Raw genomic sequence first — 57,671 nt, forward strand, 5'->3', positions numbered from 1 at the left:
TCCCTAAGCATTTGGAACAAGATAAAAGTAAGTTAACTTTGTCAAGACATCTTTAAGCATAAATATATTTGCATAATTTAACACCATTGAGGATTGGCAGCAATTAATGCTGCTGCTTCTGAGCTATGCAATGGTTTAGAGAAAAAGTATCCTTGAACAGATTGACAGTGGGAATTTTTTAAAATTGCCAGTTGCTCTTGTGTCTCGACACCTTCAGCGATCGCGGTCATACCCAGTTTATCTGCTAGGGCGACGATAATCTCGATAATACCCAGATTTCGTTTATCGGTAGGGAAATGTTGGGTTTCATTCTTCAACCCAACCTACGAATTACATTTGGTGATTTAAGCTTTTATAGAGCGCTATGGGTATCGATCATCTTCTCAAGTACAAGCGCCTTGCGATCTTGAGTTAGATGTTAGAAAGGGGGAGGGGATAAAAGCAGTAGAGTCGGTACTTTTACCCCAATTTGATTCAAGTTTAATTAGCTATCAGCGATCGTCAACTTCCAAGCCGCGCCTCCTCCAAGTCAAGTTCATACTCAATTCGGTGAAGCACTTCGTCGTTAATAATCCCCTGATTACGCAATCTAATGGTAGTTTTTCGCTCGGTAGCAAGCACCTCGTGGTGTAGTCTTCGGAAAGCGGCTAGTTGCTCGTAACTTCCCTTATCCAAGGCTGCACAGCAATTACTTAAACGTTGGATGCGGTCTTTGTACTGAGCCTGCAACCAGGCAACCATCTGGACTTGTGCAAGCACCCTATCTTCAGTAAAGAGTTCCTCAAGACGTGTCATCGCCGCCTCAGCTGCCGTAAGTCGAGCCTTCATCTCCTCCCTCTCGTTACCAACTTCGTCTACAATCCCGAGCCAGCGAATCAGTATTGGCAGGGTGAGACCTTGTAGCACGAGTGTAACCAAGATGACGGAGAAGGTAAGGAATATAATCAAGTCGCGCACAGGAAAAGGAGTGCCATTGCTTGTTGTGAGGGGTAATGCGAAAGCCGCAGCAAGTGAAACAACGCCACGCATACCAGTCCAACCTAAGAGCAAAAGTATCTGCCAGGGAGGAGAGGGATTTGTTTCGCTTAATTTGCGATTGAACATCCTTGGGATATAAGTAGCTGGGAATATCCAGAGTAAACGTATACCAATGACAACCGCACTAATTAGGACAGCGTACCAGATGAGAGTAGCTGTTGAATATTCAGAAATCCCCTTGAGGATGATTGGTAGCTGAAGACCAATAAGAATAAAGATGAGACCATTTAAGAGAAAAACGATAATATCCCAGACTGCAATAGTCTGAATACGAGTTTTAGGTGTAAGCACTTCCGAACTGTACCAATGGTGGTAGATTCCATTTGCAACGACTGCTAACACCCCCGATACACCAAGATGTTCAGCTAATAAATAGGCAACAAAGCCCATTAATATTGTGCTGGTGATCTCTACTAAAGAATCATCCATAACTCGATGTATCGACACAATGAGCCATCCAGTTGCCAACCCGATAAACACTCCACCTATCCCCATGACAAAGAACCGCAAACTGGCGTCCCAGAATGAGAACATACCGGTAACAACAGCAGCCACAGCAAAGCGGTACGCGACTAACCCCGTGGCATCATTCACCAGGCTCTCGCCTTCCAGGATAGTTATAATGCGTCGAGGAACACTCAGTCGCTGGGTGATAGCGGTGGCAGCAACTGCATCAGGTGGTGAAACAATAGCTCCTAGGACAAAAGCCACAGCCCACGTAAATCCGCCGATAGCTATATGCGCTACTACAGCAACAGCAGTCGTGGTGACCAGCACAAGACCAATAGCAAGCAGTGAAATAGGTCTGAGATTTGCTCGGAAGTCACGCCAGGAGGTATACCAAGCTGCAGAGGTCAGTAGTGGCGGTAAGAAGAGCACAAAGACGAATTCAGGGTCAAGTTCAACCTGAGGAAGACCTGGTACGAAGCCAAGAACAAGCCCACCGATAACAAGCAAAATGGGATAGGGTATAGCAAGCCTTTGGGCAACCACTGCAAGGGCAGCGACAATCAAAAGCAGTCCGAGAATCACCTCTATTTCATGCATGGTAGATAAACACGTGTTAGTTAGGTACTATCAGTTTGACTTGTGGAGGTTAAGAAGAATTTTCAATAATGAGTAGTAGCACAGGCGGATATACGCGTCGGTGCATTGCCCAAGGGTAATTCATAGAAAAAATTGTAATAATACGAATTATATTATCTGTTACGGCATAATACTATGGCAGTAATCCCTCCTTAAGTGCTGCTTTTTTCGCTAGCAGTAAACAGCGACTAGTAGCATCAAGTTTTATGCTTTGACGAAGCGCCAAAAGATTACTATTAGGCATAGCGCGGGCAGTACCCACCGTTGGGTGTTGGTTGGCAATGCCTGCTCTACAAAACTCGGTAATTTTAAAGCATCAAAGGGAGTAGCTAATTTTATTGTGGAAATAATGGCCAAACTTTAATAATGTTATCAGCACTGCCGCCACTGGCAATAGTTTGTCCATCTGGGCTGATAGCAACAGAATAAACATAACCAGAATCTTTCTTTAAAGTGCGAATTTCTTCTTTAGTATCTGAGTTCCAAAGTTTAATAGTATTATCATTGCTACCACTGGCGAGAGTCATGCCATTTAAGCTTTTACCAAATACTGTACTTGGTAGAAAAGCAACAGCATTTACTTTATCAGTATGCCCTTTTAATGTGTACGTAGCTTTTCCCGTCACTAAGTTCCAGAGTTTAATTGTTTTATCTTTGCTTCCACTGGCAAGAGTTAAACTATCTGGGCTAAAGTCAACCGAAAGAACTAAGTCAGTATGCCCCTTTAAGGTACGAATTTCCTGCCCTGTTGATATATTCCAGAGTTTAATTGTTTTATCCCAACTTCCACTAGCTGCGGTACGACCATCGGAACTAAAAGCAACGGAAACAACTGCTCTAGAATGTCCTTTAAGAGTGCGAATTTCCTTTCCTGTTTCTAAATTCCACAATTTTATAACTGAATCCAAACCACCACTGGCAAGGGTTTTGCCATCTGGGCTAAAGGCAATTGAAGAAACTCCGGCAGAATGTCCTTTGAGTGTGCCAAGTTCAAGTCCAGTTTCTAGATTCCACAATTTAATGGTATTGTCTGCACTGGCACTAGCAAGGGTTTTGCCATCTGGGCTAAAGGCGACAGCCCAAACCCAGTGAGAGTGCCCTTGGAGGGTAAGGGTTTTCTCTTGAATGGATAAGTTCCATATTTTAATAGTCTTATCATCACTACCAGTAGCAAGAAACTTCCCATCAGGGGAGAAGGCGACGGTATTCACATCGCTGGAATGACCTCTAAGGGTGGTTGGTGAATCAGTATCTGTGATGGTGGTGTTGGTTGGCTGAGTTACGGTGGTGTTGGTTGGTTGATTATTGTCAGGGGATTGAGTAACTTCTGGTGGGTGAGAGAGGAAAAACCAAACTCCTCCCAATCCCAACAGCACAATACCGGCACTCACTAAGAGTTGATTTCTCAGTTTATTGTCTGTTGCTGGTGGTGAAGGTGGCGGTTGGGGGTTTGATAAGTTTGGTGTCAGTAGGGTTGAGGATGCAGGTGGTGAAAGTTGCGATAAATCGTTAAGGACTTCCTCGGCAGATTGGTAGCGGTTTTGAATTTCTACTTTTAACAGTTTGTCTATAATCTTACCCAATTTCAGATGTTGGGTGTTTCTTTTGCTACCTTCATTCTTTAGATATCGCTGCCAGTAAGCAACCCAACTAAAGCCGTGTTGCATCCAGAGTTTGGAAGGAGAAATCCCAGTTAGTAAATGGAAGCAAGTTGCACCTAAACTGAACAAATCGCTGGATGGGTAAGCTTGTCCATCTTGCATCTGTTCGATTGGGGTATAACCATGTGAACCAATGGTTGTTCCCATTTTGGTGTGTACTGTTGCTGTTAGCTGTTTTGAAGCTCCAAAATCAATCAGCACCAATCGCCCATCACTAGAACGGCGAATAATATTTTGCGGTTTGATATCTCGGTGGATAACTCCTCGTTTGTGGATAAACTGAAGAACGGGCAGCAAATCTAGCAAAAGTTCGCGAATGTTACTTTCACTATAAGTTCCTACTTGTTGCAATTCTTTGAATAAATTCTGCCCATCTATATATTGTTGTACTAAAAATAAGTAATTATTTTCTTCAAAATATGCCAGAAGGGTGGGAATTTGGTTGTGTTCCCCCAGTTGTTGCAATCGTTGAGCTTCTTCTTGAAATAGCTGAACTGCCTTTTTTAGAGTGGATGCTTCCTGAATTTTTGGTGCAAACTGCTTGACAACACAAAGTTCGTTTAATTTATCTAAATCTTCAGCGAGATAAGTTTTGCCAAATCCGCCCTCATCAGATAATACCTTAATGACACGATAATGCCCCCTCAATAGCGGTACCAATGGTGTGCCGCAACTGTGACACAACTCGTTTTCCTCAGGATTTAGGGGACTCAGACAATCGGGATTCAGGCAGCAAAGCATTCTGGGAATCCATGTGTAGCTTGAATATATCTTAATTTATGTTTTATACTTTTGTTATATTTAATGATTGAACTTACCATATTTATGATTTTTACTCTGTAATGTAACTATTTTTGCCAATTGAGTGCTTCTGGAATTGCGATCGCTACCCCCTTAACTTTTAGAGCAAGTTCTCGATCGCTATTGGTTTAATAGATTTTTTGATGTTTTAGCTTTCACCTCTTTATATTTTTATATATACTGAATCTTCTTCAATATAGATAAATACAATCATCATTAGTGTAAAGATTTATAGAAGTTGTAAATAGCATGATTTTTAAGTTGCCTATTGACAGTAATCTATAACAGTAGAACAGCAGATGAATTATATTATTTTGTTGGTGAGATGTAGTAGGGTGTCAATCTACCCTTAGTACAATATTCCCATCAAGAGGAGTGGCAAAATGGCGGACAAAAGCAACAAACAAAGTAGAAATAAATTCGACTTGGCTTTAATTTGTTGCATGAGTAGTAGTTTGTTAATAACAAGTTATGGCTTACCGATTAGGGCTTTGGCAAATCCTTTACACTCCAAACCATTTTTAATAGCTAAACCACCAGATGAAAGACAGCCAGAAGCTGTAGAAAAAGGAATTGAACAAATTCCTGTGGCTCAACCACCTGTCTCTCGACAACCAAAACAACCCATTGAATCACCTTTACCTGTAAATGTATCTTCTGAGCCTGTAAATTCTACCCCAACATCCCAACCTTCTGAAACCAGCGCAACTCAAAAACCCGCAGGCTCTACCCCAGCACCCAAACCTTCCAATACTGGCACAACTTCTACACCACCTGCAACGGGTGTATCAACCCCAGCACCCAAACCTTCCAATACTGGTACAACTTCTACACCACCTGCAACGGGTGTATCAACCCCAGCACCCAAACCTTCCAATACTGGTACAACTTCTACACCGGAACAGCCACCACTATTGCAGTAAAAACTGCAAAAGAGAAACTGCTTTTACGATTAAGATTACCTACACCAGATGTCAGAGAACGCATACTCACTGTCTTAAAAATGGATGAACTTTATGGTGAAGAGTTCATTTGCGATCGACAACTACTGCGTGAACTGGTAGGGGTTTTGCTGACACAGTCAGATTGGGAAGCTATTGCAGCAGTTGCAGCAGATGCGTTAAAAGCACAAATTATGCAGAAAGTTTCTTTTGAGAAAATTTCGGCGTAGCACATAAGGTAGTAAAAATTTTGTCAGCCTCTTTGGCCATCCTAACCCGAAGTTGTGATTACTGTACCGGCACTCTAGCAATAAAATAAATGCAACCGACAACACAAAAGATTTTGATGGTAGTTGATAAAGTTTTTTAAAAAAAGCCACTGTTATAGTCTGAACCCACAAAATTTTGTTTGATAAATGATTGTCAAGTTATACAATTAAGCAACTAAAAATGCTCTTAAAAAAGGTTTGGTCAAAAGGACAATAGCGCGGAGCGCTCTTCTAGCGCGATCGCTAATTTTTTATTTCTTCATAGAGTTTGTGCTGTCTCCATCTTCTTGTTAAATCATTAGTCTTACCTACTATAAAGCACTTCATTGTTATAGGAGAGAACAAAATAAATACTTGAACAGTGCGGTAAATTTCGTTTATCCGCCAGGGGAAGAGATGGCAGAGCCTGGGGATTTATTGTGTTTGGCGCTACCACACTCATGCCACCTCCACAATGGAAACAACTTTATCATTGTCATCATCGGGTACGTACTCTAAAAGTTCTCCAGGTTGGCAGTTCAATACTCTACAAATTCCATTCAGCCTTTCTGGAGCCAATCTTGGCATATCGTCAACCTTACGCAATCTATAAACAGAATTTTCAGTGATGCCTAACGCTTCAGCTAAATCCTTGTTTCTGACCCGCTTTCGCGCCATCACCTCATTTAATTTCCAACGAATCACTTTATTTGCGGAAATACACTACATCCCCAGTTTAAAAGTTCTTAGGCGTAGATTTCTCTACTCCTCAATATTTTCACAAGAAGTTGTTTTATAATAACTAGAAATTGGATAAGCTACGTTTAGTGTAGAATAGTCATAGTGCGGATGAGACTAAAAAGCTCAGAAAACTTGCCAAAAAACAAAGGCGACCGCCCTGACACCAGTCTGAGTGCGATCGCCTTGAAAAACCAATTATATAACTATTTATCATGCCACAAAACCAAGCTCTTGCAACAGACGAACAGATTATTGCTCAACGAGAACTCAACCAATACGTTGAAGCCCAAGCCAATGCCATAGCGCCCCAGGCTCCTGAAGATTCCTTTGATGCACTTGCAATGGCGACCGAAAGCATCCTGGCTCATGCTATGGTGCTTGCCCAACAAAAGGAGCACTTGTCCAAAACTGCCTACAGAAAGCTTGTCAAGCAGTACGGTTGGAAAAATGAAGACCGCAAGTACTTAAAAGTGGCTGAATCCTTCAAGGGCTTTGCTTGCCAAGATTTAGCCCAAATCGAGCCAACAACCATCTTTCGCTTGGCAAATAACTCCAAAAAGTACCAAAGCGTTATTGATAAGCTGCATTCCTTAGCAGAGATTAACCAATCTGCCGTGCGCGAACTCATTGCCCAGGTGCGACAATCCACCGAACCAAAACAGGAACAATCCAGCATCTGGCGGCGGACGAAGAATGGGGGGCGGTATTGCCAAATTCCACCGATTCATGAGACAGACGAACGGACTGGTACTACCTTGCAAAAGATGATGGATGAGGAAGGGTTAACAGCACAACGTATTGTTGCTGAAGCCATCGCATTGCGGCAGGCGTACAAGGAAGGTCGGTTGGTGTTGGTGGAAACCCCTGAGTTGTCTGTGGAGGAAGAAGAAACATCGGATGTTTGGGTTGATGAGAGTACGGACACTGATACAGAGGGTGGTTGGACTTTTGAGCCAGAACCAGAAAGAGACGATTGTGATGCTGCTGTTGAAGTCGAACTGGAACAATCCACCCAATCCCCAGTTGAGTTGTTGATTGAAACATTTCAAGAAGCTACAACTTGGGAGCAAATTAAAGAAGCTTTATTGGTTCACGAGGAATACAAGCAACAGGCATGGGAGGCACTGACACCCGTTGAGAAAAAGCGGGTCAGGGAGTTGATGCCAATTGAGTGGAGGAAACTGTCTGAGGCGAGGAAAGCAGGCTTGATTGTTAATTTTCAAGAAATTAGAGAAGGTGTTTACCAGGTACGGCGAACTGGGCATTTGTTGGGGGAAGTAGTTAGTTCATCTAGGTTGGATGCTTTTTTGGCTCAGTTGAGAGGTGACGGGCAAAGTTCTGCTTGAAGTAGGATTGCTTGCACGAGTGCGATAAGCTGGGTACGGCTTGCACTTAAGCGATCGCAATTCCATTTAGTTCTGGGGGAAAGCAATATTATTGGTATGTTGCTGGTGATAAAATGGTACGGTTTGCGCTGTGCGATCGCCCAAACGGCAGTTGCCTTATAAATTATTACATACCGATTTGCGTACACAACGCTTGCTGTACTGAGCCAATAGTGGGGTGGCTTCTTGCGGCAACAATCTTAAACCACTAAGTAGGTCGGTGTTGAAAATTGTCGTTATGACAAGGCAGGAGGCAGAGGGCAGAAGGCAGAAGGAAAGAGCTTTTTGGGCAACTTTACTTTCCTTTACATACTGCGGTTTTTTTGCGCCATTCTACTTAACTGCAAAGTTTTGAAAAAGATTTTTTTACAAGAAGCGGAAAAAGTGGCTTTGGATTGGGCTTGCGTATATTCCGAACGATAACACAGTTAAAATACAGCAGTTAATATAAAACTCGATATATCACTTACCCTGCTGACTGGTAAGTTTTTAACAAATGAATATTAAAAAACCCTTGGCACTTGACCAACCGGAAATAGGTAACTTTATCCGGAAACTGCGCCTTTTGACTGGTTTAACCCAAGAGCAATTTGCAGCCAGTTTGGGTGTGACGTATCCAACAATCAACCGTTGGAAAAACGGGCACTCATAGCCTTGCCGTACTTAACGCTAAAAAAGCTTCAGATTTAGTTCAGGCTTTCTTAGTAGATGCTTCAATTTATCATTCAAAATATAAACCACACTACTTGAATGTCCGATCAAACTCAGTTTGCAAATCTGCTTGTACTTTTAATATATCCCCATAACGCCAATTATTACGTCTTCGGAGCATAATTGAGATGATTCTTGCCAAGTCGCCAAACTTAGAAACTAGTGACTCGGCAATCTGGCGCGGCACTCCATCCTTTATCAAATGTTTTATTTTTTTCCATAAATAAATTTAGGGGCTTTAAACCGTTTGGCAGAGCACAGAGAACTTACAGTTGTATAAAAGCTTACTATCTTTTCTTCTGCCCTCTGCTTTTCTTCCGGTAAAATAACCACCCTAATATAACGTGTAGTCATTTCGTTGTCATGTAAAAATAGTAATCTTGAAAAATATTAATATTTTTTTAAGATTAAAATGTTTATAAATATGAGTTAGTAAAAAACTTGGTTCTAGTGAACAAAGGAATTGCTCTACACTGGCTTGCCTAATCCCTCCTTCAACAGACCAGTTTAAATCTAGCCACTTGCTAAGTGCTTCAGTAGTTTTACTGAAAATCAGTAATTTTACAATTTATAAAATAAGTGTAAAATTTCCCATTTGTCACAAGCCACGCAGCGTTGAGATATGTGCGTTCAGTAACACATTACTATCGCTGTACGATGCATCCTGCCAATAGGCTATAACAAGGATTAGCCCATTATACGCACACAGCATAAGTCTTTTTTGTCTACCCTTGTTCCAAGAAATCCAAAGTGTTACAACTCACGTCCTTGATGAGAATTACATCTATTTAAAAGCTTAACGACATGAATTTGATAACACGACAAATAAATTCTTATCCGACAATTCCTATACGACAATCACTCGATTGTTAAAGAGTCATATTTGGCTTTTAAATATCATAACTGACCCAGTAGATAAGTAAGTGGACAGAAATAAATAAAACTGTGTTACGAAATGTAAATAGATCTGAAATCCTTACCAATGACCAATGACTAATGGCGATCCTCATAAGTTAACTTTATTTGTGTCATCCTACTTAATTAGAGATTTAGCATGCAAGTTTAATTTTTGAAACAGAAGTTGTTCTGTCAATTTATTAAAAAATATGAGAAAAAAGAGTTAAGAAAAAATAAGTGTTATAATAGTATACCTTTAACAAGGTAAAGTTAACTAAGTTGCCGGATTTACTTGGGTATCTGCTGCAACTTAGAAAAAACTACAGGATAGTATAATCAAAAGCGCATCTTACCCAGAAAAAAACAATGCATGAGATTGGTAGGCTCTCTGATTTTCTACCTAGATATGGGGCATATGTGGCAAAAAGAAAAACAAATTAGTTCGGCAGCCTGTCTGTATTTACTGCTGGTATTAGCTACCACCCCAGCAGCAGCCCTCTTCGTGCCGAACCCAGCACGGGCACAATCTTCCGCTAACGCTCCGGCTTCTCCGCTACCAAAACCTGTTTCAAGTGATACCAAGGTGCGGATTGATGGTTCGGAGATGATGTCTGTGATTAACCCAACATTGAAAAAAGGTTTTGAGAAACAGTTTTCTGGTGTAGAGGTTGAAGTAGCTTCTAATGGAACTGAGACTGCACTCAAAGCTCTCCAAGATGGAAAAATTGACATAGCTGCCATTGGGCGTGGTTTGACACCAGAAGAAAAAGCACAAGGTTTGGAACTCATCCGCTTGCGTCGAGAAAAAATTGCAATTGTGGTGGGTAAAGACAACCCCTTCAAGGGAAGTTTGACAGTCAGGCAATTTGCCAGAATTTTTCGCGGCAGAATTACAGATTGGTCGCGTTTTGGAACTTCTCAAGGTAAAATTCGTTTCATAGATCGCCCAGAAAGCAGTGAAATTCGGCAGTCTTTTCGCGGCTACTCCATCTTTCAAGCCACTAAATTTTCTACAGGTTCTAATGCTATACAACTAGCTGAAGATAACCCCTTAGAACTTGTTAAGCAGTTGGGAAAGGATGGTATCAGTTATATCAAGGCAAACCAAGTATCCAAACTGCAAGGTGTACGAGTTGTACCAATACACGGAACCTTGCCTGATGACCCCAAGTACCCGTTTTCACTACCGCTAGTTTACGTTTATAAGAAAAACCCCAGCCCAACCGTCAGTCGTTTTCTGAGTTTTGCTACCACGCCTTCAGGAAAGCAAGCTATAGAAGATGCCAGGGTTGCTGAAGCTGTTAATATCGCCTCAGGTAGAGCTCGGCCAGTTTCCCAAGCTATAAGTATCTCAAACGTAACTGTCCCAACACCAACTTTTTCACCAAGCACTGAAGCTACACCCGCACCAACAGTTGAGACTGCCATACAAACAACAGCTACCAGTGACACGGCTTCTCCTAACAGTCGGGCGTTTGTACCACCTTCTGATAATCGTGAAACTAGGCAGGAAATTACACCACTACTTTGGTTACTGGTACCTTTGAGTATAGGTGGTTTGATTCTCTGGCGATCGTTTACAAAACGCTTTTGGAGAGATGAGGAAACTCAGACGACACCGGAACTCACTTCCAATCCACCTTTAGAAGAAAACGGTTTTCACCCAATATCTCCCAGTGAAACAGTCACTAACGGCAAATCAACACTCTTACCCAATTTTACACATCTTGCCACTGTTAACGGAGGTGCAGGTTTGGCAGGTGGTACCACCTTGGTAGCAGGAACAACGCTACAGTCAAAAACGTTAAAGACAGTTAGTGATGGGATAACCGAAGAAAGGTCTGCAACTGCCAATGGAACTGTTGTCCAACCACAGGTGACACAAGTACAAGCTTTGTACCCTACATTACCAGATGTCTGGGATGAGCTTGCATCTGATGAGCAAGCGCTGTTAACTCAAGAGGCAACTTCATCGACACCTGTTGAGCAACAGAAGCCTGAGGAAGTAAAATCAGAAACCGATAGTATCGCAACTCAGCCAGCAACTTCAGCCACGAATCTCCCAGAGGATGACACCGGATTGGATTTAGATTGGGAAGCACCAGTAGCGGTTGTGACTCCTTTGTACTCTGGATTGCCAGACATCGCAGCAGTGATATCCAGCGTGCAACAAGAAACAACTGCACCAGCAGATTTATCCACCGATATATATGATATAGAAGATACTCAACCAGAAGTCATTGAAAACCTGACAGGGGCATCTCACAGTCTGGAAAGGAGTATTATTCTCACACCCCGGACTCCTCAATGGGCTTATACTTTTTGGAATATTCCTGATTCTCAGCGAGAACAGCTACGACAGCTGGGCGGTTCGCAGTTAGCGGTGCGACTTTATGATGTGACCGACCTTGACTTGAGTTATCAAAGCCCCCAGCTTGTGCAGCAGTATGAATGTGAAGAAACAGTCCACAACTGCTATGTGGCTATTCCAGCAAGCGATCGCGATTACACGGTCGAAATCGGCTACATTACTGATGATGACCGTTGGTTGCTCCTAGACCGTTCCGAGACGGTTCGCATCTCTAACCGCCCTCAGTCAGATTTCTGGTTTGTCGCCGATGCTGAACTCATTATCCACGGTGCAACGGAGCCCGGTTCAACCCTGACTATTGACGGTCATCCCGTTAAACTCAGACAAGATGGGACTTTTCACCTGCGAATTCCCTTTACAGAAGGTGCAATTGCCCATCATATGAAAGCAACTTCTACCAATGGAGAACAGGCTAAGACTTTACAGGTGAAGTTTGTTAAGGAAATTCCGGATAGTGAGAAATGACAAGTTGCCAAATCTCTCAACCCAGCACGACTATCTAGGAACTATGGGTTGGAACAGAGGGCTGTGTCACAAAGTCAATTGATACATATATCCCCCTGCTCTGCCACAATGACACTGAAGCCCTTTTTTGGGAAAGCCGTCACAGCGCTATCCCTAACAGTCATTGCTACTGTGACTGTTATCCGCGTGTATCCTACCGATGCTTATTCTGCGCCAATTGCTCAAAACCCAGTCGCCCCACCCCAACAAAAAAACAGTCAATTGATTCGGACTTTGGTTGGACATTCAGCCCCAGTTCGCGCCATTGCGATCTCCAAAGATGGGTTGACTCTGGCTAGTGGTGGTGACGACAAGACTATTAAGCTGTGGAATATTCAAACAGGGCAGTTACTTGCTTCTCTATCCGGTCACTCAGGGGAAGTAGAATCTATTACCATTAGCCCCGATGGACAAACTGTTGTGAGTGGTGCGAAAGATGGACAAGTCAAGCTGTGGGACTGGAAAAATCGGCGATTGTTACGCACTTTGACCGGACATACAAGTGCAGTGACCGCAGTTGACATAACTCCCGATGGCCAAACTCTAGTCACTACTAGTGGAGATACGATTAGGCTGTGGAATATCAAGGATGGACAGCTACTCCGCACTATGAAACCAGGGGCTTTTTCTCTCACCATTAGCCCCGATGGTAAAACTCTTTTTACCGGTCATGGCGATGCCAAAATCAAATTGTGGAACCTGAGCAGTGGGAAACTGTCACGTACCCTTGTCCCTCCTGCAAAATCGTCTGGGGTGACATCAGTTGCGATCGCTCCTGATGGGCAAGCTCTTGTCAATAGCGGCGGTGATGATACTTACCAATCGCTTCCACAAACAGATGGCAAAAATATCAAAGTGTGGGATTTGAAATCGGGAGAATTAATGCACAATTTTTCTGCCCATCTTGGTACTGTTGAAGCAGTGGCGATCGCTCCCAATGGGCTGGTGTTTGCCAGTGGTGGTCAAGCCCGGAGGGTTCAAATGTGGAATTTGAAGACAGGAAAGTTACTTCGTAGCTTTCAAGGTCATGGAGGCGGAGTTTATGCTCTTGCTTTCAGCCCCAACGGACAAATGCTGGCTAGTGGTAGCGGTGACAAAACCGTTAAAGTCTGGCGAATGTTGCCTTCTCCTTCACCTCAAGGTCCGATCGAGCCGTCAGGTTCTGTTGGAATGAATGTTTTACCTGGCGCGTCGGTACGTTTTGATGCCCGCATATAAAGTTATGTTACGCGTTTGAAGTGCGATCTCTTGGCGTTTATGACGTTAGCACCCCGTACTAAAGTGACGCGGCTTTGCACCTCGGAAAAAAGTAAATACGGAGCTATAGTTATAAGTGCAGGGGCACTTGAGGGGAGTACCCCAATGCAGGCAAAATTAAGGGAATCCACCACAAGTATGGCGTACATTACTCCACAGAACCCCAAAACCAGTTGCCTACAGCACCGGGTTCCTTTTCAGTTAAAAATTCTTTTTTAGCAGAAACAAACTCTTTTTTAGAGAGAATGCCGTCTTTATCGATATCAAGCTTGGAGAAGACAAAATCTGATTTTTCAGCATCTAGGTCAAACACACTGAAGAAGAGCCGATGCTCTTGTTGTGATATGTGACCATCACTGTCTAAATCAACAATGTCGAACAAAGTTTCTATTAAAGGGTCATTGTAATCTGGATTTGAAACCGCTTGCTCTACGCTCTGACATTTAACAAATGTATAATATTGATGCACTGGACAAGTGCTTATACTCACATCTTGCACCTTCTCAACAACGAGGTGGTGGGGCAGTGCCCACCCTACCGAAGAATAAGCTTTTTGGGCTTTGATTTTTGCAATAAGGTGATGCTGCAAGATTTGAACCTCTAACTAGCTGACTGGTCCGCTAGTTAGAGGTTCAATTGTTAAATAAAATGGAAATATGTTTACTTGTTATCAGGTAAGTATTCTACAATTTAGTTACTAAAAAAAAAATCATAATAGAAACTAAGCAAAAATATAAAGTATAAAGTATGTTACAAAAACCACCTAATCAATTTAGGGAGAAATGAAGGTGGCGTCACAATCTTCTACAGATAGGGTACATTTCAAGAAACCACAAATAATTTTAGCGATCGCGTCGATGGCGAGTGGTGCGGCGCTTGTAGTTAGTATTTTTACTAAAGCATCTTTGGCAGTAACGTTATTGTGTTTAGGGATATTTGCCCTACTGATGATGATATCGAAATGGTCACGTACTTCAAGCATTGAACGACCAGTAATTAAGAAAAAAGCTTTGATTGGAATTGTATCGGGGTTTGTTGCGACGGTAGGATACGATATATCAAGGTTGTTATTAGTAATGGTAGGTGGATTAAAGTTTTGGCCTTTTGAAACGTTTGTTTTATTTGGCAAGTTGATTATTGGAGAGGGAACATCTAAAACGGCGGCTTATACAGTTGGTACGATGTACCATTTTTTGAATGGAATGTTGTTTGCTGTAGCTTATTGCTTTTTATTTGGTAATCGTAACTGGAAATTTGGTGTTCTATGGGCGCTAGCACTGGAAGTATCAATGTTTACCATTTATCCTGGTTGGCTTGACCTAAAAGCGGTCATGAAGGAATTTACGATAGTTTCTTTATCTGGTCACATGGTGTATGGTGCCGTGTTAGGAATTTTGGCACAACGTTGGCTGACATCTACGAGTAGAAGTAAGTTGGGAGGGGATGCTAATGATTGAATTTTGGTGGGATCATCTACCTTTAAAAGTTAGGCATATCTCTTCAATGTTGGCTCTTGTTCTAGCCGATGGAATTTATTTGACAGCATTCAGAGGTGTTGCATCGACGCCCCCTTTGATTTTATTATTAGGGTTTTTTATAGGTTTGTCACATTTTTGGTCTGGTGATACTTTTACTTACTCAATTCCAGCGATGGTATTAATGCTGGTTATCAGTAGTTTCAGTGCTGCCTTGGGAACCTGGTTGTGGCTGGGTTATGTAGTTGGGGATTTTATTTTATTTCCACATTTACAAAACCCCAACTGGTTAAATCTTGATACTTGGATTTATGTTCGATTACCTTTATTCCTATCTTATTTTTTATTGAGCTTTCTACTTGTTTCTATACCTTTAAGTACGAGATTATTGCGACGGTTGACATTGCCAAATTTGGAAGAAAAATTGTCATCTCTAACCTTTGCCCAACGTACTTTTATGACAGTAATTGCAGCAGGACTACAAGCAATTATTGTGAGTGTTTTAGTGTATATTTGGACACAATCAGTCCCAACATTAATTCGACCTGTATATACTTGGCAAGGTCAACAACCATCAGTTGCAGCAATCGCTCCTATACAGCAGAAGGGTCAAATACTAGTAATAATAGCAGCAATTTGTGGAATTATTAGAGTTGTATTGGAGTACCGTGCCTTAATTAACTCAAGTGTTAAAGAACGTTTATCAAAATTTCAAATAGCATTTAGCCAAACTGTAGCTAAACAAAAATCATTACCTGTTTGGTTAATAGTGCCGATTAAAGCGGCTTTTAGTATATTTATGCTTTCTGGAATTATTTCAAGCTGGTCAGATGTAATACTTTTGGGAGTTCCCTTGCTACTAGCTATGTTTATAAGGGAAGGTCTATTTGTCCGGCTAGATGCTCGATTGGTTTATTGGATTTGTAAAATACCTCTTTTAATCAGGCTGATAGCTGCTTGTGTAATTAGCTATCTTTTGGCGGGAATAATTGTCAGGTCAATGTGGAATAGTACTTCTACTTTTTTGCCAATAGTTATTTCGACAATTGTTGGCTATGCTGTTTTTTCAATTCTTACGCTTAATTCTCATTACCGTACACCCAAAGAAATAATTGCTGGTGGTGGACAGTCATGAGTAAATATATCATTGCATTTATAGTATTATTTATAACTTTATTTGGGTTTAACCAAACAGCTTTGGCTGATAACTGTGGTAGCCTTTCTGATTGCTATGGTGTTATCCGCAATGCAGCGATCGCTGGGGGTTTGATAGCAGTTTTTATTGGATTGGCGTTAGATTTTACACCAATTATTGGGGATATTAAAGGTATCATTGAGGCGTTTACTGGGCGCGATCGGGTTACGGGTCAAAGATTGGAGTGGTGGGAACGGCTTTTGGGTGCTATTCCTATTTTGGGAAGGGTGGGTGATTTAGCCCGTGTTGGTAGAGTGATTGATGGTATAGGTGATGTTGCTAGAAGAGCGGATAATTTAGGTGATGTTGTTAGAGGAGCGGATAATTTAGGTGATGTTGCTAGAGGAGTGGATAATTTAGGTGATGTTGCTAGAGGAGCGGATAATTTAGGTGATGTTGCTAGAGGAGCGGATAATTTAGGTGATGTTGCTAGAGGAACGGATAACGTTGGCAAAGTATCTGGTGCAGCACAAAGAGAAGTTTTGTCTCATGTATCAAGTGATGTTAGCAAATCATTCGACAATATTGATGACTACAGAAGGACAGAGCTTGGAAGACCACCATATACAGGAGATAGAGCAGTAGATGGAGTTGTTTCCAAATTTGAAGTTGGAGGCAAAGAGTTCTTTGGACACAATTCTTGGGCAGGAAGAGGAGCAGAAGCTGACCAACAAGCAAGACAAGCTTTCCGAGATGCAGGTTTATTAAATCCTTCTGGGAGACCACCAGTTGGTGGTACTGCTAATCATGCTGAAGGTCATGCATTTCTACAGGCACAACAAGCTGGTGCATTAAATGGAGGACATGGGAGACTTTTTATTGACTCAGATATGTGTGGGTATTGTGGTAGAAACGGAGGAGTGAAAAATCTTTTTCTTGGTTCAGGTCTAGATTCATTGGAAGTATTTGAAAGATTACCTGATAGTAGAATTATTAGAACTGTATTTCGCTGATAGTTTTAGGGTACTTATAAATGTTTGTTAAGATTTTAAGTTATGAAAACTTAAACGATAAATCTCGTAGCGTAGAGGTTGTAAACCCAACATGGTCAGATATTCGAGATGCAATTCTAAAATTAGATGGGCATTATCGGTCATCTATTTCACTTATGAAAGATGAAGATGACGAATATGAAGAATATATGGGAATTGGCGGAGGAGGCAACAGCGGCTTATACATCTGTTTTATAAGCACTCAAAATCCAAATGATTGTGATTGGCAACTTTACGATCCATCAAAATCATCGTCAGATTCTGTCGAGATTATAGCTGGACAAAAAACATGGTTTGCTTTAAATGTATGTGTTGGTATTAACGAAATTCTAAAAGCAAGTGAAGCTTATGCAAGATTTGGTAAAAAGGATGAATCACTTTATTGGCGAGAATATGAATAGTTTAGCTTTTTAATAGAAGCAGCCTAAATGGAAACTAACTATTAATGTAATCTACCAAACCCACCAAATAATTAGTTTACAAAGATAGCGTTAAGATGATAGATAAGTAATTATTATATTGTGGTGATACTCGTAAGGATCTAGCCGGGATACCTGATAGCTTTAAGCTAAAGGATAAAAACTGACAATAGCTCTGGCCTTGCCCCGAGACGCGATCGCACAATGAATTTATCCCACTGCTATTCCATGCCATCACGTCGGACGGCTTCCCAAATTGTTAAGCCTCACTGGTACTCGAGCTTCCTTTTCTTGGTTTGCGTCCTCAGTGTGCTTTTTCAGGAAGAAGAACATGAGCCGGAACAAGTCATTCTTGAGACTCGCGATCGCCGTTGATGATGACATCACCAATGAATCCTAAGTTCGACCCCAAACCAAGCAAGAACGCACCAGCAACGGAAAGTGTGGCAGCAAGCGGTGGAGAAAGCTAGTGGTAAAGTTCCGTCAGGTCGCATCGTGAAAGATGTGGTTGAGCGTATTATGGAACGTATTAACTCCATTCCACACCCTAGGGTGTCTATTCTTGTCATGGATGAAGCCACCAGCGCTTTGGATACTGAAACTGAAAAAATTATTGACCAAAAACTACGTCAGCGAGGATGTACCTGCATTATTGTGGCACATCGTTTGAGTACCATCCGCGATTGTGATGAAATTATTGTCTTGGAACGGGGGAAAGTCGTGCAACGGGGCACTCATGAAGAATTGCAACAAGTCGAAGGATCGTATTTGCAATTAATTCGTAGCGATGGGGATGCTCTTTGATTGCAAAGCAACATGATTCAAGATAATTTAGTGTTATGTCGCATTGTGCAAAGTGCTATGTCTAAAGAGGCGACTATTGGTTCGGCTTGGTTCAAAAGATTTGGTATTGTCATTGGTAGTGCAATTGTACTGTCTGGAAATTGCACGTTTGCCCAAATCACTCCAGATACAACTTTACCGACTCATTCCCGCGTAAATACAATTGGCAATACAGTCAATATTGAAGGTGGAACTCAAGCTGGAAGTAATTTGTTCCACAGTTTTCAAGAATTTTCCGTACTCAAGGACACGACAGCTTATTTTAGAAATGCCTCAGATATTCAAAACATTATTAGTCGAGTTACGGGACAGTCTATTTCTAATATTGATGGGTTAATTCGCGCCAACGGTACGGCAAATTTGTTTTTGATAAATCCTAACGGAATTGTCTTTGGGCAGAATGCACGATTAGAGATTGGCGGCTCATTTTTTGCCACATCTGCCAATAGTATGAAATTTGCAGATAGATTTGAATTTAGCGCTACTAATCCAGAATCTACACCTTTATTAACCATTAATGTGCCTATTGGTTTGCAATTGGGGAGCAATGCTGGAAATATTGTGATAAGGGGGTCGAATTTACAGGTAAATACCGGTAAGAGTTTAGCACTTGTTGGTGGTAATGTGAGTGTAGATGCAGGGAAAGTTGTGGCTTCTTCAGGAAGCGTGGAGTTAGGGGGAGTCGTAGGAGAAAACACCGTAGAACTTTTTCCTAACGGGGATTTATTGAGTTTAATTTTTCCCCAAGTGTCACGAGGGGATGTATCTCTTACCAATCAAGCTACAGTCAATGTCCTCTCAAACAGTGGGGGTAGTATTACAGTCAATGCAGCCAATTTAAATATGTCAGGGGGAAGCCAATTTTTGACGGGAATTTCAGGGGTTAGCTTCCCCAATATGCAGGCGGGAGATATTAAAATTAACGCCACTAGAACAGTTGCGATCGCAGACGGTAGTAAAATTTCTAATGAAGTTGCACAAAATGGTGTGGGCAATAGTGGAAATATTGATATAAATGCTGAGTCACTATTTCTAAGCAATAACTCCATTTTTACAGCTAGCACCCAAGGCGAGGGAAAGGCAGGAAATATCACTATCAATACTAGCTCAGTGTCTGTAACTAATGATGCTTTTTTAGCTGCCAGTGCCAATGGGTTGGGAGATGCAGGCGATATAACCATTAATGCCCGCGATACTGTCTCCTTTGACAATGGAGGCAAAGCATATACTGATGTGAACCGAATTCCTTTTAGTCCTATTACGGAAGTCAGGGGTAATGGAGGTAACATCAAAATTAGCAGTGGTTCACTCTTCGTGACCGATGGCTCTCAACTCGTTGCTAGCACCCAAGCTGAGGGAAATGCAGGGAATATCACTATCAATACTAGCTCAGCTTCTGTAACTAATAATGCTTTTTTCGCAACTAGCACCAATGGGTTGGGAGATGCAGGCGATATAACCATTAATGCCCGCGATACTGCCTCTTTTGAGAATGGAGCCAAATTATATACTAATGTAAGTTTAATTCCCTTTAGTACCAACACGGCGGTTGAAGGCAATGGAGGTGACATCAAAATCAGCAGTGGTTCGCTCTTCGTAACCAATGGCTCTCTACTGAATGCTAGCACCCAAGCCGAAGGAAATGCAGGGAATATCACTATCAATGCTGGCTCAGTGTCTGTAATGAATGAATCTTTCTTAGCAGCCAGTGCCAATGGGCAAGGAGATGCAGGCAATATAATTATTGATGCCCGCGATACTGTCTCTTTTGAGAATGGAGCAAAGATATATACTGATGTAAATCTGATTCCCTCTAGTGCAGTTAGGGAAATTAAGGGTGATGGAGGTAACATCAAAATCAGCAGTGGTTTGCTCTTCGTAACCAATGGCTCTCAACTCAATGCCAGCACCCAATCTCAGGGAAATGCAGGGAATGTCACTATTGATGTTCGCGATCGCGTTTTATTTGACCGAGCAGCTCAAGTATACACCAATGTTGCGGGGACAGGTAAGGGAGGGGAAATCAGTATCACGACAGAATTGCTTACCGTAACCAATGCTTCTAAACTGAATGCCAGCACTTCGGGAGTGGGAAATGCAGGCAATTTTACCTTTGCCACTGAATCACTATCTGTAACAAATAACTCTGAATTGAGCGCTAGTAGTTCGGGAGTGGGAAATGCAGGGAATTTCACGATCGATACTGGTTCACTTTCCGTAACAAATGAATCTTTTTTAGCCTCTAGTGCCAATGGGCAGGGGAATGCAGGCGATATAACCATTAATGCCCGCGATACTGTCTCCTTTGACAATGGAGCCAAAGTCTATACTGATGTCAATCTGCTTCCTTTTAGCAGTAATACAGAAGTTACAGGTGACGGAGGCGACATCAGAATTAGAAGCGGAGCACTCTTCATAACAAACGGCGCTCAACTCATTTCCAATACCCAACGTAAGGGAGATGCAGGCAATATAACCATCAATACTGGTTCCCTTTCTATAATCAATGATGCTTTCTTAGCTTCTAGCGCCAACGGACAGAGGGGAAACGCTGGGGACATAACTATTGATGCGAGCGATCGCGTATTATTTGATAAAGGTAGTGCATTTAGTAACGTTGGAGTCTGCTCTTTAATCGCCGTTGGCTGTATCCCAAGTAACAATACCATCGAAGGCAATGGAGGCAATATTACAATCAAAGCGCCATCTTTCCAACTCAGAAACAGTTCGTTTTTGGCTACTGGAGTCGGCGATGATATTTTTGAAAATAAGGTAGAGGGAAACGCTGGCAATATATCAATCTATCTTAAAGATGATTTATCTTTAGAGCGGAGCTTTATCACAACCAGACTTTTTACCAATGGAAAGGGCAAAGCGGGAGATATAGATATTCGGGCAGGGTTTGTCTCCTCTTATCAATCGTTGATATCTGCAAGCACCCAAGGGCAAGGAAATGCTGGCGGAGTGTCCGTGCAGACGACGGGTGCAATTTTCCTAGCTGATAGTGACATCTCTACCTCCGTACAAAAAGGGGCTATTGGGGATGCTCAAGGGATTAGTATTACAGCGCAATCGCTCTCATTAACAGATGGCGCTCAACTCAATGCAGTTACCTCAGGGGAAGGAAAAGCTGGTAATATCCTCATCAACACAACAGATAAAGTTTCCGTATCTGGAACTAATACAACATCGGCTCCCCCCAACCTTTTTCAGGACAATATCCCACCTCGGTTTAATTCCCCTCCCAAATTTGTAGATGGAGTGGAGAGTGGTATATTTACCAGCACCAATTCCTCTGGAGTTGGCGGTGATATCACAGTGAATACGAACAGGTTCAGTATTTCCAACGGCTCGGTTATAGATGCCCGAACTACAGCCAGTGGAAGCGGAGGAGCAATTCAAATCTTGACAAATAGTTTTGAGGCAATATCGGGTGGGCAATTGAGCGCTATCACATCTGGTAGTGGAGCTGCAGGTAGCATCAATCTCAATGCCACTAATGCTGTGACAATAAGAGACAGCGATCCAACTTACTTGACACGACTTGCTCAATTCGCTGGTAACAACATCGACATCTATGGTAAACCGAAAGTGGGTAATCAAGGTGCAGCCAGTGGATTCACTGTAAACAGTACGGAATTGGGAAGTGCAGGCGACCTTACAGTACAAGCTAACTCTATTCTGTTAAATAACGGCGCAAAAATCAGCGCTGACACTATAGGTGGTGGGGGAAATATCTTTCTCAGAGTACCCCTATTACTATTGCGTCGTGGTAGTAGTATCACTACCAATGCCAGTGGAGACAATATTACTGGTGGCAATATTACCATAGATGCTAGAAACGGTTTCATCGTCGCCTTACGATCGGAAAATAGTGATATTCGCGCTGATTCTGAAAACTTTCGTGGCGGGAATATCAGCATTAACAATGCGGCGGCTCTCTTTGGTATCAAAATTAGACAAGAACCTTCCCCACAAACAAGTGATATTACTGCCAAAGGTGCAACTCCTGATTTAATTGGCAGGCTGGAAGTTGATACCCTAGATATAGATCCCACTAAAGGATTAGTTCCTTTAACAATAGACGTGGTAAATGTTGCGGGTTTAGTCGATGACAATATCTGCGCTCAAACGGCAAACAGTAGTTTCACTTACACCGGACGTGGCGGTTTAGCTCCCTCTCCCAACAACATACTTAATAGTAATACTGTGTGGGAAGATTGGCGGCTCATGGCTGTACCAAGGGAAAGAAGGGGATCGGAGCAGGAAAGCAGGAAAGAAAAGTTACAAAATACAAATCTTGGCAATACATCCACAGATGAAATTATCGAAGCTCAAGGCTGGGCCGTTGATAGGAATGGGGATGTTATGCTTGTTGCTAATGTGCCTACAGTCACGCCTCGAAAGCTAGAAAATTCTCTATCTGGATGTAAGGTTTAGTAGAAGACGCGAAATTTCGCGTCTCTATAGGAGTTACAGATAAAAACGTTAAAGCTCCCAACCAAGTTATATCTCGCTTTCTGCAACTCTTTCCCAAAGCAAAACGGGTAATGATACCGCGCCCTGGTGGTGGCAGTGCTATTTGTGCAATTCAAGGTATTGGCTTTACTGACAAAAAGGATATGCCAATGTCAACAACTGACACATTGACAGCAACAAGTGTGGAGCTTACTCATAATTTACCGCTTCTAAAAATCTACCCAGACCTAACCATAAGTGGATAAACATGGACAGCAACATGAACTCTGCGGTATAAGTTTTCAGCAATATCCACTAACGCTTTCGCTTGGAACTAGCCCGACTTTTACCATTGGCTACTCGTTCGGCGTAGTCCTTAACCAGTGAACTCCAGTTAGAAACGGTATAATACTCATGCCTAGACCGTATTACATCGCATTGCTTGACGAAATTATTAACTTTTCCCCACCCGTGCCATACGTGTTTTCTAGAATTCATTTCCAGATAAGCGGACATGGCACGCGGTAATCTTTCACTCAAGTTCATACCTCTACGAGCAATGACAATTGCCGCAGCGATATCACTTGAAACACCATACATCCGTGAATATTTAACTAATCCAATTAAGCTTGTAAATGCGGGATTTTTCTGGATTAGGCTAATACCACGATTACTTAAAATACTTTCTAACAGTTGATAAAATCGGTTGTATGCCCAGCTTGATAACATTCTAGCATACTTTCTACCTTTTTCGCGTAACTGTGCTTTTGAATCGGAAAAGTCTAACTCCTCACATACAATTAGACAAGCATACTTTTTCCCTAATTCTGCAAGTTGTAAACAGACTTTAACTATTTGTCCGGTTTGTTTATTCTGAGGCAATCCCATCTGCAAAGGAATGGCACCTTTAGCTTTGAGATTACCTTGGCAATCGACATATGCCCAGCCGATAGAGCCGGGATTTATATCAATTCCGATGCATCCATATTGAATTGGTCGGCTGACACGTTCTACAGTTTTAGGTGTAAACTGAATGGCTGCAACCCATTTACCATCTTGACGATAAAAATGCCAAGTTTTAGCACCGTCATCGGGTAATCTGTTAATGTTTCTCTCAAAGTTACCAAGCTTAGTTTCAACATACTTACCGAATTTTGGTTCTAAACAGTAAGGAACTCTGAACCGGATATTGTCACCATCCCACTGACAAGTTTGGTTTCCAAAAGATTCATCTTTAGAACCAACTACAAAAACGTTATCTCGGGGGACAAATACTTGTAGAGTCGCTATTTTCTGATGTTTTATTTTTTGTTGTGTTTGATAAATGTATCGTTTTTTATTGTGAAGGAGAAACTTGAGATGACGCCAATTGGTTGATTTAAACTGTACCGAACACGATAATGGGAATTGACAACCCGTTTGGGATTTTTGCCAGTTCTTTTTAGCATAAAACTTTTGAGCGTTGAATAATCGTTTTTCAGCAGCTTTGACCCAATCAAGAGCAGATTTTAACTTGGCTTCTAACTGATTAATATGATGGAGGCGACATTTTTTAGCGGAGTCTACACGTCCAGTAGCATCAGAAATAATACCATTAGCATGGCGTTTATTGATGTTATAGGTTTTCTGTAGATAAGTGTTCCAATCAGCTTTATTCAACTTTTTTCCGGTCAGTAAATGATTAACTGTCTCACAAGTCGCTTTGTGAACTATTGGCGAATACGCTGCTAAAAACATCTCGAAATCTGTCAACCCGAGATTGTTCAGTTCGTATTCTGGTGTAGGAAGTCCTTTGCAATATGTGAGCGGAGTCATTGTTCGACCTTTTTTCTGCTATATATTCATAGAGCAATATTTTAACAAGAAGGCAGCTATTTCGAGGGCAGATGGCAGAAGGAATATGCCTTCGTACTTCTCAAGGGCGAAAGGGTGCAAAGGGTCTAAGTCCCCCACCATAACTCCGGTTTGGTGGTAAGCAATTGGTGGTGGGTTGAAGCCCCTCCATTCATGGATGGGGTCTTCTCCCCTGCTCGGGTGCTCCCTGCCCCTCTGCCTCTTCTTTGACCGAACACCTGTTTGTTTCAATGTCAGAGTTGGTGTCCGCAAACAATTAAAAACCGTCCCTGATTGGAAACAACGGCTAAGAGAATTTGTTGACCAACTTCTATCAGACCTACCTAATGAAGAGTAGCAATGGGTAGAGATGGGTAGGAATTAAGTTACAGTTCCTTGCCCTTGTCCTTCCTGTCCCCAACACAAAAATGATATCTGCCCATTGGATGGATTCACTGCATAAAGGGATTTCTGCTTCAGAGTCGAGTCCGGCTGATTCTACCTCCAATCCCTCATATTCACAGAATACCGCTTCGGCTGTCGGACTGCGTAAGCGATTTCGGCTGCAAATAAACAGTAATTTCTTCATCACAAACTTTTGGCTCCTTTACATATATAGTTTGCTATGGGACGAATTATGCACTTTGCTCTCATGGCAAGCGATCGCTTCGCTACTGCTTAGCGATCTGCCGCTATGCAGTTCGCTACAGTTAACCAATGGTTAACACTTTTTTGATTCTTGCTGCTACCGCAAGCCCTTGAAGCTACTTGTAGTATTCAAGAGGACATGAATCGGGGCAAGGAACTGTAACTTGATTCCTACCCATAGTTACCCTTCCATACCTAAAAAAGGGTAACTATGTGTCAAAATTGTTGTGACCAAACCTTTGATGCCGTCAGGCGTTGAGCACGTAAAGATGCAAAAGATATGGAATTTGTTGAAGTCGTGACCAAACCTTTGATGCCGTCAGGCGTTGAGCACTCAAGCAGTGGTTCAAAAAACAGCCCGATGATGACGTGACCAAACCTTTGATGCCGTCAGGCGTTGAGCACGATAGGAGATGAAATCAACACTGTCTTGAAGCACTAGTGACCAAACCTTTGATGCCGTCAGGCGTTGAGCACCGAGGAGTGTTTTGGGAAAAACACTTGATGATTTAGTGACCAAACCTTTGATGCCGTCAGGCGTTGAGCACGAAATAGACCATGCCTAGAAACAGATGGTGTAGATGGTGCCCAAACCTTTGATGCCGTCAGGCGTTGAGCACAAGATTGAGCTAGGGAGCGCTATCACAATTGTTCTTGTGACCAAACCTTTGATGCCGTCAGGCGTTGAGCACTAGCGAGTATGCGATCGCGTGACCTGCTCCAACAGTGACCAAACCTTTGATGCCGTCAGGCGTTGAGCACAAAATTTAGGCGATCGCCTACCCGATTTACTTCAGGCGTGACCAAACCTTTGATGCCGTCAGGCGTTGAGCACGAACTTTACAAATGCACTCTTGACGAACTCATAGAAGCGTGACCAAACCTTTGATGCCGTCAGGCGTTGAGCACTTTTTAAAGCGATAGTGTCACTTCATAAACAAGATAGTGACCAAACCTTTGATGCCGAACTAGCTTGCTTGTTGACCAAATCGCCTTTGCAATTCGGCTTCTGCTTCTTCAATTGTCATGGTGACTGGGTTGGGATTAGCCGCACGTCGTTTATCCATGTAAGCGTAGAAAGCTTCATCGTCATTGCGATTTGCTAAAATCTATAGATTACTAATAGGGGCTTTGCTCCGGATATAGCAGCTTAATGCGCTTTTGTCTTAATGCTAATTCTTCTTGGTGTAGCTGCTCTAACTGCTCTACTATCTCTTCTTTTACCCCTATAATAGAAGCCATTTCCCGAATTTTTTTCCTTTCCTCTTCATGAATTTCTCCATCAGCAGCAGCAGCCCTAATTGCTGTGAGAAGTAAATCTCTTTGTGCCATAGACACTTGAGGAGAGCGAGCAATGACATCTACTAAATCTTCATCTGCCTCGTATGCTTTTAGCTCTTCAATTACCCAGTCTGCTACTCCCCATGATGCACAGAATCCAATAGCCCAATCTTTTTCTTCTTTTGAGAGAACTCCATCTCCTTTAGAGCAACATAAAACTGACTTCATATAAATGCAACAATCTTCATCTGTAGGAATCTCGCTAAAGCCAAAGAACCAATTAAATATCCAAGATTGACCAAGTTTTTTGATGTCAGACATGACTTTTCCTTCTACCTACTAAATTTTTTAAATGTCTGTGATAGTGTGAAATTATGCTGAAATCTTATCAGTAATAGAGCAAAGAGACAAGGACAGTTAAGATAGTTATTAGACTTTAGATAAAAAAGCAAATTCGCATCTGATTCTGCTAACTCAACGTAGTTTTGTGCCCACTGATTAAATCCATCCACCAGTTGCTCAAAATCTACTCCCATCATTACACGTCTGATAGTTGAGTATGAAGAATAAATGTTGAAATACTCTCAAGCCTAACAACCACTAACCACTAACTACTAACCAATACCAGCCCTAACACAAAATAGTGTTTATTCACGCCGACTTACTTACGAGAAATCATTTTCTCATAAATAAAACGAGACATCTTGGGATAAATACCCCAGTCCTTAGCATAGGCGGTATCGTTAGCACCGATCGCTAAAATATAAATAGTTTTCCCATCTTGTGTTGCCACTAATGCTGCTTCTTGTCGGGTACTCGTCGTCCAACCTGCCTTAGAATAGAAATGAACACCCGTATCTGCTAAGGACTGACCGAGAAACCCTATAATGGGATTAAATCCCCCCTCTTGATTCTTCCAAACCTCAGGATTTAAATCTCTTTTTAACCAGCCACACATTTTTTGGCTGACTTCTGGTGAAATAGCTTGCTGAAGATAACAAGTTTCATATATAAGTCTTGCAGATTGGTCAGTTGTGATTTGATTCCGAAAAGGATTTTTTGGGTCTTCGGTATTTTGCCATATCCGCAATTCGCTTCCCTTTGGACTTAACAACTTAAGAGAAGCAATGGGGTATGTCTTGTGAGTAAGAGTAATCCCTTGATAGCCTGCTTGTTGAAAAAAATGTGTGACTTTTTCCCGTTTCTTACGCCATATTTCCAACTCTTCATCATTAAGTCGGCTTTCAAATTCTGTATCGCTTATTTTATCAATAATAAAACTAGCAGCTTCGTTATCAGATTCCTGAATCATTTTAGCAATATAGGGATGAAAACCTTCTTCATCTGACCAGATACCGTTTGCTATTTGTGCGTAGAGATATACCATCCAAAACATCTTGGCGACACTAGCGGGATATTTCAATTCTTCCTGCTGATATCCTGCAATTTCACCAGTTTTAGCATCTATCAAAGTAATTGATAAAGTCTTTGTTGGAAAACCTCTATCCGCAGCCAAATTAACAACATCGTTAACAATTGCTTGTAACTCCTGGCTTTGTTTAAATGTCGGAGGACTGTTGAGGTTGTAAACAACTGCTGTATTTTCGTGCCCTGGTTGGCGAGAGGGAAGGGGTCGTGAATCTCCTGAAGACCAAGCAGGAAGTGGCGGAGGGATAAAAGATGGAGGAGCAGGGGTTGGTTGTGGGGTAGGCTGTTCTATGGGTTGTTCTATGGGTTGTTTTTGCACAAAAGGTTTTTGTATGAGAGTGTATAACCCCATAAGTAGGGTATATAACCCAAAACCCATAACCGCCAATCCAGTTGCAATCACTCCCAAGGCAACCAATCTCAAAATCACAAGTTTCCTGGCGGAACCTGTATATCTGCGTCTTCTGCGTCTGTAGTTTGGAGTTGTTCCTGGGGGATATGGGCTTTTGACGGCTGGGTTCTTGCTCATTCCCTGCTGTCTGTAGGCTGGACTTTTTCCTTGTGGTTGTGAAATTCTACTCCTTGAAGGTGTAGAGGGATGCCGCGCCGGCTTACGTTGAGGCGATGCTGTCGGTTGCTGAAATTGAACATTTAACTGATACCTTGGGTCAGTCCTTCTATTAGCACGCCTTGATTGTCTAGGTGGTACGGCAACTTGTTGGTTGCGCCTATCCCATATCGATTTTGTTTGCTGACTCACTAGCTACACCTTGATTTTTTGTATTGTTTATAAATTGGAATCTTGGTGACGGAAGATGCAGATGACAGATAGTGTGATGGATAATACCAGAAATTGGAGGAAATAGCACATTTTATTTTCTAAAGCAGTCAAGTGTTAAAATAACTCAGCAAACTTTTCATATTGTCAGGTCGCAACCATATGCCATTGGGCGTTAAGCACTCATCTTCTCCAGCGCGACTGCGCCAGTTACTTAAAGGTTCTGAAATTTTGGTTATTCCTGGCGTTTATGATTGTTTGGGAGCAAAGCTTGTTGAGCAGTTGGGCTTTGAAGTCTTAGCCACCAGTGGTTTTGGTATTGCTGCCTCCACTCTTGGGTTGCCTGACTACGGTTTTCTCACAGCTACGGAAGCCCTCTACACTGTGGGACGGATTGCCCAATCGGTTAATATTCCTCTGATTGCCGATATGGACACTGGCTATGGCAACGCCTTAAACGTTATCAGAACTGTTACAGATGCCGTACAGCAGGGAATTGCAGGAGTGATTTTAGAAGACCAGGAGTGGCCCAAAAAATGCGGTCACTTTGAGGGGAAGCGGGTTGTTTCAATGGCAGAACACGCAGGCAAAATTAAGGCAGCTGTTCAAGCACGTGGTGACAGTGGTTTGATCATTATTGCACGCACTGATGCCCGTGCCCCACTAGGTTTAGAGGAGGCAATTTCCCGAGGTCGTGCTTATATTGATGCTGGGGCAGATGTGCTGTTTGTAGAAGCCCCTCAATCTGTTGGGGAACTGCAAAGGATAGCTTCTGCTTTTCCCAATGTTCCACTAGTAGCAAACATTGTTGAAGGTGGGAAGACTCCTCAACTTTCTGCTTCTGAGTTACAGCAGTTGGGTTTCAAGATAGTGTTTTTCCCTGTTTCTGCTTTGCTTGCAGTGACAAAAGTTATGACTGCTTGCTTGCGTCAGTTAAAGGAACAAGGAACGACGGCTGATTTTCAGGACATGGTCAACTTCCAAGATTTTCAAGAATTGATAGGTATTCCTAAATATCGCCAACTAGAACAGCAGTTTACTGTGTCGGGAGACTAGGGATTAAAGACTGGGCTGATTGAGAAAGTTTTTCCTCAGTCGCCAGTCTTCAATCTCCCAATTCCTTATACATAATGCGATGTATGTCTGTGAGTGGCTGCAAAGTGAGGGCGATCGCGTTAGCTTGAATAGATATTGCGTTATCTTAATTTAAAAAACTTAAATAAATGAATCAGAGTTTAACGGTAGTAACTCACAAGCAGACTAATGCTGGCGAACAAAATATTCTTACCAAACAGCAAATACCTGGGCAGAAGTTAATCATATTGGCTTTGGAAATGCTTTTGGCATTGCCCCTAGGTATAGTCTTGGCGCAGTTTCATATTGGCGGGGTTTCCTGGATCTTTGGCGGCATTATCTCTGGTGCGGTGGTACTTCAGACTTGCCGCATTCTTTACAACCATACCCCAAAACCCAACCGGGCTGCAAGAAAGACTGGGATGGCACTTGTAGGACTCAATGTTGGCTTTTCTGTTTCTCACGGTCACTTAGCCAATGTTACCTCTAGCTTGCCTATTTTTGCTTTTCTTACCTTATTTTTACTGCTATGTGGTACTTTTATTGGTTACATTTATTCTCGTTTAAGTAAAACGAATTTGTTAACGGCGCTGTTAGCTACAGTTCCTGGTGGAGTTGGACCCATGTCCGCGATCGCAGCAGACTACAATCGAAATGTTGCCTTAGTTGCGATGGTTCAAGCCATTCGAGTGACCTCCGTAGTTTTCTTGATACCTTTAATTGCAAGAGTAGCATCTAATACTTCAATAGATTCTCAAACACTTCCCGTTCAAGGTGCTTTGTTCAACCTTGACCCATCGCAATTAGGATTATTATTATTAGCTTTGCTGTTTGGCAGCTTGGGAGTTTGGGTTGCTGTCTTATGCAAAATTCCGGCTGGCGAGTTTTTTGGTGCAATATTAGCAGGTATAATTTTTAACCCTATACTAAATTCATTACCTTTCGTAGGACATATTGACCTAGTTTTACCGCCACTGATTAATATAGTGGGGCAAATGCTCTTAGGAATTACCATCGGCGAATATTGGGGTGACAAACCAACTCTAGGAAAAAAGAGTGTAGGCTATGCTTTTATGTCCGTGGGAATGACTTTGCTTGCAGGGGGCGCAGCCACTCTCCTTGCCATGCAGTTAACTGCTTGGGACTGGTTGACCTGTCTTTTGGTCACTGCACCCGGTGGTTCAGCAGAAATGATTTTAGTCTCCTTGGCGCTACATCATAACGTAGAAATTGTGACAGCAGGTCATCTAATTCGATTGATTGCCATTAACAGTTCCCTTCCAATATGGGTATATCTGTTTAATCGTCTCGAAAATCGGCTTGCAAAATAAATTGACCTGACTTTTCACGGTATCTGGAAAACCCCTCCCCTTTGTAAGGGGAGGTTAGGGAGGGGTATTATTTTTTCAAATTGGTATGATTCCGTTGTGTTGGGTTTCGTTCCTCAACCCAACCTACGATCTTGATGCTACAAAGACCAATTCGCAACATCTCATCTCTTTTATGAAGCGCTAACCTTGCTGGTCAAAGCCATAACTTCCTCAAAATCAAAATTTTCAACCAAAACTTTTAAGAATTCCATCAAATCTGTTTTATCTTCTGGAATTTCTTCCATCAGGCGAAAAATGAGTTCATCATTACCTTGGCAAGCAGCATTGTGAAGTTGTTCAACCCATTGAGTAGGCATACTTGCGATCTGAGGAGCTAGATTAGCAGAATTAGCAACAATTTCACGATTCGATGAAACAACCCCTATATTGGGAATATCATCTTTGTAAAGATATTGCACTCCTAAGTATTTGCTGATTTTCGCTAGTAGTTCTTGTTCTTGAAAAGGTTTACTCAAGAGGTCGTCGCACCCAGCACTCAGTATTTTGTGTTTCTCTTCTTCAAAAGCGCTAGCCGTGAGAGCAATGATGATAGTTTTGTCGCCGTGTCTACTCCTATTGCCTTCTATTTTTTGACTCTCCCTTTTCTTGATTGCTCGAGTTGCTTGATAACCATCCATGATTGGCATCCGCATATCCATAAAAATTAAGTGAGGTTGCCAAGCTTCCCAAATGGTAAGCGCTTCCTGTCCGTTGGTGGCTTCTTGTACTTGGAAACCCACATTGGTAAGAACTTTGACAAGTAGCAGACGGTTAGTTTGCCTATCCTCAACAACTAAAATTCTATAAGTTGGTTCTCCTGGAGCTAAACTGATAACTTGTTTATTTGTAAACTCATCAGAAATACTTGCTGGTGTGTTGGTTGCCTGGTGTGCAAAGATAGTAAAACTGAACTTAGTTCCGACACCCAGTGTGCTGTCAACCCAGATTTGTCCCCCCATGATTTCTATAAATTTATAACTGATTGATAAACCCAGGCCAGTACCTTGACCTGATTTTATCCCAGTTGTAGTTTGTCCAAAGGCTTGAAATAACTTATCAAACTCTTCTGATTTAATGCCAGAACCCGTGTCTATCACTTCAAATAAAAGGTAGAGGGCGTTGGAAGAGTAGGGGGAGAAAACGCTAGTTCCTTTATCTCCGTCCACTGCTACGGAGACACGTAATGTTACACTTCCTTGTGTGGTAAATTTGATGGCATTATCGAGTAAGTTAATTAATACCTGACGCAGTTTGCTCTCATCGCTAGTGATACATTGAGGCACTTCTGGGGTACGCTCAAAAATAAGTTGCAAAGCTTTGGATTGAGCCTTGAGTTTTAGCATTCCTTCCAAGCTCTCAAGCAAACGGTGCAAGTCAAAGTCATTCTCTTTTAACGTAATGCGTCCTGCCTCAATTTTGGACATTTGCAAAATGTCGTTAATTAATTCCAACAGATGTTCGCCACTGCGGTTGATAATTTTAAGGTACTGCTGATGCTCGGCAGATAAAGAATTGTCATGATTCATGAGTTGGGTAAACCCAAGAATAGCGTTGAGGGGTGTTCTCAACTCATGGCTCATGTTAGCTAAAAATTCGCTCTTTGCGCGGTTGGCTGCATCAGCAGTTTCTTTGGCTGTTTTGAGTTCAGCTGATTGCTTTCGCGTTCGAGCTAACAATTCTGCTTGTTGAATGGCGACTCCCAATTGTGCCCCAATCTGAACGACCATTTTAATTTCGGCTTCTTTCCACTGGCGGGGTGCAGAATTTTGATATGTTGCTAGCAGTCCCCACAATTGGTTGCTGCAATAGATGGGAACTATGGTATAAGCCCGCGCCTGGAATTGTTCCAATAATTCTATATAGCAACTGTCAAACCCTGCTGCGTAAATATCTGGAACACAACGGTAACTTGTGCCAGAACGGTAAATGCCTCCTTGGGTATTGTAGAGATAGGTGTCTTGTATTGTTTGACTTGTATCCTCTATCTCTTTGATGACACAACTGTTTGTGTTAACAGCAGCCTGCGTGAGTTCGGGCTGATTTTTTTGTGCTACGATTATTTTTCTCCACTCTTGAGTCACTGATTCGCATACAACTTCCCCACTCCAGTCAGGGTTGAAGCGATAGACCATGACGCGATCGCAATTCAACGCTTGTCGCAACTCTTCTGTTGCAGAACTAAAAATTTGCTCGATTTCTAGCGTTTGGCGCATCCGTTGAATCACAAAGGCAATAGCTTTTTCGCGTTCTGCGCTTGAGGCGAGTAATTCTTCTGCTTGTTTCCGTTCTAATTCAGCTGCTGCACGAGCGGCAAAAATTTTCAAAATTGACTCTTTGCCCAAGTCCAGTACTAAGGGTTGAGTATCCATTACAACTAATGACCCAATACTTTTCCCGTCTGAGTCAATTAAGGCAATACCTAAATAACTTTGGATATGAAAATCTGAGACAGCTATCGTTTTAGGTAACAAAGCAGCCATTTTTTCAGGACGATCGCAAGCTATTTCCCCAAAAAATTCTTCGCAGTGTGGGTAGGGAAGGTCTGCAATGTTGTATTCAAAGCTGTCATCAAAGTTACCATCATTCCAAAAGGCAACGGTACGCAATTGCGTTTTCGCTTCATTGACAAATTCACTGACAAAAGCGTAACGTACTTGTAAAATCTGCGCCAGATAACGCACGCAAGAGCGGAAAAATTCATCGCCTGTTGTAGAAGCTGTTCCCTCAACAATAAGTTGCAGTGCGGCTTCTGCTTGCTTGCGTTGAGTGATATCGCTAAAAGTACACACAACCCGCTCTACATTGCCATTAATGTCTATTTCGGGGTCTGCATTGACGAGCAACCAGCGTCGATTTTGGTTTTCAGGTTGCTCCATCCCCATCACTATATTATGAATGGGTTGTTTGAGAGCGATCGCCTTTTGCACGGGTAGTTCTGTGTTGGGAAAGGGTGTACCATCTTCCCGTAACAACGACCAGTCACTAAAAACCTGGAGCGATTGATTTTCTTCCTTGAGATTGAGCAGATGAATTGCAGCTTGATTGCTAATGAGAATTTCAGCATTTGCATTGAGCAACACGACCCCTACTTGCATCTTACCGATTAGCATCCGAAAGCGTTTTTCACTCTCTTCCAAAGCTTGTTGCTGCAATCCTTTAGCTGTTAAATATTGATCGAACAAGGAAGTTAACAGGGCTAAGCTCAAAAGAAATAATGTTATCACTCCAATCGCTACAGCCAACCATGACGGATTGACAACTGCTGAGTTAGAAGGTAACGAATCCGTGTGGGGCGTAAAGTGAGTTGCCCACATTCCGGTGTAGTGCATACCGCTGATAGCAACTGCCATTAAAAAGGCACTGCCAAGTTTTTGCCAAATTGCCCTTTTTAATTGACTGTTTTGCAGCCTAAATGCCAGCCACAAAGATGCCATTGAGGCAACTATTGCGATCGCAATTGATAAACTGACCAATCCAAAATTATATTCTATTGTTGCTTGGAGCCGCATAGCTGCCATACCCGTGTAATGCATCCCAGCAATAGCAATTCCCATGCATACGCCACCGCCAAGCACAAGTCGTATTGAGACTGATTTACTCAGCAACCATAAAGCAATACCGGATGCAACAATCGCGCACAATAACGAGAGAAAAGTTGTATTCAGTTCGTAGTTAACAGGCTGAGGCAACTGGAAAGCTAGCATAGCAACAAAGTGCATAGACCAAATTCCAGTACCCATCGCAATAGCTCCTCCCAAAAGCCATTGCAACCGTCGCCATTTCGCAGCAAGTTTTACTCTTCCAGATAAATCTAGGGCTGTATATGAGGCAATAACCGCAATTATAAAAGAAAGTGCGACTAATTCTAAGCTGTAAGTGCCTATCATTTCATTATACATATTTGTTAATTTATCAGGAGCGCAAGATTGCATTAATGGTTTTTTCTGACGTCAATTTAAGTATTTTATAGACCATGTCAAGTATAGAATAACTCCCTGCTTAATTTATTGAGAGGCAAGAAAATCGGAATAAATTTTTCTTATTCATGAATAAATTGAGGGGCTTGTATCCACTTATCAACTTATTTTTCATACTTTTTTGGTCAATTTCAGAGTTTTTACTTATGACATATATGACTAAGGTACGCTGTGAATATTTTTTTAATATGTGAAAATGAGTAACATTTTTCCTCTCTGAACTACTTGCAGCTACAATAGCTAATCAATTTTAATCTTTTCTTTTAGCTCTGGTGAAATTGAAAAAGTCAAATTTATCTGATTTTGAAAGAAAAGGTTTTTTGTCTGAATAATCAACAATACTTATAGCAATTTCCATTTGCATGAAGTACTGCTTAGCCAGTAACACAAATTAGAAAATATTAATAATCCGTATCATTTTTATTAAGTAGGTTGGGTTGAGGAACGAAACCCAACATTTCATCACCCATCATGAACCCAACATTTCATCACCCATCATGAACCCAACATTTCATCACCCATCATGAATCCAACATTTATCATGAACCCAACATTTATCATGAAACCAACATTTCATCACCCATCATGAATCCAACATTTCATCAAAGAGAGACTTCCTCCATATCAGGAGCATTAAGCTGGTCGAGAATTGACCAAAGGTGCTGTAACATGGGTTGCAATCCAACTCCAGTGACCGCTGAAATCAGGAAGACGCGAGCGTGGGAGAGGTGATTGAGTTGCTGCGCCAGTGCTTCCAAATCCTTGGTTTCTCTATCAACAGCATCAATTTTATTCAGCGCTAAAACTTGGGGACGCTCCGTTAAACCTCGTCCGTAAGCTTGTAACTCCTGCTGAATTATATTGTAGTCTGCGATCGCATCATCACTAGTAGCATCAATCAGGTGTAGCAGTACACGTGTACGCTCAATGTGACGCAAGAAATCGTGCCCAAGCCCTGCACCGTCAGAAGCACCCTCAATTAATCCTGGGATATCAGCAAAAACTGTGCCATCACCGCTGGGTTTTCGCACGACACCCAAATTTGGCACTAAAGTTGTAAAGGGATAGTCCGCAATTTTGGGACGTGCTGCCGATAAAGCCGAAATCAAAGTTGATTTTCCTGCATTTGGTAGCCCAATAATACCGACCTCTGCTAGAAGTTTCAACTCCAAACGCAGTAACTTCTGTTCGCCTGGTAAACCGGGGAGAGCATATTCGGGGGCGCGATTGCGATTGCTCAAGAAATGTTGGTTTCCCAAACCACCTTTACCACCTTGAGCAACCTGCAACGTTTGCCCTGGTGCGACTAAATCCCCCAAGATTTCGTCCGTTTCCGCATTATAGACAACGGTTCCAACCGGAACTTCGAGTCTTAAATCCTTTCCATTTCCCCCTGTGCGGTTATTGGGTCCGCCACGAGAACCGTTTTCTGCCTGAAAGCGATGCTCGTATCGAAAGTCAAGCAGGGTTTGCAGGTTTTCTACAGCTACTAGAAATACCGAACCGCCTTTTCCTCCATTACCACCAGAGGGACCGCCCGCAGGTACGTACTTTTCCCGTCGAAAGGCAACAATACCATCGCCTCCCTTACCAGCTTCAACCTCAATTTCTGTTTGATCGATAAATTGCATAGTTAGTCATTTGTCCAGTGTCATTTGTCCTTAGTCATTAGTCAAAAGTCCGAGTGCTAATGACTAATGACCAATGACCAATGACTAATAACTAAATATAAGGTGAAATATCTTCACTGCACTCATCCGCGAGATAGGACAGAGCACGGAAACGCAAGCCTACAAGTTGTTCGTAGAGTGGGTTGAGTTTACACAGCGGCGGAATGTGAACTATCTTGCGCCCGAAGAGAGTTATATCCCGCTCAAAGGGGCATTGTGATGGTATCATTTTACATAGAAAACGAGCAACTCTTGGGTCTTGAATATCTAGTTTGTCAAGCCAATCACGTAGAGGGTACAATGCATCAATTTGATGCTTTGTAGGCGTAGGTTTTGGGGAAATAGGGATAGTTGGTGTAGATACAGCCACCTGATGTGAGTGTTCCAGTGTGTGGCGCAGGGCTTCCAACAACTCCTCTGGCTGTTCTAAAGTTTTGCAAAACTGGTGCAAAATGTAGTCTTCGCTAGAAGAATATGTCCCATCTGCGATCGCGACCATAACAGCCGTGCGGAGAAAGTTTTCTGCCTCGGGGGTATTTTTCCCTAAGACTGTAGATAATTCTTCTGGTTCTATTGGGTCGAGAGATTCTATGTTAATACCGGGAGCGAGCTCGTCGTTGGTGATGGTAGCAATTAATTCTTGTTCTTGAGTATCAAAGTCACCATCTGCCCAAGCGATAGTCAACAGCCCACGCAGCCAAGCAGCTATTTGTTCGTTAGTATATGGAGATTTTACAGCATTCGTCATCTAAAACCTCGCGAGAGTCTGAAAAGCGTGTGACTTTAGTTATGAGTGAGGGGGTTGCCCGCCCTAGAAATTGAGATTTGCAGTCATTCGCCAGCAATATCCTGGTGTTGCGGCTTGCTGGCAGACTCACGCCTCAAGCCGTTCTGAATCCATCGTAACTTGAGGGTAGAGGTAAGTTCGTGAAGGTTATTTGTCTTGCCGTAAAATTCATTGACAAAAAAGTATTGAAAATATTTTCTACTAAAAAAGGTTTAAAGTAAATAAAGCTACCAGTCAAGGTGTTGATGGTCAAAACCAAACTTAACCTGGGTGTTGTCAGGGAAAAGTTCCTTATGCCTTTAGATAAAAGGGTGGTGAAACAGCAAAAAGTTGATTTCCTGCTCTTGGAGCCTAAACGATCTGAGAGACTTGAGGCAGTGGATGACCATTTTGCTAACTTTGCTACTGCAAAAAAGTCTCAAAAAGGAGCTAATATTAATTACGATTCATTAAGAAAAATGATATCCAGGATTACATAATGTTCTACTTTGGTATTGAGCATGAAGTCGCTTTCCTTAACCAGGAAGGAAAGTTTGCTGATTTTTCTCACACAAAATTTGCTGATTTCAATCAAATTATCGAAAAACTACCCATCTACCCCAACGATCGCACTCAGTTGCATATTGGAGATGCTGGAATCAGGAAAAAAAGGTGGTATATAGAAGGATTTGAGCGATTCTCCGAAACCGAAGAAATGATTGATTGCGTCCCTAAAGGTATAGAAATTAGGACGACAATACACTCTGATATTCACAGCACCATTGCTGAATTGTCAGAAAGTTTTGGGTTACTTATAGAGGTTGCCGAACAATTTGGGTATTCACCTGTTCTAGCCAGTTTTAATCCGTACCTGACAAATTATGAACCCAATCCACCATTGAATGATTTTGAAAGAAGACAGTTACAGACTTATTCTGAAGGGCAAACTTTCTACATTCATATGGTAACCTACGGTCCCGACCTAAATATTTCAGTCGCCGATATGCCTATTGAATCTGTTATTGATATTGGTAAAAAGTTGACTTATTACAGTCCCTACATTGTTCCTTTTAGTTATAGTTCTCCTTTTTATCAGGGTAGATTGTGGCAAGGGCTTTCAGTAAGAACCTTTGTGAGAACGGGAAGAAGACCGGCAACACTAGTGTTTGTTGAAAATAAAGAACAACTAATTAAAAGCGTTCCTTCATTAACAGAAATTGCTCGTCTTCCTGCTGAAGTAGGTCGCATCGAATTTAAAGCGTTTGACAGTTGCTGTGATTTTTCTATTTATGCTGGATTGCTATCATTATTGAAAGGTCTTATTTTAGACCGCTCGCTTTTAGGTAGAGCAACGGTACCGGATGCATCATTGCATCAAATTTCAGCACAAGAAGGGTTTGATAATGAAGGGATTTTTGCGATCGCGACCCAAGTGTTAGAAGCTGCTGAAGCTGCTCTTAAGGACGATCCAGACCTTCAGTTTTTAACCCCACTGAAAACGTCTCTCCTAAAAAGAAAAACACCTGCCCATGACATAATTGAGAGTTTTCAAAGAGTAGGTTCAATCCAACAGGCATTGAAAGAAACCTATCATTTTTGATAGTAGGGGCGAACGGTTGTTCGCCCTCATACGCGAACGGTTGTTCGCCCTCTTGCATACAACTTGGTTAACTTAGAATAGAATCCTGCATCTTTGTCTGATAAACCTTAACCAATCGATTAATGCCTTTAAAACGATAATCTCCCATTTCATGAAAGTATGAGGCTGTTGAAAGCAAACTATAAGTAGCTTCACTAATCACACATTCACCGGGAGGACAGACCGCTTCCATGCGGGCAGCCAAATTGATAGTAGCTCCTAATGCAGTGTACTCTACCCTCTGAGAACTCCCAACATCTCCCACTACGGCTTTTCCACTATTAATGGCTATTCGCAATTGTAGCGGCTCTTCCCAAAAACTTTGGGTGTTGAGATGTTCCAGACGAGTCAGCATTCCCATTGCAGCAGCAACAGCGCGATTGGCATGATCCGGTTGTGGTTCAGGAGCTCCAAAAAATGCCATAATACAATCACCAATATACTTATCCAAAGTGCCACCAAAAGCAAACACTTCTTTGAGCATTTCCTCAAACAAATAGTTGAGTAGTTCGGCAATCTTAGTTGGAGTTAACCGTTCTGAAAGCGCAGTAAATCCCACTAAATCCGCAAATAAAATACTAATTTCGCTGTCTTGTGGTGGTAAACGGCCTCCTGGTAAAAATCCTACAGATATCAGTTGCTGAACAACAGCAGGAGAATGATAGCGTTCTAATCTTTGGCGAATGATTTCTTGGCTTCTGAGTCTTTCTGCCAACAGCCAGCGTTGCACGCTAGAAGCAACAAGATTGGCTAAGGCAGAAAAAAACCTCAGTTCTTCCTCACCTTCTTGCGTCCAATGTTGTGAAGAAAGGTGGGCATCAGCATAGAGAACACCAACAACTTTATTCTCATCCCACAAAGGCACCGCCATCGCGCTACGAATGCCTTTGACTAAAATACTGTTTTCCCCAGCAAACCGTTCATCATTTTGAGCATCAGCGGTTTGAATAGCAACTTTTTCCTCAAAAACTTTTTGGCAGATACTGCGGCTAATCCAACTACCATCTGCGGGCAAATATTCTTGTTGGGAGGAATTCCTTGTTGCCGCATTCATTAATTCAAGCTTACTAGACCCAGTTACATCAATTAATAAAGCCAAACGGTCTATGCTATCGAGGTAACGAAAGACAACTTCTTGAACTTGGGAAAAAATCTCCTGTATGGAGGCTGCTGCGGAAAGATTCTTTGCTATGTCTACCAAATCTTTCAGGCGGGCTATTGTTTTGTCTTTATTGGCAATGTCGCTGTCATCGCTATCAGCCAGTAACCATTGCTCCTGCAATTGTTTAACATTGCGAAGAATTGTTCTTCCCTGAGAGGTTGCTCCTACTTCCTGCTTCAATGCTAACTGTTCTATGGGAGGAGTCAGCAGAACAATCATACTCGCATCTCCCAACCAAATGACATCACCAGTACGTACCTCTTGAGGAGATGTGATTGGGCGTTCATTTAATTGCGTTCCATTTTTGCTGCCCAAATCCTCAACAGTCCACGTGCCGGAAGGGGTTTTTGTAAAGCGTGCATGGAAGCGGGAAACACCACCCGAAGGTAAACATAGGTCACATTGCGGTAAACGACCTATCGTGAATATATCTTGATGTACCGTTACCATTCTTTCGGACGTTCCTTCTTGCAGACGCAGTTTCAGTTCTGTCATGACTTATATAAATCCATTCAGGGCGCAGGGAGTGTCACATCGTTTAATAGTTATTATTTATCAGTTATTGGTAACCAGTAAGAATTAGTTACCAATTGAAGGGTCAACTTTTACCCTATATCTTTATGGCACTCGCAATCCCATTCCGACAACTGTTAAGGCAAGATAAATAGGTCTGTAGGAAAAAATCTCACTCGCGATGGTTGTTATTTGTCATTGGTAAGGTCACAAACATTTTTTGAATTGCTATTAGAGCCTTGCGATCGCCGATTTTATAGTATATTTTTTTACCTTACTTGTAAATAATTAAGTAAATTTATAAAATTTACACTTTTTTTACAATTAACTTATATAAGTTTAACATTTTTCAATATTTAGTACTTATAATTTAAGTAAGTAATATTACGAGTATAGAAGGTTTGCTAGATTAATGTCTCCTTGTTAGGATCTACGTATTATTAACAGTTAACAATTACCAAAAAAAGGCAAAGGGCAAAAGGAGTATATTGTAATCTTTAATATGACAAAGATAGCACAGTGAATTTCCGTAAAGAGACCTCAGACAATTGAAGCAATGGTAAAGATTCAGTCATTGAGATCGAAAGAGTAGCATAAGGATAGTTTTATGAAGCAACGTAGAAATTTTTTCCAAAAGTATACTCTTTTTGATAGAGGATTTTTTTCAAGAGATGTTTTGGCACTTGTCTTGAGCATATCTGTCGTGCTAGTAGCCACCCTATACCCCTTTAATTTTTCCTTGCCTAACGATTTTTCAATACGAAAGATACCGACTCAATTTGAAAGTACAAGTTATTTTATAGACCAAGTCAATAATGTTTTACTCTTTATTCCTTTAGGTTTCAGTCTCGGCACTCTTTTACAAAAGATTAGAATTCCATTAATAGGGAAAATCATTATAGTTTTACTTGCCAGTGCTGGTTTGTCTTTAACAGTTGAAGTTTTGCAAGTATTCTTACCAACAAGAGAACCAACTCCTGCAGATATACTAAACAACACTACTGGTGGATTAGTAGGGTTGCTATGCTTCTATCTAGGTGATTCTCAAAAATTAGTTAACACTTTTAGCCGTATAGAAAACAGTGAAATAAGTCAATCCACCCAAAAATTAACATTAATCTTCTTTGGATACATATTACTAACAATTGTTTTGTCGATCTCATGGTTGGGCATAACAAGTTTAAGTGGTTGGAATCCAAACTATCCATTACTACTTGGTAATGAAACAACGGGAAATCGACCCTGGCAAGGGTATATTTCTAAAGTTTACATTGCCGATAGAGCCATTTCAACAAAGGAAGTAGCGCAAGTGTTTGCCGACGATCAATATTTTGATAAAATTGGGAATTCTTTGCTAGCTTCCTACCAATTCACTCATGGATGTTGTGAACCAGATGGAACTGGAAAATCTCCTAAATTATTGCAAAAACAATTATGGCACGAACAGTTTTCCGAGACTCAAGAAAACAAAGGAGTTTTTATAAGCCCCGGTCACTGGCTACAATCAGCAACTCCTGCCACCTCTTTAAACAAAAGGATTCGTGAAACTTCGGAATTAACTATAAGCACTACTGTTGCTAGTTCTGAGACAGGTCAAACTGGTCCTGCACGCATTATCTCGGTTTCAAACGGTGCTCTTCGCCGCAATTTTACATTAGGACAACAAGGCACAGACTTGGATTTGCGAATTAGAACTTCCCTCACAGGAGAAAACGGTGCGGAATTCACGCTGAGAGTTCCTAATGTTTTTACAGATACAAATAGTCATCATATAGTCATCACTTATTCTAAAGCAAATCTCCAAGTCTACGTTGACAATATACGTAATTTGTATTCCTTCAATCTACTAGAGTTGATGACAAAGGCGCAAAAACTTTTTTACTATGCTCTTACTTTTATCCCTCTGGGAATTTGTTTGGCAATTCTCACTATCCTAGCTAAAAGAAAATTGTCTTTTTATCGATTCCTACTTTTCAGTGGAATACTGTTACCTTCTGCGATACTAGAATTTCTGCTAGTTAGTGAGAGCGGTAAAAGTATCAGTTTGAGCAATCTGTTAATTGGTGTATTGTTTACTACAGGTACTGTGCTGTTGTTGAGGCTGCGGGCTTCAGCGATGCTTAGCAAGGCAACTATCTCCAGGTAACAACAGAGTGAGAGTAGCATTAAACACAAGATTGCTGTACATATATTTGTGGAGCAATCCGGTAAAAACTACTTTCATTCTGAAAAAGTTCACAGTGCCTGAAATTTCATCTAAGAGAAGCTATTACATGATTGGCAGATTATTAGACCAGCGTTACCTAGTGGTTAAACTATTGGGTATGGGTGGATTTGGTCATACGTATATAGCGCAAGACACTCGCCGTCCTGGAAATCCTGTATGCGTTGTCAAACATCTCAAACCTGCCACTAACGACCCTGAGTTTTTGCAAACAGCTAGACGCTTGTTTAGTAGAGAAGCCGAAACTTTGGAAAAACTGGGAACCCATGACCAAATTCCCCGACTGTTAGCTTATTTTGAAGAACAGCAAGAATTTTTTCTGGTGCAGGAGTATATCGACGGGCATCAGCTTGCTATGGAATTGCCATCAGGGCACCGTTGGGATGAAAGTCAAGCCATTAATTTGTTGCAAAATGTTCTGCCAATCCTGGCATTTCTCCACGATAACGAAGTTATCCATCGCGATATAAAACCCCAAAACCTCATTCGCCGCAAGTCGGATAATAAGCTGGTACTGGTTGATTTTGGTGCTGTTAAGCAAATCCAAATGTATTCGCTCATGAATTCAAATCAGCTAAAGAATGAGACAATTCCGATTGGAACTCCGGGTTATATGCCAAGCGAGCAGGCGCAAGGCAGACCGCGTCCCAACAGCGACATTTATGCTCTAGGAATAATTGCTATCCAAGCTTTGACAGGCTTAAGCCCCAAGCAGCTAGCTACAGACCCTACAACCGGAGAGATTATTTGGCGTCAGTATGCCCAAGTTGGTGACCAGCTAGCAGGTATTTTAACTAAAATGGTGCGCCAGTACTATAAATACCGCTATGAATCTGCTGGTGATGCTTTGCAAGCACTCGCTTCCATGACTCATCCGAGCACGTCAGCAGCTGTTGCTGTTGCTGTTAAATATATGCTTCGGCACTATTTGCGAGAAGGTTATGTGTCTGCTACTAAGGTAGTGCGATCTCTACAGGAACTAGCAAAACCTTGCTATATTCCACCAGACAATACAGAAACTCCGGATGTTACATTACCACCGGAAATCCCTGCTTCTAAAGTCGTGCCGGATATACAAAATACATTAGAAATAACTCATAAAAATCCACTTACACCATTGAACAGTGCTCAACCTAAACGAACCTTTGCCAGTAAATCCCGTCGCAAATTACAATTACTGACTTTTGGCAGCGGTGTATTTGCTTTAGCTATACTCAGTGTGATTTCTGCAAATCCTCCACAACAAAAATCCTCTTCTCCAAATAAGACACAAGAGAATAAAATCCAAGAAACCCAAAATGAAATTGCTCCAAATACGGAGAACAAGACAATTCCAGAAAAAATTCCAGTAAAAAACGAAGCGAATAACTGTTTTGTCGTGACTCGCTCGTCAAATGTACGCTCTGTTTCCGGACGTAGAAGAACAGGAAAGGTGATTAAAGCAGGTACAAAAGTTACAGTGACTGGAAAGGAAGAAGGTGGCTGGATTGAATTAAGCGCTCCCGAACCTGGTTGGATTTGGAAAAGTCGGATGAAAAATACTTGTCGATAGCAGGGTTTTGCCTCCTAACTTGTGTTTGTTTACATCAATTTACTTAAAAACAGGCATTTGGTATCAGTTGGGTGGCAATTCCAAGGGAATTTCACCTAACAAACCCTTACGAAAATCTGTTAACAATTGTCGTGCAGTTCGTTCTATATCACCTTTGTAACGATGCTCTGCCAAAGCGTGTAAATATTCTTCTCCAGTGAAGGGAGTTGGGTCAACTTCGTACCGTGCTTGTAAGGGTCGTTTTGGTAATAAATTGGGATTTGTAAATTCTAAATCTTGCAGTAAATCTACGAATGCAGCAGCTACCAATTGTGTATCGTAAGATGCATCACCAATATCGTCACAAATAGCTAACTTCACCCCATCTTCTTGATTTTCCAATCGACTGGGGATAACACCAGGAGCATCTAACAATTCTATTTGGTCGGAAATCCTTACCCAACGCAGTTGCCGGGTGACACCAGGACGCGCAGCACTTTCTACAACTCGCCGTCCTAACAAACGATTGATTAAAGCTGATTTGCCCACATTAGGAAAGCCAATAACAACAGCACGAACCGGGCGAGGCAACATTCCACGACTTTTACGACGTTCATTAATTGCCACTCCAGCTGCTTGCGCTGCTTTGGACACCGCTGCAACTCCCTGACCGTGCTGGGCATTGGTAAAGTATGGAACTTCACCCTGTTGCCGGAACCATTCTGTCCAAGCTTGCTTCACTTGAGGCAAAACCGTATCCACTCGGTTCAGCACCAATACCCGTGCTTTATTTCCTACCCACTCATTTATTTGAGGATGATGTGTTGCCAAAGGAATACGGGCATCGCGCACTTCCAGAACTACATCCACGAGCTTGAGATTTTCCTTTAACGCTTTTTCCGCCTTAGCAATATGACCTGGATACCATTGGATCAGGTTTAACTTGTAGTTTTGAGTTAGAGCCATTTTTATTAAACCTGTAGGGTAGTTAACTTAGTTTAACGCATCTATGAACTACCGAAACAGGCTGTGACGGGCAAGATGCCCGTCCCACAAGATGCCTGTCCTACAAGATGCCCGTCCTACAGATGTCTCTCACAAGATGCCCGTCCTATAAGATAGGCATCATAATTGAGTAGGTTGCGTAGGTGATTTCCGGATACCATTTAACCCGGTAGAAATTAGTAACTAGTACTAAAATCTACTGTGTATTGAGGTGTATCCTCCTCAGCCATCATTTCACGTCCTATACACAGAGCGCCTTGCAGCCCTTGAATTAGTAGTTCATTTGTTCGCATTGAAAGGGCTGGGTGGGCACTGCCCACCGCTTGTCAATTACAGCAGATTGCAACAAGCCGACTATCTAAATTGCGTCGTATTGCCCACCCTACACATTTAAATAACCTTCTTTTGATAAAGGCGTAACAAGCGTTACCACTAGTTAAAGATAGATACATAGCTTATATTATGTATAAATAATCACTTATTTAGCAAATCAGTATCTTTAACAATACTTCATTTGTGAAACTTTTTTCTCTAAAACCGCAAAAATACAAAAAAGATAGCCATTTTAAATTAGAGGTAAAGGTAAAGAAGTTAGCAGGAAAGTAGAGTGAAAAAATGGTTAATTTTACTTAATGTTTGTTTAAAGTCCATTGAAAATTTGATACTTATACTGATATTTTAAAATTTAAAGGAATAAATTTTATATATCCGCTACTAACTTAAGATGTTTCATCAAAAATTGTAGCTAAGTTCTCCTGCAGTTTTTTAGAGAGTTTCATGATGAAATACTCCTAATGTTGTATTCCAAATTAAATAGTAAAAAAATGGTTAATTGGATAGAGAGAACAGTAATTGTCATACACAAATCCAAATAAGCCATTTAGGGAATCTAGGTATAGAGAATGAGATAGCCCTAAATGAAATATAAATTTCTAAGTTACATTTAACTAATAACATCAAGATTTATGGGATTCAATTCTAAATTGCTAGCAACAGTGATTGGATTATCGATGGTTGTTGTGCAGACGCAAGTTGCTGCTGCACTTTCTCAAATCCAAATTGATGAGATAGCACAAGCGATTACTGTACTCATTGATGCTGGAGATGCGGGTTCTGGTTCTGGGGTAATTATTAAAAAACAAGGAGATGTTTACTCTGTTATTACAACCGCACACGTAATTGCTAGTGAAAAGGTTAAATATGAAATTGTAACCCCTGATAATCGCCGATATTTGCTTGACTACAGTACGGTTAAAAAGTTACCAAAAGTAGATCTGGCTGTTTTACAGTTTACAAGCAAAACAAATTATAGAGTTGCGAATCTTGGAAATTCAGATAAAATTCAACGAAATGCAAAGGTTTATGTTGCTGGGTTTCCCGGACGCTCGGCTACAATTCAGCGTCCAATTTACAATTTTATTCCCGGACAGGTGATTGCAAATGCTTTGCGATCGCAACCTGTATCTGATAGCGGTTACAATCTAGTTTATGATAATTCAACTTTACCAGGAATGAGCGGTGGTCCAGTATTGAACGAACGAGGAGAGGTGATTGGAATTCATGGTAGAGGAGAAATTTTTCACTACGCCACTCCAAAGATAAATCCTCAAGTTGCTTTTGTTTATACAGGTAGAAGTCTTGGTATTCCAATCAAGACATTTTTGCAATTAACTGGTAGGGTTGAAACAAGTACAATTCCAAGTTTTCCTGAAATTCCCATTGCAGCATCTGATTGATAAGCAATTCAAAAAGTTAGCAATTTGCTGGTAAATTCTCACAAAGTTTGAAAGATGAGCTTCTCCAGACAGCAGAGCAAGGAAATCCAAGAAGCTTTAGCTTTGGTTGAGTTCTGCAAAGCAGTGTAGATGAAGCTAAACAGGTGGGTAGTTCACGTTCGCAAACGATAACCTATTCCCCTGATTGTTTCAATGCGATCGCTACCCAACTTTTTCCGCAAGTGACCAATATAAACATCAACAATATTGGAACCCGGATCGTAATCATAACCCCAAATGCGGTTAAGTAATTGTTCGCGACTCATAACTTGCATCGGGTGACGTAAAAAGACTTCTGCCAAAATAAACTCACGAGTGGAAAGCTCAACTAACTTATCGCCTACCCAAACCTCTCGTGTAATTAAATCTAAAGCAATATCCCCTACTCTCAAGATTGTTTCTTCTTTGACTCTAGGTATGTGATGGTTCCGTAACTGTACCCGAATACGTGCCAAAAGGACTTCAAAGCGAAACGGTTTGGTAATGTAATCATCGGCACCACCATCCAACCCTGCAACCGTATCATCTACACCGTCACGGGCAGTTAAGACAATGATGGGGAAAGTTTCTCCCCTTCCCCTTAACTCTTGCAATACATCCAAACCATCTTTATCTGGCAAACCCAAATCCAGAATTAACAAGTCAAAATTGTTACTGTTCGCCATGCTCAAGATGTCACGAGCCTTAGTGGCTACTGTGGTTGTGAACCCGTGTGCTTGTAACCCGGTTTCCAGAAAGGCTGTGATGCGAGGATTGTCTTCGGCGATAAGAATCCGATTCATTAATTCGGTGGTTTTCTTCGTCAGAAGCAAGGGGAATCACGATAGTGAAAGTAGACCCATAACCCAGTTGACTGGAAAGCTCTACCCAACCACCATGTGCTTGAGCAATAGCTTGCACAATTGCCAGCCCCAAACCGTGTCCTTCACATTGGTCGTCGTTGGTTGCCCGCACAAAACGCTCAAAAATACGTTTTTGGTCTTCTAGGGCAATTCCTTCTCCAGTATCGCTTACCCAAATGTAAGCAAAGTCCCCTTTAACAGAGGAACCAAGTGTAATAGTATCATTATTATTTGTATGGCGAACTGCATTCTGAACTAAATTCATGATCGCTTGAGTTAACCGCTGACGGTCAACCATAATCGGGCTCAATCCTTTAGACTCCAAACGCCAATCTCGATTGGCGAGGGATCTCGCTTTCAGATAAAGTTCTTCCGTCAACCAGTCCAGTTCTTCTGGCTTGAGCCTGAGAAAATCCGGGCGTTCTGTTTTTGCTAGTAGCAGTAAATCATTCACCAGGCGACTCATGCGGTCTAACTCATCCATCACCAATGCAATAGTCACCTGCTGTTTTTCTGGATAAAACTGTAGCATTTCCAGATGCCCTTGAATAACCGTGATAGGAGTTCGGAGTTCATGACTGACATCATTAAGAAACTTTTGCTGGCTATCAAAGGCAAACTGAAGCCGATCCAGCATCTCATTAAAAGTTTTGGTTAACTCGCCAATTTCATCCGCCCCTTTTACTGAAATCCGCTGTGTCATATCTGACTCAGTAATTGATTGGGCAGTTTTAGTGAGCAAGCGCAGGGGATACAGGACTCTACCAGCCGTAACCCATGCTAGTAAGAAAAAGATCAGCAGGACAATTAATGTTACCTGGGTGACTAAGAAAATAGCGTTTGTTCCTGCTTGGAAGGTAGTTGAAGCATCATGAATTGCAATCAGGACACCCCTTTCTCCACCGACATTCACTGAATGAGTTACATAACGGATTCTTTGTGTAGAAGTTTGTATGTAACCTTTATTTGGGCTTTTTGGCTGAATCCATTGCCCTACCAAGGCTGGATACTGCTCTAAAAGTTCTGAAGGTAAAATCGGGCTGTATTTGTAGATGCGATCGTTAATGAGGGTGATAACATACTCATTACGTGTAGGAGCATAGCTAGCTAAGAATTTATCAAATAGTGCAGCAGTATCCACGGGTTGTCCCGATTTTTTTGCACTGTACTGGCTTGCGAGCAACTTAAATCGATCGACTTCTTTAATCAAAGAAGCGTCAGATCGTGCTTTTAGGTCATCACAGTATATTTGGCGGGTTGCTTGGATGGAAAACGTCGCCGTACAAGCGGTCAATAGAAAGTACCAGACTAAAAGACGGGCGCGGACGCTGTAGAAAGTTCTGCGCCATCCTTGTGGAGGCATATACTTTGGTGCCATTCCTGTAAACTTGCTATTTGCTTGATATTTATTTGCCATTATTCTACAATTTTGCCTAACAAGATACAGTGTCGGCAAGCCGGGTAAATCACCAGTGAAGCTTTGGTGAAAAAATTTTCATGTTTTTTAATAAGGCAAGTAGAACATTTGACAGATATCTAGACCTGCCATAAACTTATATGCTACGACCTGGATTTAAAGTTTTCCTATTCTAATTGTAATTGAACGTGGCTCAAAACTACTGCCGTGCCAAGCTCAGAGGTAAATCCTTTAAAGGGCAAGACTTAACAGGTGCAGACTTCTCGTATTCAGATATTCGAGGTGCTGATTTCACAAATGCCATCCTTAAAGGAGCCAACTTCAGCCATGCAAAAGCAGGACTACAAAGACGTTGGGCAATTGCCTCGCTCATAATTGCATTACTGATGTCAGCAGTGTCCGGATTGCTATCGGCTGTTGGTGGTTCTTTAGTGGGATATATCCTGGCTAATGGCAACCGTGAAAATACTGTCATTGCTGTAATAAGCATAACAGTATTGCTAATCTTTTTTCTCATCACTATTCGCCGAGGAGTAGCAGCAGCTTTTGGCTTTTTGACAGTGGCAGTCGCATTAACTGGCATAGCAGCAGTGGCATGGGCTGGGTTAGTAGCACTGGCTTGGGTTAGGACAGGCACTGAAACAGGGGTTATGGAATTAGCAGGGGTAGTGGCTGTAGTCGTAACCGGGGCTGTGGCAGTGATAGTAGTGGCAACAGGTGTCGTGATAATAGCAGGGGCAGCTGTCATAGCAGGGGCGATCGCTGGATTAGGGGCAGTCGCAGTTACAATCTCAGTAGCAGGGGCTGTTGCTGGAGCAGTAGTGGTAGCTGTCGTAAAGGTAGGTGGTTTAGTAGTAGGAGCACTGGCAGCAACAGTAGCAGTATCGACAATATTACTGTCAGCTGACATTAGTTGTCGCGCTCTATTTGAGGATGAAAAACAAACCTGGGTTCGCAATGTTGCCCTCGACTTGGTAACAAGACGTGGAAGCAATTTTCAAGGAAGCAATTTGACAGATGCTGACTTTACACGGGCAAGTTTGAAAAACTCCAATTTCCTCAAATCTACAGTAACGCGTACCTGCTGGTTTCAGACGAAAAAGTTGAATCGTGCTGACGTTAGAACAACCTATCTTGAGGATAAAAATCTACGACAACTGTTGGTGACAAAAGATTTACAAAACAAAAACTTTGATGGCTGGGACTTGCAAGGTATTAATTTGCAGGGTGCAAATTTGGCAGATTCTAGCTTAATTGCAGCTAAACTGAATGAATCGAACCTACAAGATGCAAATCTTTCCCGAACCAATCTTATAGAGGCGCAACTAGACAACACGGATTTGAGAGGTGCAACTCTGACAGGTGCATATATTGGCGGTTGGCGCATTACTCCAGAAACCAAACTCAATGGAGTTAAGTGCGACTATATCTTTATGTGTGTACCCACAAAAGACAACCCCAATCCCAATCGCCTACCCCCTAACTGGGATGAGATATTTAAAGACGGTGAGTTTCCACAATTGATAAGTCCAGCATCAACTAAACCCGTAAGGAGTCCCACACCGTAATCTTTGATTCGGTGTCGGGAGGAATTACGGGCTTCATTTGTTGCGTCCTGCGACCAATTCTTACCGGAAGAAAGGCAGAGGGCAGAGGGCACGAGAACCTGGTTCGACAACACAATGTAGAGACGCGCCATGGCGCGTCTCTACACGCGTATTTTTTATACATTATTAAGTATTATTATCCAGGAAAAACCTTGGCTAAATCAAGAGATAAGTCAGGAAAATGAGGAAGTACTATTGTCTCATTTTGCAGTACAATTCGCTTGACCCGGTAATCAAATTTACCTTGTGGTTTCTGATAAGGTTCACTGTAAGTTTCCAAACAATTTTCAGGCAAATTAAACAGCCAATAATGAGTAATTCCTGCTTCAGCGTAAAGGGGTAATTTAACTTCTTGGTCGTAAGCTAAAGAAGAATCCGCAATCTCAATCACAAGAAAAACTTCTTCGGGAGTTGGATGGGCAGATAGATAATCGTCACCACGATTGCGAACAATAGCAAAATCAGGTTCGGGTTCGCCGTCTGCGGGTAAAGTAATTGGAGATTGGTTTTGCAAAGTAGCTCTATCGCTTAATAACTTGGGCAATTCTCTTAAAAGTCTGCGATTACAAGCTTCGTGGGCTGTTCCCTTTGCTACCATTTGAATAATTTGTCCGCGAATTAACTCGACCCGGTCATCTTCACTAAAAAATCCCAGTTCTATTAAACGATGGTACTCGGCTATTGTGAAATGTTTGGGAGTTGAGAGGGTCATAGGTAAACCTGTAACAGAGACGTAGCACGCTACGCCTCTAAATTAATTCACATTCTTATTTTAGAAGAACGGCACCAGCATCAATGGCGGTACGAAAGAGACTGTAGGGTTTTTCCCGAAGGTCTTTGCCGTTGTGAAAATTAGGTTGGCGGTGCAGCTGATTGGCAATAAAGTAAAGGTGCCCATTTTGAGCTACTGAAAGTGTATCTGGCCACAAAACTCGTGGGTCGTGGGTTACCGTTTCGTACATTCCATTGGGAAGACGGCGCAGAATTGCATTATGCTCGTAATTTGTTACATAAATCCCATTTTTATTATCGGACTCTAGTCCATCTGAAGCGCCACCTTTATCACCGTGGTCAATTACGGTTGCTGCAACCTGCTCATCGGATATCTTCTCATTTGCCAGTGCATCAACGCTAACACTGTAGAGCTTTCTACCCATAAGAGGACAGTAAAACAGCCTTGAACCATCGCTGCTAATTGCAATGCCATCTGCACCAACTTTCAGCGGGCTGGGTGGTTGACCTGGGGGTTTGGACATAAATGGCTGACCCTCAACTATGGGCAAAAACTGACTGATATCTTCCGCCTTAGTAGATGGATGGTCGTTTAGCCGTCTCCAACTTTTGCCTGAAGCCAAATCAACCACAATGATACCGTTTGAACCACTTGAGGAGGAATCGGTGATAAATGCTATTCCTTCTTTTCCACGTCTTAGGTCAAACCGGACATCATTAAGATAGGTGGTTTTTAAAGCTACATTTTCAGGAAACAAAATTCTTTTGAAGATCCGATTCGTTTGCAAGTCAACTCCAATGAGCTTTGGTCCTCCATAGGAAGTTGGAGCAAATTCGATGCTTCCCGTATCCAAAATCCACAAACGGTCTCTCGGATCGACCACTACGCTTTGAACGGAAACTAGGGATTCTGATGGTTTTGCTGAGTTAGCAACATTTATCTCTGTATTGGGATAAGCCACAGCACGCCCGTTTCTCACTTCCGCCACTGTGAAATCGACCTTGTCGCCCCAGCGAGGAAAGTTAACAAATATACGCCCTTTTTGGGATACCGTAACTCCAGTAGGCATTGAACCATTAAAACTAGCAACCAACTCTAACTTTCCAACGGTTGTCTCTTGTGGGACAGATGGGGATGCTTGTGTAGGAATACTGAGTGCCAAGATAAAAATTGTTATGCTTGTTGCTATAACAATTAAAAGTAAGTTACGCTTTGGCATTTTTGTTGATTGTATTGACAATCTTTATGATATGGGGAATGCAACGTGTATACGACCTGTACGCAGGTAGCTGCTCAGTTGATGATGTACTAGCTGTTGGGCATCAAAATGGCAAACACGCTAAGTTTCATAACCGGGCGGACTTTGCCATGTTCCCACTACCTCAGCCAGTTCTTTCGCGATCGCTAACAGTTCTCGGTCTCGCCATCGCCTTCCCACTATTTGAACGCCTATTGGTAAACATTCTTGACTATATCCTACGGGTATCACAACCACAGGATTGCCTGTCAAATTGAAGAGCGGGCTGTGACTCAAGCCCCAAACATTATAGGGAAGAGTTTGTTCATCTACCGATAGCACCTTTACCAGACTGTCAAGGTTACTTGATATCTTGACATGCTTAAAGGCGGGACCGCAAGTGACCGGGCACAACCAAGCATCCCATTCTGATAAAAATGTTTCCACCTGTCCAATAATGGTATCTCGCCGATTGAGTGCTTCTGCATACCGTCTGAAATTCAATCTTCCCCCTCGCAAAATCCCTTGTGCCAGTGGATTCTTGGACAGTTTTGCAGATAACCCAATTGCCAGTAAAGGAGCTAGCGATCGCACCAATGGAGGTTCTAGAACACCAACTTCCGTTCCCAGAATCTCACCAAAGGTTTGTAAAGCCAAGGCAAAGTCAAGTTTATGAGGCTTAGTACGCTCTACACGACAGCCCATGCTCTCTAACTGGATTGCCAATTTTTCCAAAGTTAGCCTAGTGTCAGCAGTGACCGGAATCCCGCCAAAGTCATCTGTCCAAGCAAAACGATAGGTTTTGAACTCCCGTAGAGACAAAGTTTCTGCTGGCGACGAACCAACTTCCCAGTCCCTTCCATCTTGTCCTTCAATTAAAGATAAGCACAGACTTAAATCTTCAACCGATCGTGCTAGAGGTCCAAGCACCCGCAGATGTCGAACCGATTTAAAAAGCCCTCTGTCTCTGGCGACACAGCCCGCATTAGAAACGCGATGCTCGGTGGGTTTGAGCCCAAAGATACCGCAAAAATGGGCAGGAATGCGAATCGAACCACCGATATCTCCTCCAATATCAAGAGGTGATAAGCCTGCTGCAACAGCTGCACCTCCCCCACCCGAACTACCACCAGGTGTATATTCTAAGTTCCAAGGGTTGTTGGTACGACCAAAAATTGGGCTATCGCTCTGAATTCCTTGAGCAAGCATTGGCAGATTAGTTTTGCCTAAAATAATTGCTCCTGCTCCTCGCAAGCGGGAAACGACGGTGGCATCTTTCTCTGGGATGTAGTTCGCCAAGGGTGGGTAACTGCTTGTAGTTCGCAACCCCGCAGTTTCTATATAGTCCTTGATGGTGACAGGTAAGCCATGAAGTACACCCCAACTTTCTCCTTTAGCAAGGGCTTCGTCCGCTGCTAATGCCCTCTGCCATGCACCTTCTTCATCAAGTGTGACAATTGCATTCAACCGAGAATTGTGTTTGGCAATCTGCGCTAAATGTGCTGTTAGCACTTCAACAGCAGAAAAGGTGCGCTCGCGAATGCCTTTTGCTAACTGATGGGCTGGCATGAAAACCAGATCGCTCATGGCAATGACTCCAACTTAGATTGCACTGAAAGTAGAACGCCGACAACAGTTTATGTCGAATTGTACACCTTCCGCTAGTAGTAACTATTGAAAAAGCCCGATTGCTTTGAGTGCAACCGAGCTTTGAGATTAAGTTATAACAGTTTTAAGTAAGTAGGCGAAATCAAATATAAGTATACTAGCCGCCATTTGTCTTTTGTCCCCGGTCTTTTGTCCTTAACAATTAGAAGACAACAGGGAGCAGAGAATTAATCGACTTGTTCCAGATTAACTTTAACAACCTTGTTCTGTTCTTCTACTTTCTTAGGCAGTGTTAGATTTAAAATACCATCTTTGTACTCTGCTTTAACATTGGTATTGTCAATCTTTGCAGGCAGAGGAATAACACGCTGGAACTTACCATAGTGGAATTCGCTACGAGTCATACCTTTTTCTTCAATCTTGGCATCAGATTTGCGTTCTCCACTGATAGAAACAGCATTTTCTGTGACTTGAATATCTAAATCTTTGGCTTCCATGCCTGGAACTTCTAACTTCAGATGAACCACATCTTTTGTCTCGCTCAGTTCAGCTGCAGGCACTCTGGCAAACCCCGTCCAACCTGTTGGAGCTAGTGTTTCATCGAACAAGCGATTCATTTGTCTTTGTAGACTGTTGAGTTCTTGCCAAGGATTCCGACGAACTAACATACTGTTTTTCTCCTCTAAATGAGAATTTTGTTTACCAACCAACTGCAGGAGTTAAAAACTTTCCTTTGATTCCCATATTATTGTTTGGCAAAAGCTTCGTAAGTACGGGTCTTTTGAATAAAAAAATCGTAATGACCACACAAGTTTTCAAGCAGTAGTCAGAATCAATATTTTCGTTATTGCTGGGCAGTGCCCACCCTACTTTTATTGGGAATGAGGCAAGAACTGAACTCTGGTATCAACTAGAGCGTAAAAACCGTTCTTATTATGGTTCGGTTCTACGGACTGTGCTGCACTAAATGCTTTGATAGATTGTATATAACAACAACGAAGCCCTACATAACTCAATTAATTATGCATAACTCTCATAACCACTCAGAAGTCCCAGGAACTGAAACCAAAACTCATTTTTGGCAGTATATTCAATCCATGAATCCGGAAACAATTGCTCAGCTTTCTCAACCAGCGTCACCGGAAGTGTTTCAAATCATAGAACGTACAATTACTGGTATGCTGGGGACTTTACCTTCTGAAGACTTTGATACGATGATTACGACTAGTCGGGAGAATTTGGGAAAAATAATAGCATCATCAATGCTTAACGGCTACTTCTTGCGTAATGCAGAGCACCGAATGGAATTGGAGAAGTCTTTGAATTTGGCTGGAGTTAGCTCTGAAGATGAGGCGTAGTAATTTCAATATTATCTCATGTAGTTGTCAGGGCGAACGGTCGTTTGCCCCCACCAACATACTTCATTTACCTGAAAATACTGTAATAAACCTCAGCCTAAAGCTGAGGTTTTCTGTTTAAATATTTTACGTTGCTGTATGTGTCAATGTGACTGGTTCAGTCACTTGCTGACTAATGGTGGGCGGTGATGGCTTGCGACGGTCGAAGTCACGCAGTAATCCCATGAGGGCGGGAACTACAGTTGGGGTAAGGATGGTAGAGAATGCCAGACCGCCGGTGAGGACAACGCCCAATCCTTGATACAGTTCTGCACCTTGTCCCGGTACGACTGCTAAGGGCAACATACCAAGCACGCTGGTTCCGGCTGACATAAAGATGGCTCGCAGGCGATCGCGTGTTGCATTGTACAAAGATGCATCGTAGTCCTGCCCCTCGTCTTGTTGTAATTGTAACGCCCGGTCTACTAATAGAATCGCATTGTTAACTACAACACCAGTCAGAATAATAAAGCCCAAGGCGGTAATCATATCTAGAGGTACAATCAAACCGGGAATGCGGTTAGCAATCACCAGGCTTAGCAGTGCGCCACTCATCCCCATTGGTACCGTTGCCATAATAACGACTGGGTAAAGGAAAGAGCGATACAGCGCTACCAACAACAGGTAAGTAATTAACAATGAGAGTACAAAGGCAGAAGCTAACTGAGAAACTGTTTCTGCCAACCTGTCTGCAGAACCCGCTAATTCTAGACGATACCCTGCAGGTAAACTAGCTCGTAACGGTGCTAGAATTTCCTTTTCTGTTTGTTCTACCAAAGCACCTAGAGGTGCATCTGGTGCGAGGGAGGTTGTCAGGGTAATGGATCGCTCCAAGTCCACATGGTTAATCACATCAAACCCTGTGGTTTCATTCACCTCTGCAACATCGCCGAGCTGCACCTGTTGACCGCGAGTTGTATAAATAGGTAGTTGGCGCAGTTGTTCTGGTGTCTGAACAAAAGTATTCTTTAATTCTACCGATACGTCTAGCTCTTCTTTCCCGTCTATAAAATCTGAAGCAATACGACCACCCAGTGCAGCTTCTACCATTGTTCCGACTTCAGCTTCCGATAAACCTACCTCAGAAAGCCTTTCCCGATTGGGCATGACTTGAAGTTCTGCTGAGCCCGCAA

At 42.1% G+C, this 57,671-nt stretch carries 43 protein-coding genes, 4 pseudogenes and 1 CRISPR repeat array (1 of these 48 only partly in view); of the genes and pseudogenes, 23 read left to right on the forward strand and 24 right to left on the reverse strand.

The features are described 5' to 3' along the window. Window positions 1-77 precede the first annotated feature (77 nt). The 3 genes from ACYRY3_RS28605 to ACYRY3_RS28615 all read right to left on the reverse strand — a co-directional run bounded on the left by ACYRY3_RS28605 (window position 78) and on the right by ACYRY3_RS28615 (window position 4,526). Complete coding sequence (locus ACYRY3_RS28605; RefSeq protein ID WP_460205065.1) at window positions 78-317, reverse strand: EAL domain-containing protein; 240 nt, start codon at window positions 315-317, stop codon at window positions 78-80. A 184-nt stretch (window positions 318-501) separates the two neighbouring features. Further along, entirely contained in the window at window positions 502-2,085 is a 1,584-nt protein-coding gene (locus ACYRY3_RS28610; protein ID WP_460205066.1) for a Na+/H+ antiporter, read from the reverse strand. 374 nt (window positions 2,086-2,459) lie between these two features. Continuing rightward, on the reverse strand, window positions 2,460-4,526 hold the full coding sequence (locus tag ACYRY3_RS28615; protein WP_460205067.1) for a protein kinase domain-containing protein: 2,067 nt from the start codon (window positions 4,524-4,526) through the stop codon (window positions 2,460-2,462). Between the two features lie 443 nt (window positions 4,527-4,969). Here ACYRY3_RS28615 and ACYRY3_RS28620 point away from each other — a divergent pair, with 443 nt between their 5' ends. Together ACYRY3_RS28620 and ACYRY3_RS28625 are read left to right on the forward strand one after the other, a co-directional pair. Beyond that, entirely contained in the window at window positions 4,970-5,509 is a 540-nt protein-coding gene (locus ACYRY3_RS28620; protein ID WP_460205068.1) for a hypothetical protein, read from the forward strand. 80 nt (window positions 5,510-5,589) lie between these two features. Then, window positions 5,590-5,757 (forward strand): hypothetical protein, encoded by a 168-nt coding sequence (locus ACYRY3_RS28625; RefSeq protein ID WP_460205069.1) that lies wholly within the window; start codon window positions 5,590-5,592, stop codon window positions 5,755-5,757. A gap of 477 nt (window positions 5,758-6,234) precedes the next feature. On the opposite strand, the gene ACYRY3_RS28630 is transcribed toward ACYRY3_RS28625, so the two are convergent. Continuing rightward, window positions 6,235-6,480, reverse strand: a complete 246-nt coding sequence (locus ACYRY3_RS28630; RefSeq protein WP_460205070.1) for a helix-turn-helix domain-containing protein — start codon at window positions 6,478-6,480, stop codon at window positions 6,235-6,237. A gap of 248 nt (window positions 6,481-6,728) precedes the next feature. Between ACYRY3_RS28630 and ACYRY3_RS28635 the strand changes: the two genes are divergently transcribed. After that, window positions 6,729-7,862: a hypothetical protein gene (locus ACYRY3_RS28635; RefSeq protein WP_460205071.1), complete on the forward strand. Its 1,134-nt coding sequence runs from the start codon at window positions 6,729-6,731 to the stop codon at window positions 7,860-7,862. Here the strand turns inward: ACYRY3_RS28635 and ACYRY3_RS28640 are convergent. After that, a complete protein-coding gene (locus ACYRY3_RS28640; RefSeq protein WP_460205072.1) occupies window positions 7,829-8,050 on the reverse strand; it encodes a hypothetical protein in 222 nt (73 codons plus the stop codon). The two genes, ACYRY3_RS28635 and ACYRY3_RS28640, sit on opposite strands and share 34 nt — an antisense overlap. Before the next feature lie 347 nt (window positions 8,051-8,397). Between ACYRY3_RS28640 and ACYRY3_RS28645 the strand changes: the two genes are divergently transcribed. The 3 genes from ACYRY3_RS28645 to ACYRY3_RS28655 all read left to right on the forward strand — a co-directional run bounded on the left by ACYRY3_RS28645 (window position 8,398) and on the right by ACYRY3_RS28655 (window position 13,602). After that, entirely contained in the window at window positions 8,398-8,553 is a 156-nt protein-coding gene (locus tag ACYRY3_RS28645; protein ID WP_460205073.1) for a helix-turn-helix domain-containing protein, read from the forward strand. A 1,326-nt stretch (window positions 8,554-9,879) separates the two neighbouring features. Further along, window positions 9,880-12,345, forward strand: coding sequence for a substrate-binding domain-containing protein (locus ACYRY3_RS28650; RefSeq protein ID WP_460205074.1), 2,466 nt, complete (start codon window positions 9,880-9,882; stop codon window positions 12,343-12,345). Between the two features lie 108 nt (window positions 12,346-12,453). Beyond that, a complete protein-coding gene (locus ACYRY3_RS28655; protein WP_460205075.1) occupies window positions 12,454-13,602 on the forward strand; it encodes a WD40 repeat domain-containing protein in 1,149 nt (382 codons plus the stop codon). Between the two features lie 187 nt (window positions 13,603-13,789). Here ACYRY3_RS28655 and ACYRY3_RS28660 read toward each other — a convergent pair whose 3' ends face one another. After that, window positions 13,790-14,230 carry an EF-hand domain-containing protein gene (locus ACYRY3_RS28660; protein WP_460205076.1) on the reverse strand — a complete coding sequence of 147 codons (441 nt, stop codon included), beginning with the start codon at window positions 14,228-14,230 and terminating at the stop codon, window positions 13,790-13,792. A 199-nt stretch (window positions 14,231-14,429) separates the two neighbouring features. Here ACYRY3_RS28660 and ACYRY3_RS28665 point away from each other — a divergent pair, with 199 nt between their 5' ends. From ACYRY3_RS28665 to ACYRY3_RS28700, 8 genes and pseudogenes are all read left to right on the forward strand, one after another. After that, window positions 14,430-15,098, forward strand: coding sequence for a DUF6789 family protein (locus tag ACYRY3_RS28665; protein WP_460205077.1), 669 nt, complete (start codon window positions 14,430-14,432; stop codon window positions 15,096-15,098). Continuing rightward, window positions 15,091-16,251 (forward strand): hypothetical protein, encoded by a 1,161-nt coding sequence (locus ACYRY3_RS28670; protein WP_460205078.1) that lies wholly within the window; start codon window positions 15,091-15,093, stop codon window positions 16,249-16,251. The genes ACYRY3_RS28665 and ACYRY3_RS28670 overlap by 8 nt, the downstream gene beginning before the upstream one ends. Further along, on the forward strand, window positions 16,248-17,264 hold the full coding sequence (locus ACYRY3_RS28675; RefSeq protein WP_460205079.1) for a pre-toxin TG domain-containing protein: 1,017 nt from the start codon (window positions 16,248-16,250) through the stop codon (window positions 17,262-17,264). Before ACYRY3_RS28670 ends, ACYRY3_RS28675 begins: the two co-directional genes overlap by 4 nt. Before the next feature lie 20 nt (window positions 17,265-17,284). Continuing rightward, a complete protein-coding gene (locus tag ACYRY3_RS28680; protein WP_460205080.1) occupies window positions 17,285-17,704 on the forward strand; it encodes an Imm1 family immunity protein in 420 nt (139 codons plus the stop codon). 222 nt (window positions 17,705-17,926) lie between these two features. Continuing rightward, window positions 17,927-18,097: a hypothetical protein gene (locus ACYRY3_RS28685; RefSeq protein ID WP_460205081.1), complete on the forward strand. Its 171-nt coding sequence runs from the start codon at window positions 17,927-17,929 to the stop codon at window positions 18,095-18,097. A gap of 180 nt (window positions 18,098-18,277) precedes the next feature. Beyond that, window positions 18,278-18,526: pseudogene (locus ACYRY3_RS28690) on the forward strand (NHLP family bacteriocin export ABC transporter peptidase/permease/ATPase); the annotation flags it as partial. A 12-nt stretch (window positions 18,527-18,538) separates the two neighbouring features. Next, window positions 18,539-23,005 carry a two-partner secretion domain-containing protein gene (locus ACYRY3_RS28695; protein WP_460205082.1) on the forward strand — a complete coding sequence of 1,489 codons (4,467 nt, stop codon included), beginning with the start codon at window positions 18,539-18,541 and terminating at the stop codon, window positions 23,003-23,005. 110 nt (window positions 23,006-23,115) lie between these two features. After that, window positions 23,116-23,289 (forward strand): hypothetical protein, encoded by a 174-nt coding sequence (locus ACYRY3_RS28700; RefSeq protein WP_460205083.1) that lies wholly within the window; start codon window positions 23,116-23,118, stop codon window positions 23,287-23,289. 49 nt (window positions 23,290-23,338) lie between these two features. Here the strand turns inward: ACYRY3_RS28700 and ACYRY3_RS28705 are convergent, their stop codons facing one another. The 5 genes and pseudogenes from ACYRY3_RS28705 to ACYRY3_RS28725 form a co-directional block, all read right to left on the reverse strand. Further along, window positions 23,339-24,838 (reverse strand): nuclease/transposase family protein, encoded by a 1,500-nt coding sequence (locus ACYRY3_RS28705; protein WP_460205084.1) that lies wholly within the window; start codon window positions 24,836-24,838, stop codon window positions 23,339-23,341. Between the two features lie 436 nt (window positions 24,839-25,274). After that, a pseudogene (locus ACYRY3_RS28710) lies at window positions 25,275-25,445 on the reverse strand (arsenate reductase/protein-tyrosine-phosphatase family protein); the annotation flags it as partial. 286 nt (window positions 25,446-25,731) lie between these two features. Then, window positions 25,732-26,413: direct repeats of the CRISPR family, unit length 36 nt; unit sequence GTGACCAAACCTTTGATGCCGTCAGGCGTTGAGCAC. A 59-nt stretch (window positions 26,414-26,472) separates the two neighbouring features. Beyond that, entirely contained in the window at window positions 26,473-26,613 is a 141-nt protein-coding gene (locus tag ACYRY3_RS28715) for a DUF6887 family protein (RefSeq protein ID WP_460205133.1), read from the reverse strand. A 10-nt stretch (window positions 26,614-26,623) separates the two neighbouring features. Next, a complete protein-coding gene (locus ACYRY3_RS28720; RefSeq protein ID WP_460205085.1) occupies window positions 26,624-27,106 on the reverse strand; it encodes a TerB family tellurite resistance protein in 483 nt (160 codons plus the stop codon). Between the two features lie 340 nt (window positions 27,107-27,446). Continuing rightward, window positions 27,447-28,973 (reverse strand): serine hydrolase, encoded by a 1,527-nt coding sequence (locus ACYRY3_RS28725; RefSeq protein WP_460205086.1) that lies wholly within the window; start codon window positions 28,971-28,973, stop codon window positions 27,447-27,449. A gap of 180 nt (window positions 28,974-29,153) precedes the next feature. Here ACYRY3_RS28725 and ACYRY3_RS28730 point away from each other — a divergent pair, with 180 nt between their 5' ends. Both ACYRY3_RS28730 and ACYRY3_RS28735 read left to right on the forward strand, forming a co-directional pair. Then, a complete protein-coding gene (locus tag ACYRY3_RS28730; RefSeq protein ID WP_460205087.1) occupies window positions 29,154-30,047 on the forward strand; it encodes an isocitrate lyase/PEP mutase family protein in 894 nt (297 codons plus the stop codon). A 167-nt stretch (window positions 30,048-30,214) separates the two neighbouring features. Beyond that, the gene (locus ACYRY3_RS28735) at window positions 30,215-31,396 is read left to right on the forward strand and encodes an AbrB family transcriptional regulator (protein WP_460205088.1); all 1,182 of its coding nucleotides are present in this window, start codon (window positions 30,215-30,217) and stop codon (window positions 31,394-31,396) included. A 437-nt stretch (window positions 31,397-31,833) separates the two neighbouring features. On the opposite strand, the pseudogene ACYRY3_RS28740 reads toward ACYRY3_RS28735, so the two are convergent. The 4 genes and pseudogenes from ACYRY3_RS28740 to ACYRY3_RS28755 all read right to left on the reverse strand — a co-directional run. Continuing rightward, window positions 31,834-33,723, reverse strand: a pseudogene (locus ACYRY3_RS28740) (GAF domain-containing hybrid sensor histidine kinase/response regulator); the annotation flags it as partial. 1,113 nt (window positions 33,724-34,836) lie between these two features. Continuing rightward, window positions 34,837-35,367: pseudogene (locus ACYRY3_RS28745) on the reverse strand (MHYT domain-containing protein); the annotation flags it as partial. A 647-nt stretch (window positions 35,368-36,014) separates the two neighbouring features. Then, entirely contained in the window at window positions 36,015-37,043 is a 1,029-nt protein-coding gene (gene obgE / locus ACYRY3_RS28750) for a GTPase ObgE (protein WP_460205089.1), read from the reverse strand. A 91-nt stretch (window positions 37,044-37,134) separates the two neighbouring features. Next, window positions 37,135-37,830: a Mo-dependent nitrogenase C-terminal domain-containing protein gene (locus ACYRY3_RS28755; RefSeq protein WP_460205090.1), complete on the reverse strand. Its 696-nt coding sequence runs from the start codon at window positions 37,828-37,830 to the stop codon at window positions 37,135-37,137. Between the two features lie 332 nt (window positions 37,831-38,162). Here ACYRY3_RS28755 and ACYRY3_RS28760 point away from each other — a divergent pair, with 332 nt between their 5' ends. Further along, entirely contained in the window at window positions 38,163-38,348 is a 186-nt protein-coding gene (locus ACYRY3_RS28760) for a hypothetical protein (protein WP_460205091.1), read from the forward strand. After that, window positions 38,348-39,448 carry a glutamate-cysteine ligase family protein gene (locus tag ACYRY3_RS28765; protein ID WP_460205092.1) on the forward strand — a complete coding sequence of 367 codons (1,101 nt, stop codon included), beginning with the start codon at window positions 38,348-38,350 and terminating at the stop codon, window positions 39,446-39,448. Before ACYRY3_RS28760 ends, ACYRY3_RS28765 begins: the two co-directional genes overlap by 1 nt. 67 nt (window positions 39,449-39,515) lie before the next feature. On the opposite strand, the gene ACYRY3_RS28770 is transcribed toward ACYRY3_RS28765, so the two are convergent. Beyond that, complete coding sequence (locus tag ACYRY3_RS28770; protein WP_460205093.1) at window positions 39,516-41,144, reverse strand: adenylate/guanylate cyclase domain-containing protein; 1,629 nt, start codon at window positions 41,142-41,144, stop codon at window positions 39,516-39,518. A 625-nt stretch (window positions 41,145-41,769) separates the two neighbouring features. Between ACYRY3_RS28770 and ACYRY3_RS28775 the strand changes: the two genes are divergently transcribed. Both ACYRY3_RS28775 and ACYRY3_RS28780 read left to right on the forward strand, forming a co-directional pair. After that, window positions 41,770-43,308, forward strand: coding sequence for a VanZ family protein (locus ACYRY3_RS28775; RefSeq protein ID WP_460205094.1), 1,539 nt, complete (start codon window positions 41,770-41,772; stop codon window positions 43,306-43,308). A 127-nt stretch (window positions 43,309-43,435) separates the two neighbouring features. Then, window positions 43,436-44,938 carry a protein kinase domain-containing protein gene (locus ACYRY3_RS28780; RefSeq protein WP_460205095.1) on the forward strand — a complete coding sequence of 501 codons (1,503 nt, stop codon included), beginning with the start codon at window positions 43,436-43,438 and terminating at the stop codon, window positions 44,936-44,938. Window positions 44,939-45,001: 63 nt separating this feature from the next. Here the strand turns inward: ACYRY3_RS28780 and ylqF are convergent, their stop codons facing one another. Further along, window positions 45,002-45,883, reverse strand: a complete 882-nt coding sequence (gene ylqF / locus ACYRY3_RS28785) for a ribosome biogenesis GTPase YlqF (protein ID WP_460205096.1) — start codon at window positions 45,881-45,883, stop codon at window positions 45,002-45,004. 1,004 nt (window positions 45,884-46,887) lie between these two features. Here ylqF and ACYRY3_RS28790 point away from each other — a divergent pair. Then, a complete protein-coding gene (locus ACYRY3_RS28790) occupies window positions 46,888-47,658 on the forward strand; it encodes a S1 family peptidase (protein ID WP_460205097.1) in 771 nt (256 codons plus the stop codon). Between the two features lie 152 nt (window positions 47,659-47,810). Here ACYRY3_RS28790 and ACYRY3_RS28795 read toward each other — a convergent pair whose 3' ends face one another. Beyond that, window positions 47,811-48,479 (reverse strand): response regulator transcription factor, encoded by a 669-nt coding sequence (locus tag ACYRY3_RS28795; RefSeq protein ID WP_460205098.1) that lies wholly within the window; start codon window positions 48,477-48,479, stop codon window positions 47,811-47,813. Beyond that, window positions 48,382-49,956 (reverse strand): sensor histidine kinase, encoded by a 1,575-nt coding sequence (locus tag ACYRY3_RS28800; RefSeq protein WP_460205099.1) that lies wholly within the window; start codon window positions 49,954-49,956, stop codon window positions 48,382-48,384. Before ACYRY3_RS28800 ends, ACYRY3_RS28795 begins: the two co-directional genes overlap by 98 nt. A gap of 188 nt (window positions 49,957-50,144) precedes the next feature. Here ACYRY3_RS28800 and ACYRY3_RS28805 point away from each other — a divergent pair, with 188 nt between their 5' ends. Then, window positions 50,145-51,524 carry a pentapeptide repeat-containing protein gene (locus ACYRY3_RS28805; protein ID WP_460205100.1) on the forward strand — a complete coding sequence of 460 codons (1,380 nt, stop codon included), beginning with the start codon at window positions 50,145-50,147 and terminating at the stop codon, window positions 51,522-51,524. A gap of 175 nt (window positions 51,525-51,699) precedes the next feature. On the opposite strand, the gene ACYRY3_RS28810 is transcribed toward ACYRY3_RS28805, so the two are convergent. From ACYRY3_RS28810 to ACYRY3_RS28825, 4 genes are all read right to left on the reverse strand, one after another. After that, window positions 51,700-52,275, reverse strand: coding sequence for a Uma2 family endonuclease (locus ACYRY3_RS28810; protein WP_460205101.1), 576 nt, complete (start codon window positions 52,273-52,275; stop codon window positions 51,700-51,702). Window positions 52,276-52,330: 55 nt separating this feature from the next. Beyond that, window positions 52,331-53,515: an L-dopachrome tautomerase-related protein gene (locus ACYRY3_RS28815; protein ID WP_460205102.1), complete on the reverse strand. Its 1,185-nt coding sequence runs from the start codon at window positions 53,513-53,515 to the stop codon at window positions 52,331-52,333. 120 nt (window positions 53,516-53,635) lie between these two features. Beyond that, window positions 53,636-55,120 (reverse strand): amidase, encoded by a 1,485-nt coding sequence (locus tag ACYRY3_RS28820; RefSeq protein ID WP_460205103.1) that lies wholly within the window; start codon window positions 55,118-55,120, stop codon window positions 53,636-53,638. 248 nt (window positions 55,121-55,368) lie between these two features. Then, a complete protein-coding gene (locus ACYRY3_RS28825) occupies window positions 55,369-55,809 on the reverse strand; it encodes an Hsp20/alpha crystallin family protein (RefSeq protein WP_460205104.1) in 441 nt (146 codons plus the stop codon). Window positions 55,810-56,163: 354 nt separating this feature from the next. On the opposite strand from ACYRY3_RS28825, the gene ACYRY3_RS28830 reads away from it, so the two are divergent. Then, the gene (locus ACYRY3_RS28830; protein ID WP_460205105.1) at window positions 56,164-56,499 is read left to right on the forward strand and encodes a DUF760 domain-containing protein; all 336 of its coding nucleotides are present in this window, start codon (window positions 56,164-56,166) and stop codon (window positions 56,497-56,499) included. 126 nt (window positions 56,500-56,625) lie between these two features. Here the strand turns inward: ACYRY3_RS28830 and ACYRY3_RS28835 are convergent, their stop codons facing one another. Further along, window positions 56,626-57,671 carry the 3' end of an efflux RND transporter permease subunit gene (locus tag ACYRY3_RS28835; protein ID WP_460205106.1) on the reverse strand. Its footprint extends 2,188 nt past the window's final position, so the window shows 1,046 of its 3,234 coding nt (coding positions 2,189-3,234); its start codon lies beyond the right edge, outside the window — the gene reads right to left on this strand; it ends in the stop codon at window positions 56,626-56,628.

It is taken from the genome of Scytonema sp. NUACC21 (assembly GCF_054684315.1).

Excerpts from the sequence above, each read along its gene's own strand:
- ACYRY3_RS28610 (WP_460205066.1), bottom strand. The coding sequence starts at position 2,085 with ATGCATGAAATAGAGGTGATTCTCGGACTGCTTTTGATTGTCGCTGCC.
- ACYRY3_RS28615 (WP_460205067.1), bottom strand. The coding sequence starts at position 4,526 with ATGCTTTGCTGCCTGAATCCCGATTGTCTGAGTCCCCTAAATCCTGAG.
- ACYRY3_RS28620 (WP_460205068.1), top strand. The coding sequence starts at position 4,970 with ATGGCGGACAAAAGCAACAAACAAAGTAGAAATAAATTCGACTTGGCT.
- ACYRY3_RS28625 (WP_460205069.1), top strand. The coding sequence starts at position 5,590 with ATGGATGAACTTTATGGTGAAGAGTTCATTTGCGATCGACAACTACTG.
- ACYRY3_RS28635 (WP_460205071.1), top strand. The coding sequence starts at position 6,729 with ATGCCACAAAACCAAGCTCTTGCAACAGACGAACAGATTATTGCTCAA.
- ACYRY3_RS28645 (WP_460205073.1), top strand. The coding sequence starts at position 8,398 with ATGAATATTAAAAAACCCTTGGCACTTGACCAACCGGAAATAGGTAAC.
- ACYRY3_RS28650 (WP_460205074.1), top strand. The coding sequence starts at position 9,880 with ATGAGATTGGTAGGCTCTCTGATTTTCTACCTAGATATGGGGCATATG.
- ACYRY3_RS28655 (WP_460205075.1), top strand. The coding sequence starts at position 12,454 with ATGACACTGAAGCCCTTTTTTGGGAAAGCCGTCACAGCGCTATCCCTA.
- ACYRY3_RS28670 (WP_460205078.1), top strand. The coding sequence starts at position 15,091 with ATGATTGAATTTTGGTGGGATCATCTACCTTTAAAAGTTAGGCATATC.
- ACYRY3_RS28675 (WP_460205079.1), top strand. The coding sequence starts at position 16,248 with ATGAGTAAATATATCATTGCATTTATAGTATTATTTATAACTTTATTT.
- ACYRY3_RS28680 (WP_460205080.1), top strand. The coding sequence starts at position 17,285 with ATGTTTGTTAAGATTTTAAGTTATGAAAACTTAAACGATAAATCTCGT.
- ACYRY3_RS28685 (WP_460205081.1), top strand. The coding sequence starts at position 17,927 with ATGAATTTATCCCACTGCTATTCCATGCCATCACGTCGGACGGCTTCC.
- ACYRY3_RS28695 (WP_460205082.1), top strand. The coding sequence starts at position 18,539 with ATGATTCAAGATAATTTAGTGTTATGTCGCATTGTGCAAAGTGCTATG.
- ACYRY3_RS28700 (WP_460205083.1), top strand. The coding sequence starts at position 23,116 with ATGATACCGCGCCCTGGTGGTGGCAGTGCTATTTGTGCAATTCAAGGT.
- ACYRY3_RS28705 (WP_460205084.1), bottom strand. The coding sequence starts at position 24,838 with ATGACTCCGCTCACATATTGCAAAGGACTTCCTACACCAGAATACGAA.
- ACYRY3_RS28720 (WP_460205085.1), bottom strand. The coding sequence starts at position 27,106 with ATGTCTGACATCAAAAAACTTGGTCAATCTTGGATATTTAATTGGTTC.
- ACYRY3_RS28730 (WP_460205087.1), top strand. The coding sequence starts at position 29,154 with ATGCCATTGGGCGTTAAGCACTCATCTTCTCCAGCGCGACTGCGCCAG.
- ACYRY3_RS28735 (WP_460205088.1), top strand. The coding sequence starts at position 30,215 with ATGAATCAGAGTTTAACGGTAGTAACTCACAAGCAGACTAATGCTGGC.
- obgE (WP_460205089.1), bottom strand. The coding sequence starts at position 37,043 with ATGCAATTTATCGATCAAACAGAAATTGAGGTTGAAGCTGGTAAGGGA.
- ACYRY3_RS28755 (WP_460205090.1), bottom strand. The coding sequence starts at position 37,830 with ATGACGAATGCTGTAAAATCTCCATATACTAACGAACAAATAGCTGCT.
- ACYRY3_RS28760 (WP_460205091.1), top strand. The coding sequence starts at position 38,163 with ATGCCTTTAGATAAAAGGGTGGTGAAACAGCAAAAAGTTGATTTCCTG.
- ACYRY3_RS28765 (WP_460205092.1), top strand. The coding sequence starts at position 38,348 with ATGTTCTACTTTGGTATTGAGCATGAAGTCGCTTTCCTTAACCAGGAA.
- ACYRY3_RS28770 (WP_460205093.1), bottom strand. The coding sequence starts at position 41,144 with ATGACAGAACTGAAACTGCGTCTGCAAGAAGGAACGTCCGAAAGAATG.
- ACYRY3_RS28775 (WP_460205094.1), top strand. The coding sequence starts at position 41,770 with ATGAAGCAACGTAGAAATTTTTTCCAAAAGTATACTCTTTTTGATAGA.
- ACYRY3_RS28780 (WP_460205095.1), top strand. The coding sequence starts at position 43,436 with ATGATTGGCAGATTATTAGACCAGCGTTACCTAGTGGTTAAACTATTG.
- ylqF (WP_460205096.1), bottom strand. The coding sequence starts at position 45,883 with ATGGCTCTAACTCAAAACTACAAGTTAAACCTGATCCAATGGTATCCA.
- ACYRY3_RS28790 (WP_460205097.1), top strand. The coding sequence starts at position 46,888 with ATGGGATTCAATTCTAAATTGCTAGCAACAGTGATTGGATTATCGATG.
- ACYRY3_RS28795 (WP_460205098.1), bottom strand. The coding sequence starts at position 48,479 with ATGAATCGGATTCTTATCGCCGAAGACAATCCTCGCATCACAGCCTTT.
- ACYRY3_RS28800 (WP_460205099.1), bottom strand. The coding sequence starts at position 49,956 with ATGGCAAATAAATATCAAGCAAATAGCAAGTTTACAGGAATGGCACCA.
- ACYRY3_RS28810 (WP_460205101.1), bottom strand. The coding sequence starts at position 52,275 with ATGACCCTCTCAACTCCCAAACATTTCACAATAGCCGAGTACCATCGT.
- ACYRY3_RS28815 (WP_460205102.1), bottom strand. The coding sequence starts at position 53,515 with ATGCCAAAGCGTAACTTACTTTTAATTGTTATAGCAACAAGCATAACA.
- ACYRY3_RS28820 (WP_460205103.1), bottom strand. The coding sequence starts at position 55,120 with ATGAGCGATCTGGTTTTCATGCCAGCCCATCAGTTAGCAAAAGGCATT.
- ACYRY3_RS28825 (WP_460205104.1), bottom strand. The coding sequence starts at position 55,809 with ATGTTAGTTCGTCGGAATCCTTGGCAAGAACTCAACAGTCTACAAAGA.
- ACYRY3_RS28830 (WP_460205105.1), top strand. The coding sequence starts at position 56,164 with ATGCATAACTCTCATAACCACTCAGAAGTCCCAGGAACTGAAACCAAA.